At 40.2% G+C, this 41029-nt stretch carries 45 protein-coding genes, 1 rRNA gene and 1 pseudogene; 23 read left to right on the top strand and 24 right to left on the bottom strand.

Going from position 1 to position 41029, the window contains the following annotated elements; genetic code table 11:
* The coding region (locus LGZ98_RS16025) for a hypothetical protein (protein WP_262978281.1) at nt 1-259 on the top strand (259 nt) is incomplete at its 5' end.
* Nucleotides 260-362: 103 nt separating this feature from the next.
* On the top strand, nt 363-698 hold the full coding sequence (locus LGZ98_RS16020) for a hypothetical protein (RefSeq protein WP_113041856.1): 336 nt from the start codon (nt 363-365) through the stop codon (nt 696-698).
* Nucleotides 699-722: 24 nt separating this feature from the next.
* On the opposite strand, the pseudogene LGZ98_RS16015 reads toward LGZ98_RS16020, so the two are convergent.
* Nucleotides 723-812, bottom strand: a pseudogene (locus LGZ98_RS16015) (type VI secretion system tube protein Hcp); the annotation flags it as partial.
* On the opposite strand from LGZ98_RS16015, the gene LGZ98_RS16010 reads away from it, so the two are divergent.
* The 3 genes from LGZ98_RS16010 to LGZ98_RS16000 are packed head-to-tail and all read left to right on the top strand — an operon-like array spanning nt 787 to nt 2177.
* Nucleotides 787-1455 carry a pyocin knob domain-containing protein gene (locus LGZ98_RS16010; RefSeq protein WP_113041857.1) on the top strand — a complete coding sequence of 223 codons (669 nt, stop codon included), beginning with the start codon at nt 787-789 and terminating at the stop codon, nt 1453-1455. The pseudogene LGZ98_RS16015 and the gene LGZ98_RS16010 sit on opposite strands and share 26 nt — an antisense overlap.
* Nucleotides 1456-1496: 41 nt before the next feature.
* Nucleotides 1497-1826 carry a hypothetical protein gene (locus LGZ98_RS16005; RefSeq protein WP_113041858.1) on the top strand — a complete coding sequence of 110 codons (330 nt, stop codon included), beginning with the start codon at nt 1497-1499 and terminating at the stop codon, nt 1824-1826.
* 9 nt (nt 1827-1835) lie between these two features.
* Nucleotides 1836-2177: a tail fiber assembly protein gene (locus tag LGZ98_RS16000; protein ID WP_113041859.1), complete on the top strand. Its 342-nt coding sequence runs from the start codon at nt 1836-1838 to the stop codon at nt 2175-2177.
* 434 nt (nt 2178-2611) lie between these two features.
* Here the strand turns inward: LGZ98_RS16000 and LGZ98_RS15995 are convergent, their stop codons facing one another.
* Nucleotides 2612-3244, bottom strand: coding sequence for a tail fiber assembly protein (locus LGZ98_RS15995; protein WP_191214811.1), 633 nt, complete (start codon nt 3242-3244; stop codon nt 2612-2614).
* The gene (locus LGZ98_RS15990) at nt 3244-4281 is read right to left on the bottom strand and encodes a phage tail protein (protein ID WP_223121419.1); all 1038 of its coding nucleotides are present in this window, start codon (nt 4279-4281) and stop codon (nt 3244-3246) included. The genes LGZ98_RS15995 and LGZ98_RS15990 overlap by 1 nt, the downstream gene beginning before the upstream one ends.
* A 97-nt stretch (nt 4282-4378) precedes the next feature.
* Here LGZ98_RS15990 and LGZ98_RS15985 point away from each other — a divergent pair, with 97 nt between their 5' ends.
* Nucleotides 4379-4951, top strand: coding sequence for a recombinase family protein (locus LGZ98_RS15985; RefSeq protein WP_113041861.1), 573 nt, complete (start codon nt 4379-4381; stop codon nt 4949-4951).
* Between the two features lie 291 nt (nt 4952-5242).
* Here the strand turns inward: LGZ98_RS15985 and LGZ98_RS15980 are convergent, their stop codons facing one another.
* Nucleotides 5243-5857: a phage repressor protein CI gene (locus LGZ98_RS15980; RefSeq protein ID WP_113041862.1), complete on the bottom strand. Its 615-nt coding sequence runs from the start codon at nt 5855-5857 to the stop codon at nt 5243-5245.
* Between the two features lie 396 nt (nt 5858-6253).
* Here LGZ98_RS15980 and LGZ98_RS15975 point away from each other — a divergent pair, with 396 nt between their 5' ends.
* The 9 genes from LGZ98_RS15975 (at nt 6254) to LGZ98_RS15935 (ending at nt 12462) form a co-directional block, all read left to right on the top strand.
* Complete coding sequence (locus tag LGZ98_RS15975; protein WP_191214813.1) at nt 6254-6418, top strand: hypothetical protein; 165 nt, start codon at nt 6254-6256, stop codon at nt 6416-6418.
* A 430-nt stretch (nt 6419-6848) separates the two neighbouring features.
* The gene (locus LGZ98_RS15970; RefSeq protein ID WP_011144439.1) at nt 6849-7052 is read left to right on the top strand and encodes a tail protein X; all 204 of its coding nucleotides are present in this window, start codon (nt 6849-6851) and stop codon (nt 7050-7052) included.
* A 495-nt stretch (nt 7053-7547) separates the two neighbouring features.
* Nucleotides 7548-8291, top strand: a complete 744-nt coding sequence (locus LGZ98_RS15965) for a phage baseplate assembly protein V (RefSeq protein WP_113041886.1) — start codon at nt 7548-7550, stop codon at nt 8289-8291.
* Nucleotides 8291-8632: a GPW/gp25 family protein gene (locus LGZ98_RS15960; RefSeq protein WP_113041863.1), complete on the top strand. Its 342-nt coding sequence runs from the start codon at nt 8291-8293 to the stop codon at nt 8630-8632. Before LGZ98_RS15965 ends, LGZ98_RS15960 begins: the two co-directional genes overlap by 1 nt.
* 4 nt (nt 8633-8636) lie before the next feature.
* Nucleotides 8637-9635, top strand: a complete 999-nt coding sequence (locus LGZ98_RS15955; RefSeq protein WP_113041864.1) for a baseplate assembly protein — start codon at nt 8637-8639, stop codon at nt 9633-9635.
* Nucleotides 9628-10242 (top strand): phage tail protein I, encoded by a 615-nt coding sequence (locus tag LGZ98_RS15950; RefSeq protein ID WP_036783328.1) that lies wholly within the window; start codon nt 9628-9630, stop codon nt 10240-10242. The genes LGZ98_RS15955 and LGZ98_RS15950 overlap by 8 nt, the downstream gene beginning before the upstream one ends.
* Nucleotides 10239-11366: a phage tail protein gene (locus LGZ98_RS15945; RefSeq protein ID WP_262978280.1), complete on the top strand. Its 1128-nt coding sequence runs from the start codon at nt 10239-10241 to the stop codon at nt 11364-11366. The genes LGZ98_RS15950 and LGZ98_RS15945 overlap by 4 nt, the downstream gene beginning before the upstream one ends.
* The gene (locus tag LGZ98_RS15940) at nt 11366-11866 is read left to right on the top strand and encodes a phage tail protein (protein ID WP_112896321.1); all 501 of its coding nucleotides are present in this window, start codon (nt 11366-11368) and stop codon (nt 11864-11866) included. Before LGZ98_RS15945 ends, LGZ98_RS15940 begins: the two co-directional genes overlap by 1 nt.
* Nucleotides 11866-12462: a tail fiber assembly protein gene (locus LGZ98_RS15935; RefSeq protein WP_262978279.1), complete on the top strand. Its 597-nt coding sequence runs from the start codon at nt 11866-11868 to the stop codon at nt 12460-12462. Before LGZ98_RS15940 ends, LGZ98_RS15935 begins: the two co-directional genes overlap by 1 nt.
* A gap of 57 nt (nt 12463-12519) precedes the next feature.
* Here the strand turns inward: LGZ98_RS15935 and LGZ98_RS24310 are convergent, their stop codons facing one another.
* The 17 genes from LGZ98_RS24310 to asnC all read right to left on the bottom strand — a co-directional run bounded on the left by LGZ98_RS24310 (nt 12520) and on the right by asnC (nt 28568).
* On the bottom strand, nt 12520-12612 hold the full coding sequence (locus tag LGZ98_RS24310; RefSeq protein WP_113041867.1) for a tail fiber assembly protein: 93 nt from the start codon (nt 12610-12612) through the stop codon (nt 12520-12522).
* Nucleotides 12613-12691: 79 nt separating this feature from the next.
* Nucleotides 12692-13060 (bottom strand): tail fiber assembly protein, encoded by a 369-nt coding sequence (locus tag LGZ98_RS15930; RefSeq protein WP_262978278.1) that lies wholly within the window; start codon nt 13058-13060, stop codon nt 12692-12694.
* Between the two features lie 622 nt (nt 13061-13682).
* Nucleotides 13683-15512 carry a glutamine--fructose-6-phosphate transaminase (isomerizing) gene (gene glmS / locus LGZ98_RS15925; protein ID WP_262978277.1) on the bottom strand — a complete coding sequence of 610 codons (1830 nt, stop codon included), beginning with the start codon at nt 15510-15512 and terminating at the stop codon, nt 13683-13685.
* A gap of 107 nt (nt 15513-15619) precedes the next feature.
* Nucleotides 15620-16993: a bifunctional UDP-N-acetylglucosamine diphosphorylase/glucosamine-1-phosphate N-acetyltransferase GlmU gene (gene glmU, locus LGZ98_RS15920; protein ID WP_262978276.1), complete on the bottom strand. Its 1374-nt coding sequence runs from the start codon at nt 16991-16993 to the stop codon at nt 15620-15622.
* 128 nt (nt 16994-17121) lie between these two features.
* The gene (locus tag LGZ98_RS15915; RefSeq protein ID WP_011144452.1) at nt 17122-17544 is read right to left on the bottom strand and encodes a F0F1 ATP synthase subunit epsilon; all 423 of its coding nucleotides are present in this window, start codon (nt 17542-17544) and stop codon (nt 17122-17124) included.
* A 21-nt stretch (nt 17545-17565) separates the two neighbouring features.
* Nucleotides 17566-18948 carry a F0F1 ATP synthase subunit beta gene (gene atpD / locus LGZ98_RS15910; RefSeq protein WP_011144453.1) on the bottom strand — a complete coding sequence of 461 codons (1383 nt, stop codon included), beginning with the start codon at nt 18946-18948 and terminating at the stop codon, nt 17566-17568.
* A gap of 34 nt (nt 18949-18982) precedes the next feature.
* Entirely contained in the window at nt 18983-19846 is an 864-nt protein-coding gene (gene atpG, locus LGZ98_RS15905; protein ID WP_112878700.1) for a F0F1 ATP synthase subunit gamma, read from the bottom strand.
* Between the two features lie 58 nt (nt 19847-19904).
* A complete protein-coding gene (gene atpA / locus LGZ98_RS15900; protein WP_113041872.1) occupies nt 19905-21446 on the bottom strand; it encodes a F0F1 ATP synthase subunit alpha in 1542 nt (513 codons plus the stop codon).
* Nucleotides 21447-21460: 14 nt separating this feature from the next.
* A complete protein-coding gene (gene atpH, locus LGZ98_RS15895; RefSeq protein WP_113041873.1) occupies nt 21461-21994 on the bottom strand; it encodes a F0F1 ATP synthase subunit delta in 534 nt (177 codons plus the stop codon).
* Between the two features lie 12 nt (nt 21995-22006).
* On the bottom strand, nt 22007-22477 hold the full coding sequence (gene atpF / locus LGZ98_RS15890) for a F0F1 ATP synthase subunit B (protein ID WP_011144457.1): 471 nt from the start codon (nt 22475-22477) through the stop codon (nt 22007-22009).
* Nucleotides 22478-22535: 58 nt separating this feature from the next.
* Nucleotides 22536-22775, bottom strand: coding sequence for a F0F1 ATP synthase subunit C (gene atpE, locus LGZ98_RS15885; protein ID WP_000429386.1), 240 nt, complete (start codon nt 22773-22775; stop codon nt 22536-22538).
* 53 nt (nt 22776-22828) lie between these two features.
* Nucleotides 22829-23653: a F0F1 ATP synthase subunit A gene (atpB, locus tag LGZ98_RS15880; protein WP_105397418.1), complete on the bottom strand. Its 825-nt coding sequence runs from the start codon at nt 23651-23653 to the stop codon at nt 22829-22831.
* Nucleotides 23654-23683: 30 nt separating this feature from the next.
* A complete protein-coding gene (gene atpI, locus LGZ98_RS15875) occupies nt 23684-24061 on the bottom strand; it encodes a F0F1 ATP synthase subunit I (protein WP_262978275.1) in 378 nt (125 codons plus the stop codon).
* A 609-nt stretch (nt 24062-24670) separates the two neighbouring features.
* Complete coding sequence (gene rsmG, locus LGZ98_RS15870) at nt 24671-25291, bottom strand: 16S rRNA (guanine(527)-N(7))-methyltransferase RsmG (protein WP_262978274.1); 621 nt, start codon at nt 25289-25291, stop codon at nt 24671-24673.
* Between the two features lie 13 nt (nt 25292-25304).
* Complete coding sequence (gene mnmG, locus LGZ98_RS15865; protein ID WP_262978273.1) at nt 25305-27194, bottom strand: tRNA uridine-5-carboxymethylaminomethyl(34) synthesis enzyme MnmG; 1890 nt, start codon at nt 27192-27194, stop codon at nt 25305-25307.
* A 380-nt stretch (nt 27195-27574) separates the two neighbouring features.
* Nucleotides 27575-28015: an FMN-binding protein MioC gene (gene mioC / locus LGZ98_RS15860; RefSeq protein WP_112872185.1), complete on the bottom strand. Its 441-nt coding sequence runs from the start codon at nt 28013-28015 to the stop codon at nt 27575-27577.
* Between the two features lie 91 nt (nt 28016-28106).
* The gene (gene asnC / locus LGZ98_RS15855; RefSeq protein WP_112872186.1) at nt 28107-28568 is read right to left on the bottom strand and encodes a transcriptional regulator AsnC; all 462 of its coding nucleotides are present in this window, start codon (nt 28566-28568) and stop codon (nt 28107-28109) included.
* Nucleotides 28569-28733: 165 nt separating this feature from the next.
* On the opposite strand from asnC, the gene asnA reads away from it, so the two are divergent.
* Entirely contained in the window at nt 28734-29726 is a 993-nt protein-coding gene (gene asnA / locus LGZ98_RS15850) for an aspartate--ammonia ligase (protein WP_112872187.1), read from the top strand.
* Between the two features lie 6 nt (nt 29727-29732).
* On the opposite strand, the gene viaA is transcribed toward asnA, so the two are convergent.
* Together viaA and ravA are read right to left on the bottom strand one after the other, a co-directional pair.
* On the bottom strand, nt 29733-31190 hold the full coding sequence (gene viaA / locus LGZ98_RS15845; protein WP_113041875.1) for an ATPase RavA stimulator ViaA: 1458 nt from the start codon (nt 31188-31190) through the stop codon (nt 29733-29735).
* Between the two features lie 4 nt (nt 31191-31194).
* Complete coding sequence (ravA, locus tag LGZ98_RS15840) at nt 31195-32697, bottom strand: ATPase RavA (RefSeq protein ID WP_113041876.1); 1503 nt, start codon at nt 32695-32697, stop codon at nt 31195-31197.
* Between the two features lie 265 nt (nt 32698-32962).
* On the opposite strand from ravA, the gene rbsD reads away from it, so the two are divergent.
* The 6 genes from rbsD to rbsR all read left to right on the top strand — a co-directional run bounded on the left by rbsD (nt 32963) and on the right by rbsR (nt 38800).
* Nucleotides 32963-33382 carry a D-ribose pyranase gene (gene rbsD, locus LGZ98_RS15835; RefSeq protein WP_112872190.1) on the top strand — a complete coding sequence of 140 codons (420 nt, stop codon included), beginning with the start codon at nt 32963-32965 and terminating at the stop codon, nt 33380-33382.
* Nucleotides 33383-33389: 7 nt separating this feature from the next.
* On the top strand, nt 33390-34895 hold the full coding sequence (gene rbsA / locus LGZ98_RS15830; protein ID WP_113041877.1) for a ribose ABC transporter ATP-binding protein RbsA: 1506 nt from the start codon (nt 33390-33392) through the stop codon (nt 34893-34895).
* Between the two features lie 6 nt (nt 34896-34901).
* Entirely contained in the window at nt 34902-35873 is a 972-nt protein-coding gene (rbsC, locus tag LGZ98_RS15825; protein ID WP_228902376.1) for a ribose ABC transporter permease, read from the top strand.
* 24 nt (nt 35874-35897) lie between these two features.
* Complete coding sequence (gene rbsB / locus LGZ98_RS15820; RefSeq protein WP_112872194.1) at nt 35898-36788, top strand: ribose ABC transporter substrate-binding protein RbsB; 891 nt, start codon at nt 35898-35900, stop codon at nt 36786-36788.
* 63 nt (nt 36789-36851) lie between these two features.
* Complete coding sequence (gene rbsK / locus LGZ98_RS15815) at nt 36852-37781, top strand: ribokinase (protein ID WP_113041878.1); 930 nt, start codon at nt 36852-36854, stop codon at nt 37779-37781.
* A gap of 2 nt (nt 37782-37783) precedes the next feature.
* Nucleotides 37784-38800 carry a ribose operon transcriptional repressor RbsR gene (gene rbsR / locus LGZ98_RS15810; protein ID WP_113041879.1) on the top strand — a complete coding sequence of 339 codons (1017 nt, stop codon included), beginning with the start codon at nt 37784-37786 and terminating at the stop codon, nt 38798-38800.
* Here rbsR and mdtD read toward each other — a convergent pair.
* On the bottom strand, nt 38781-40172 hold the full coding sequence (gene mdtD, locus LGZ98_RS15805) for a multidrug transporter subunit MdtD (protein WP_113041880.1): 1392 nt from the start codon (nt 40170-40172) through the stop codon (nt 38781-38783). The genes rbsR and mdtD overlap by 20 nt on opposite strands.
* A gap of 774 nt (nt 40173-40946) precedes the next feature.
* On the opposite strand from mdtD, the gene LGZ98_RS15800 reads away from it, so the two are divergent.
* Nucleotides 40947-41029: ribosomal RNA gene (locus LGZ98_RS15800) — 16S ribosomal RNA — on the top strand; the annotation flags it as partial.

Here is a 41029-nt window from a genome sequence, read left to right as displayed (position 1 = left end):
ATACTATTATGTTTTATCTCTTGTTATATTGTTTTTTCTATTTATTCTTAAGATAATAATAGAAGAAAAAAATAACAATCTTATGGTTATTTTTGGTGTTATCTTGGTTCTTATATTATCTAGTGCTCAATTAATTTTAACAGGATATGAGTACAATATACCCAATTTTATTAATTTTAAAAGCGAAAGTATAAAGATTGGTGGTTTTATATTTTCCTTATTGTATATTATTTTAATGCCAAGAAGATATTCTAGATGATTTTTTCAAAGATATAATAAAATGTCAGAATTGATTTAGTTACTGAACTAATTGTTGATAACGCTACAGCTCTGAGTATTTATCAGCTAGAAAAGGAAAAATAATGATGGACTATATAGATGTTACAATTTCCACTCAATCTACTTGGCAGGATATTTTACTGTACTATTTTTTATCTTTGGTAATATTATTTTTACTTCTTATTATTAAAGTTATTATAGAGAAAATAGGAAATTATATTCTTTCTGTTTTTTCATTCTTTATAATAATCATGTTTGGAACTGCTCAATTGTTTATTGTTAAATATGATGGTTATCATGAAATTACATCAATGTTTATTAATTTAAATAGTGAGGTAATTAGCGTAGGTAGTGTGATATTTTCTATTTTATATGCTTTGGCTCTACCAAGAAAATTCGTTAATGAAACAAGGCGTTAAATTAAAACGCCTTGTTTTAATTATTTAATAAATTCTGTCATCCCAAATACTATAACCGCCAGTACCTGCGATAAGGTGATTCCAGGTAATGTTTGTATATTTTAACGAAATACTTGGTTTGGTGGAAACCGTGAATTTGGCTCAAGGAGCAGTACCAAATAGCCGGAAAGTGAATAGCAAAGTTCTGACTGAGGATATCAACATTACGTCTCAGGATATTTTTAATGAGCAGGCGATTTATTTGGGTGATAAGGCAAATTTGGATAACTACAAAATACCAGGGATTTATTACCAAGATTACAATATTTATGCCCAAAATGGTGCTAACTACCCTGAATCGCTTGCTGGTTCACTTGTCGTTCTGAAAAATAATGCTGTGACTCAACGTTATTTTGTTTATAACAGCAGCCGGATATATACACGCAGCCAATATCACAATTTACCATGGACACCTTGGGCCCAAGAATATAACACGCTTAATAAACCCACCGCGTCGGATATTCAGAGTGAACCGCGCGATACCACCACGATTGATCTTACTGGCCTAAATACTGAACGTTATTATCCGGTTTGGTGGAGCCTCCCACCTAATGTCGGAGCGAATTCTTGGTTAACACTTCATAGACCCTATCCATATGATGCAGAAAAAAAACCATTCGGTGAAGGTGTGACACATGTTGCCGGATTACTTGCACAAATAGAAGGGGGGATGTTCCGTGGGGAGGTGATGCCCGCTATCTTAATATTAAACGCATAAATCAAACCTATCGTAAAACGGTAAAAGCAATCCGTCACGCCATGATAAGCATCGCCAGACCCGTTGACGGCAAATATCCCCTTTATGGCGATGTAAAATCCGGTGATATTGTAGATTGTTACGTTTATAGTGGTTGTTATTTACGTGGTGGTTTAACCTATTTTACGACCAGCAATTTTCAGTCAATCCGTTATTCACGTGAAGAAGGAGAGACAGAAATACATAGATGGTCAAGTGAAGATCTTAAGCGGGAAATGAAGTGGATGGTGAAATCATTAGCCATCAATGATCCATTATTAGGTGAAGAATATACTGATAATACAATACCTTATTCTCTGGATTATGACACACGTTATCAAAAGAAACCATAATGAGGATATATGATAATATTAAATAAACTAATAGACAAAAATGGCTATGAATATGTTAATGTGCCAGCTGAACCCCATCAATTAATCTCAATGGGTTTCAGTGTTCAAGAAGCTAAAGCATTATATCAGAAGGCCATTATCGAACAGAAAAATAAAGCCTATCACCGCCAAAAATATTATTTATTAGAACAAGCAACAATTAAAATGGCACCATTGCAAGATGCCATTGATTTAGGCATTGCTACTGATAACGAAATAACAATGTTGATGGAGTGGAAGAAATATCGCGTTGCATTAAATCGAATGGATACCACGGCACAAGATATTGAATGGCCAGAACAACCAGAATAAAATGAATCATTTTTATGGTGGTAATTTTTAATTAAATTTAATATTACCATCTATAAATAGCCAGCCATATTAAGTTGGCTATTTATATAATTTAAATTTTTTCATTATATATTCCAAATAATACCGCTGATTTTATAGTCATCAATTCTTATTGCAGAGAAATTATTATTTATAATTTTCTTCTTATTATTAGTGATTTTTATGGATTACCAGGAGACATTGAGTGTTACTGGTTTAATTACAATAATATTTAATTAAATATAGATACATAAAGTTCTGAAATTAATTATGAGTTTTTAACTTCAAGAATTAAAAACGTTTTCTGAAAAAGATGTTAATGAATTTAATATAAAAATAGTTTCAGAAACGATAAATAATTAAAATTTAGTTTATAAGTTTTAAATCTACGGCCTGAAAAACAGGCCGTTATTATTTTATTCTGGCTTTTCAGGCCAGTTAATATCTGGCGCTGATGAAATATCAATTCGGCTCAGTAATACTAAATACTTTTTCCAATCTAACAACAATAGCTTTTCTTTTTCTGAGGAGAATTCAATATCTACAGCATGTTGTAACAATGTAACTGTTTCATTCGCTTGTCGTAATAGTGCTGCCCTCTGCTGCTCTGCCTGTTTAATCTGGCTATCCTTTATAGCATATTTATCAGTTACCCACTGTTTACCATCCCATTTATCAAAATCAGTGACAGGTTGTTTGAATGTCAGATATTCTGGTAGTTCACCTATAGCAGTAATTTCATATTGTGCTAGGGTTTGCATGTTATAAGCTATTTTTCCTCGGTAATCAGGTACAATTTGCCAATAACTTTTATCTTCGTTGCGGCAAACAGCCATGTCATCAGAATCTGGAAGTTTTGGTGCATCTGGATAAGAATTAGCTGGAAGTCCTACTCCTTCCATTAGATATTCTGGTCTGGCACCAATAAATTCTCTGGAATAAGGCTCTGCATTGTAGATTGTCAACCACCCAGACTTGGTTGCTAATCCGTTATTTCCCAATATTGCGGTTTCTGGTTCTAAGGAATATTTTTGTTTCTGTGTTGTCATTACGCTGCTCTCACTATGTAGTTAAATGCGATATTACGGGGACGTACTCTAAATGTAGATAATGAAACTGCACCAGTAGGATTTAATGGGGTCGAAAAATATTGGCCGCTCCCGAATTCTGCTTCCTCAAAATCACTAGCCATAATTTCTGATGGATAATTACTTGAAAAACGATTAATAGGAGGAGATACCAATAATCCTATATTTGCAGAGGCTGCATGGGTGTAAAGATTAGGTAACTTTGTTGAATTCTGGTGGGATAATATCTCCCTTCCTGAATCAATACTTCTCCCATTATCCCAACCTCGAATAAATTCACCACGTAGATCAGGGAGTGTGCCAGAGGGATACGCTTCCCCTAATTTAGGGTACATAGATTTGTCAAACTGCTGGCCACTACAAATAAGATAACCTGCTGGTGCAGTTGGCTTAGACCACGGTAATGGAATACCAACAAGAATATCATCCTCTGTTAATATTTTACGTTTCCCCCTGAAGTTACCATTTTTATCAAAAGCATAAGTGGAAATGCTGAATGCTTCTGAATAACCCCCATACCCGAAAGAAAGCCCGCGAGCATGCTGAGGGCTATCAACGTTAGGGTGAGCTATATGAATTGCTAAATCACCCAAATTACCAATTCCATTAGGTCTTAAAAAACCTGAACGTCCCAAATGACGTGAATTAGGATCATCATAATAGTTTGCAGTTTTAGCTAATATATAACCTGATGTTTTTGTATCCGTATTCAATTGAATAAATCGACTGTCAGACTCTGATTTAGAATAATGCTCATTAGCTATTGCAACATAGCCGTTCTTTCGAGGGAGTTGAACAACATTTATATTTGAGGAGTCAGACTCACGATATCCTATTGCACAAAAAGAATCTGCTTCATGAGAAGTGGCTTCTATGAAGACATATCGACCATCGCTTTTTGTTAGTGACAAACTGGAATAATTTCCACCTGTTTTAATATTGTGATTGCCTGACGTGAATGATTCAGTTGAGTCCTTAGGAAGAGCATTTTTCGCCAAATTCACGGTTTCCACCAAACCAAGGTTTTTAAAAACTCGCCAATTCGTGATAATTTCAATAATAATAGTCTCATATTGGTATTAGGCAGGGTTACATATGGCAAAGATTGGCTATGTTCGGGTGTCAACAAATGACCAAAACAGTGATTTACAGCGAAACGCATTGATAAGTATAAATTGTGAGCAAATTTTTGAGGATAAAATTAGCGGAAAAACATCCAACAGACCAGGTTTAAAACGAGCTTTAAAACAACTTAAAAAAGGTGACACTCTGGTTGTTTGGAAACTGGATCGATTGGGGCGTAGCGTAAAAAATATGGTAACTTTAATTTCTGATTTAAGTGAACGCGGTATTCATTTTCAAAGCTTGACTGATAGCATTGATACCAGCACTTCTATGGGGCGATTTTTCTTTCACGTTATGAGTGCGCTGGCTGAAATGGAACGGGAATTAATCGTTGAAAGAACGAATGCAGGATTAATAGCGGCTCGTGCCCAAGGGAGAATTGGTGGTAGACCAGTGTCACTTTCATTCATTGAACAACAACAAGCAGCAAGATTGCTGGCAAAAGGCCACACACGGAAACAGTTATCATTAATTTACAACATATCGTTATCTACAATATATAAATATTTTCCAGTAAATAAAGTAAATTGTCGATCAAATTAATGTTTGCAGTGCGGCTAGTTAAACGTTTAATTTTGTATTAGTAATATCCAAGGCTAATTGGTTCTTAATTTATGCAAAATATATCAAGTTTCTTTATCTATGCAAAAAACTTCCGCCGCACTATACATACAATAAAGAAACAACGGAATAAGTTGACAATCAGCTATTGCTAGCAAAAGAGTCTATTGTGTATGAAATCCACTGCATCTGGACGTTTTTGGGTAAAGAATTGCCATCAGCATAGGATTTACACATCTAAGTAAATTAATTTATTTACAATTGAAAAGTGTGTCAGTACCTGGAAATCACCAGGTAAACGCGACCAATAAAGTTGATTTCATTAATTGCACAGTCAAAAGTTACGTCGTTATCACAAACTCGGATCTTACTGACTGGGATTTTTGTAATTTTTTTAATGCTGTGCATGCCCTCAATATCAATTAACCATAAACCATCTTGAACATCAGGTTCTTTTGTATCTAGCAAATACCAGGTTTTATTGTTATCGACAATAAGAGGTTTTTTTATTTCTCTGGCAATCAGTTGATTATCTAAAATCACTGGATCGTCATCGCTCAGCTTTCCACCAACCAATTTAACGCGTTGTATTTTCGGGGTAATAATGTTTTTTAAAGATTCCTTTTTCTCTTCTCCATCAGGGAACATTTCTCCTTGTCCTGTGCTTAGCCATAACAATGAAGCATTGGTTTCAAGGTTGCATTGAATAACCCAATCGGCTGGAAAGCTGTCCCTTAAATAACGGTTTGCCATTGTGCTTTTAGACACACCTAAATGGTCGCTCAATGCTTGACGTGATTTAAACCCATATGCACTAACAAGGCGTTCGATAGCTTGCTTTCCTCCACTATCTGCACCCATTTTTATCTCAGTTATGTTTTTTTTCATTGAAAGTACAGTTTGGTGAGTTTGCCGTCTCCACAAAGCCCTCTGATTAAGGGCTATAGTGATCCCAAATAAATTTATTAGATTCGATAGGGGATATTGCATCATGGGCATATAAATTTCAATCTATATACTTTGTGAAACTATGTCATCTAAATAAAGAGAAAAAATCTTCCAATCGATAAAATAAGAAAAACTTATTAATTACAATGGATTGTGATCGGAAAGAAACCTTTTTAACCATTAATTATTTCAATAAAAACAATAATTAATATATTAACACTATCAAATATAGTTCTCAAAAAAGATGAAAAATCACTTTAAATTTTTCTAATCAACGTGTACTGTTCTTATATACAGTTATGTTATACGGAGGTAAGTTTGTCAGTGGACTTTCTTATGGAATCAGTAATAGCGCAACGTATTAATTTTATAGCTAGAATGGCAACGAGCAGTGAATGTAATCATGCTGAAGATAAAGAACTTGCTTTAGTTTGGATTGCTGAGTTGTCGACACCACTTGCAAAACAACTTATTAACCACCACGAAACGCTTGAAGAATAAATGCGGCAGATAAATGTGGGAATTCTGTATGATAAATAATCTAAAGTTTCTAAGTTGATAATGATTGTATTGGAAAATGAGCTGAGAAATAGACTTTACCTATGAATTCTGCAAATTTTGGAAGATATGATTAATTATTAAATTAGCCACTGAAAAGTGGCTTCTTGCTTCTCATTTGTACTGTTTCCTTAACAATATTGTTTCATTGGTTCTCTCCCACTATTCAGCGCACCATAACACTTTAACTTACTGCCTATCTCAATAGGGCTATTTTATTTGCCATTTTGAACCTGGACAGTGCTCAAAATCCTCACGTACTACGTGTACGCTCCGGTTTTTCCGCGCTGTCCGTGTTCAAACTGCCTGCAACAATTACGCCTATTGAGATAGGCTCTTAACAATATTGACTAAATTAGAGGGGGTATACCTAATGAAAATAATTGCACAGCAGAATGATACTGTTGATGCTTTATGCTGGCGTCATTATGGTCGGACTCAAGGCATGACAGAACAGGTACTATTAGTTAACCCAGGCTTGGCCGAATATGGTGTAATTCTGCCACATGGCACAGAAGTTGAGATGCCGGAAATTATGACAGCTACAACGAAACCTATTTTGCAACTATGGGATTAAATATACCCATACTAATTTGATGGTTTTAAACAGAGTTATCACTCTATACCCAATGGATTTCAAGATGCATCGCGACGGCAAGGGAGCTAATCCCCGGGAGCATAATAACTATGTGACCGGGGTGAGTGAGTGCAGCCAACAAAGAAGCAACTTGAAAGATGACAGGTATATATCAGGAAATTAAACTTATCTATTTTGGCTAGATAAATAAACAGTTGAACTGGAACGTTATACTTAATATATAATCAAGCAGCGAAAATTTGAATTTTTTGAACTATTAGAGTCAAACTTTAACAAAAGAATTACCTAGTAACATAGATTACATAAAGGCCTTTCTCAATTACGGGAAGGGCTTTTTAATTTATGTTGTTATATTTTCCCTTTTCAAGAAACTTGTTTTGTCTTTCTTACAATTCCTCTTTGATGTTGGCAGCTGTCTTTGCTGGCATTCTTTCATACATAAATCCACAACCACCAAATGGCATTTTTCCAAACATGGATACACAACTAACAGAACTTTTGCGCTTATTGCGTAACCTGATCAGAACTGGTGTTGTTACCGAGGTAGATCATGCCCGAGGTATGTGCCGAGTCGCGACAGGTAATCTTGAAACCGATTGGCGACCTTGGTTGACAATGCGAGCAGGTCATTCCCGTACTTGGTGGTCTCCTAGTGTTAGTGAACAGGTTTTATTACTATCCGTTGGTGGAGAATTGACCACCTCCTTTGTATTACCGGCTGTATATTCTGATCAATTTCCAGCGCCATCAGCTTCTTCCGAAGCTGTCCATATAGCTTTTCCTGATGGAGCAGTAATGGAGTATGAACCGTTATCTGGTGCATTAAAGGTAACTGGTATAAAGACTGCTAAGGTACAGGCTTTATATTCCATAGATCTTGAAGCGACAAATATAAAACTAAAGGCATACAACGAAATAAAACTGGAGTCATATAACGAGATTAAACTGGATGCAAAAAACAAAATTGAATTGAAAGCACTCAACGAAATTGGGCTAGATGCAACAAAAGAACTCAAAATGAAATCACATGAAGTCAAGTGTGAAGCAGAAGAAAAAATCGAATTGAAGGCATCAGAACTGACGTTGAAAGGAAACACGAAACTGGAAGGTAATGTTGAAAATACAGGCGGAAAACTCAGTTCTAATGGTGTGACCTTACATTCTCACCAACATACCGGCGTTATGGCAGGCGGTGCGACAACAGGAGGCCCAGTATAATGATGTACCTTGGAATGAATCGACAAACCGGTCGTAGCCTGACGGATCTGGATCATGTACGCCAGTCTGTCAGCGACATCTTACTAACCCCCATTGGTAGTCGTTTAGCTCGTCGTACTTATGGTTCTCTGCTACCTGAATTAATTGACTGGCCACAGAACGCGGCTCTACGCCTGCAAATTATGGCAGCCACCTATACAGCTATTAGCCGCTGGGAACCGCGAATTAATCTGACAGCTATCACCATAAATACCCAACAAGACGGCAAAATGACAGTAGATATCTCTGGTCATTATCAGCTGTCCCCTGGGGGGGTTTCTCTATCTATCCCTGTGAGGTAAAACAATGCCGACCATTGATCTAAGCCAGTTGCCGCCACCTGATGTAGTCGAGCCACTGGATTATGAAAGCCTGTTGGCTGAACGTAAAGCCAAATTAATATCTCTTTATCCTGAAGAGCAACGGGATGCTATTACACGAACATTGGAATTGGAATCCGAACCTCTGGTTAAGTTACTTGAGGAAAATGCTTACCGGGAATTGATATTGCGCCAGCGGGTTAATGAAGCTGCTCGTGCAGTAATGTTGGCCTATGCAACCAATAGCGATTTAGACCAGTTAGGAGCGAACTATAACGTTACCCGAGCAGTTATGGAGCCTGATAGCACCTTCCGTGATCGCATCCAAAGAGCCTTCGAAGGGCTAAGTGTTGCAGGGCCAATAGGTGCGTATGAATATCATGCTCTTAAGGTTAATGAAAGTATTCATGCAAATAAAAGTGAATATAAAGGTGAATATCAAACTGTCGCAGATGTTTCCGTCATCAGCCCATCACCAGCCAATGTGACGGTGACTGTTTTGTCGCGGAAATGGAAATGGGAAAAAGATAAAGAAGACGAAGAAGATAAAGAGCATAGCGGTGTAGCTTCACAAGAGTTACTGGACAAAGTGATTGCGGCACTTAATGACGAAAACGTCAGACCAGTTGCTGATCGGGTAAAAGTGCAGTCAGCCAACATAGTGGAATATCAAATTGATGCTGTGCTTTATCTTTATCCGACACCTGAATCTGAACCTATCCGTAAATTGGCTCAACAAAATATGGATAAGTACGTGCTAGATCAACATAAATTGGGGAGAGATATTCGGTTATCTGCCATTTATGCTGCCCTGCATGTCTCAGGAGTACAACAGGTAGAACTGAGAGCCCCGACGAAGGACATAATTCTGTGTAAAGATCAAGCTCCTTATTGTACTGGTGCAAAACTGGAAATAGGTAAAACACAAACTGCTGATTGTTCCAAACCAAATCCAGGTTTGATAGTGGGAGGTTCTGATGAATGACCGCCTGTTACCAACAGGTTCTACGGTTTTGGAGTTGGCTGCTGCTAAGGCATGTTCACAATTGCAAAATATTCCAGTACCGCTTCGCCAACTCTGGAATCCTGATACTTGCCCTGAAGAGTTATTACCCTATCTGGCGTGGGCGTGGTCGGTTGATCGCTGGGACGAAAAGTGGTCGGTAAGCACTAAGCGAGACGTGATAAAAAACTCGCTGTTTCTACACAAACATAAGGGAACCATTGGTGCCGTCCGTCGCGTGGTAGAACCGCTTGGTTATCTCATTCAAATAAAGGAATGGTGGCTGAACAACGAAACACCGGGCACATTCCGGTTGGCGATAGGAGTACAGGAAAACGGGATCACCGAAGAAACTTTTTTAGAGCTGGAACGGCTAATTTCTGATGCCAAGCCTGTAAGTCGTCATTTGATAGGTTTGTCAATCAACCTGGATGTTAAGGGCGAATTTTATTGTGCTGCAACGAGTTATAGTGGAGATGACCTCACTGTTTACCAATATCTCCCTGATGTCATAACAACTAGCGACAATGCTCCTTTAGGGGCAGCAATTCATTTGATCGAGACAGATACATTGAGGGTTTCACCATGAAATACTTTGCAATTTTAACCAACCTGGGAGCGGCGAAACTGGCGAACGCTGCTGCTTTGGGGACAAAAGTCGATATTACTCACATGGCTGTTGGTGACGGTGGCGGTAAATTACCAGATCCTGATGTCAATCAGACAAAATTAGTTAATGAAAAGCGTCGTGCTGCAATTAATACATTAGGCGTCGACCCGGTAAACACCAACCAAATTATTGCCGAACAAATTATCCCTGAAAGTGAGGGTGGTTGGTGGATGCGTGAAATTGGTCTGTTTGACAGTGAAGGTAACTTGATTGCAGTAGCAAACTGTCCGGAAACCTATAAACCACAATTACAGGAAGGTTCGGGTAGAACACAAACTATCAGAATGATCTTGATTGTCAGCAATACGGATTCGGTAACGCTGAAAATCGATCCCTCTGTAGTTTTAGCAACTCGTGATTATGTAGATAGCTCTATTCAGAAACATGAAAAAAGCCGTAATCACCCAGATGCCACGTTGACAGAGAAAGGTTTTACAAAACTTAATAGTGCCATTAACAGTAATGATGAAACTACAGCAGCAACACCCAAAGCGGTAAAAGTAGCTTATGATAATGCTAATAGTAAATTGGCAAAAAACCAAAATGGCGCGGATATCCCAGATAAAAATGCTTTTGTAAAAAACCTTGGTTTATTGGAAAAGCTGATCCCGATAGGTGTACCACTTCCTTGGCCGACGGCTACACCGCCGGATGGGTGGTTACAATGCAATGGTGCGGCCTTTGATAAGTCGAAATTTCCGGAATTAGCCAAGGCTTACCCTGGTGGTAATTTGCCCGATTTGCGCGGTGAATTTATTCGCGGTTGGGATGACAAACGTGGCGTTGATCCGGATCGTACATTATTGGTATGGCAAGAAGGGTCTTATTTAGTACAGCAAGTTGATCAAGCTATTGATAATGTTGTTAACTTCTCAATTAATGAGCGTACAAAATTACAATGGGATACTCCCCAAAGTAAAGATATTCAATTAAGAGCTAGAGCTTCTGAAGATTTAATAACGACTTGGACTCCCAAGGCAGCTCATATAGGGGTATCAAGGCCACGTAACGTAGCGTTTAACTATATTATAAGGGCAGCATAATGAGCACGCCTGTACTCGAAGTGATTCCTGTGGGAATACCTCTTCCCTGGCCGATTGACATACCACCAAATGGGTGGGTGAAATGTAATGGGGCAATCTTTGATAAGTCTTTATATCCAAAATTAGCGGAAGCTTATCCCAGTGGTAGATTACCTGATTTACGTGGTGAATTTATCCGGGGCTGGGATGATGGACGTGGGGTGGATATCGGTCGATATCTCCTATCCTTTCAATTGGCAGATATTGCTCCACATAGTCACAGGATTGGACGGATGTGGTCCAACTCAAATGGTGGAACCGAGAAGGTGGGTACACCAAGCTATATTCTCAATAGTGTCTACCAAAACGTTAACTACGGCATTGATCCTCGCGGACTAGGCATCGCTATAGGAATGGGAGCGGGTGGTTTCGGTTATATGGATAATGCGATTGCTGCTTCAACAGGAATAGAAACACGTCCACGAAATGTGGCATTTAATTACATTGTGAGGATTGCCTGATGAATAAGGCTGTACTGGATAAAAATAATATTGCTATCAGTACCGGAAGTATCGTTGTGTTTAATTACGATGCGATTACGCTGGAATATTTAAACAGTTCTGATGAGTATCTTCCCGTTGGTGTCGGTCTTCCTGCTAATTCCTGCACAGACGCGCCACCTGAAAACCAAGGGGGATATGCCGCCTGCCGTTCATCTGATTTAACTAGTTGGCAAATTGTACCAGATTATCGAGGAAAAATAGCCTACGACACACAAACTGGGGAACAGAAGGAAATCATTAAACCTGGTGAGTTATCAGAAACGCTGACGTTCAAACAGCCAAGCACTGATTTTGATAAGTGGGACGGTGAAAGATGGGTAACGGACATTGAAGCTCAAAAAGCCAATCAGATTAAACAAGCAGAACAACAACGTTATCACCTTCGCCAACAGGCTGATGAAGCCATGACTTTATTACAATATGCTATTGAGACTGAGATGGCCTCAGACACAGAAAAAGCATTATTGCTTGCCTGGAAGAAATATGTGGTATTACTGAGCCGTGTTGATACTTCAATGGTTTCAGATATTGAGTGGCCACAAATACCAGAATAATACAATTATCAAGACCGAGCATTATTCTGTCCCCGGTCTTTTTTCAGTGATGACAGGCTATGTTAGCCTGTCGATTTTCGATGCTTTTGAAGTATCAACCTGGTTAAGTATGGCTAGGTATTTTTTCCATTCCAATAAGACCTGGCGCATTAGGTAAACACTTATTGATTAACCTAAAGAGTCAGAGTAGAAAAAGACCTGCGGTTTGTGAACGACAGGCCTATATTATTTATACCGGTTGTGTGGGCCACTCAATATCTGGTGCTATGGTGGGATTAATGCGGTTTGCTTGTATTCGGTATTTTTTCCAGGCTTTGAGCCGCTCTATCTCTTCCAGAGTTGCTTCATCTAGATCAACAGCATCCTGTAAGGGAGAAATAGTATTGCTGGCAAGGGCTAGCAATTCTTCTTTATGTCTCTCTGCTTGAGCAACTAACTCGCCCTTTGTGTACTTACGCGGAATAATAGCGCTATTTATATATTGCCATTTGCCAGAAATATCACAAGAATCAGGCAGATTACTTACCTCAGCTACACTCATTCCATCTGGGTTAAAAGCTGATACATCTCCTGATATAGAAGATTTTTCAAAACTCACTAATCCGTGAAATTTCCAACAGAATAGTCTCGTATTGGTACTAAGCGGGGGGTATATATGGCAAAGATTGGCTATATTCAGGTGCCAATAAATGACCAGAACGGTGGTTTATGAAAAAATGCGTTGATAAGAGTAAATTATGAACTATTTTCGAGGATAAATTTGTAGTAAAAACAACCAATTGAAGATTTAATTTTATACTATACAACAAGCATTTATGAGATTTCATTTTGCATAAAATATAAATTTTATTTATATTAAATTCAACTATGCTAACTCCATTGCCAAACAAAGTTTAGGTCAGTTATTTTCAAGATAATCAGAAGTAAAATTAAATATGGACAGTAAACCCGAAGTTATAAGCTGTGAGTTCTATCAATAAAACGCCCGAATTTTTTCTGGAATCGCTCAGCCAATTGCAAAGTAGGTATTAAAATACAACTACCCAGTAGTTTGGATGGATATCTGGCTTCATAATTTCGCCAAATTATAATAATATAACATTACAATGGCGTGATTTATTTTTATCAGCAACAAAATAATGATAAATTTTCTCAGCTCAAAAAAAGCCTCTGTACATTGAAAATACAGAGGCTTTTTTCAACTTCTTATTATAAAACGATTATTCTACGGTCACTGATTTAGCCAAATTACGAGGCTGATCAACATCAGTTCCTTTGATCAGAGCAACATGATAGGAAAGCAATTGCAGTGGTACTGTATAAAATATTGGTGCGATCAGCTCTTCAACATGCGGCAACGGAATAATCTTCATTCCTTCACTATCAGTAAAACCCGCGTCCTGATCAGCAAAAACATATAGCAATCCACCACGAGCACGTACTTCTTCGATATTAGATTTCAGTTTTTCTAACAGTTCATTATTCGGAGCTACAATGATAACCGGCATATCTGCATCAATCAGTGCCAGTGGGCCATGTTTTAATTCACCAGCAGCATAAGCTTCAGCATGGATATAAGAAATCTCTTTTAATTTCAGAGCGCCTTCAACCGCAATCGGATATTGATCACCACGACCAAGGAATAAAGCATGGTGTTTGTCAGAAAAATCTTCCGCCAGCGCTTCAATAATTTTATCTTTCGATAACATGCTTTCGATACGGCTTGGCAGTGCATGTAATGCATGAACAATTTCTTGCTCCTGCTCTGCATCAACACCTTTCAAGCGTCCAAGGTAAGCCACCAGCATCAATAATACTGTTAGCTGAGTTGTAAACGCCTTAGTTGAAGCAACGCCAATTTCTGCACCGGCTTTGGTCATCAGAGCAAAATCAGATTCACGTACTAAAGAAGAACCCGCTACGTTACAAACAGTCAATGATGTGAGATAGCCAAGTTCTTTAGATAAACGCAGTGCTGCTAATGTATCCGCAGTTTCACCCGATTGAGACAATGTGATCAGTAAGCTTCCTGAACGGCGTGCTGATTTGCGGTAACGAAATTCAGAAGCAATTTCCACATCACAAGGAATACCAGCCAATGCTTCAAACCAATAACGGGAAACCATACCTGCGTTATAGGATGTACCACAGGCAACAATCTGAATATGCTCTACTTTAGCTAATAATTTAGCTGCATTAGGGCCAAGTTCAGACAGATCTACTTGTCCATGACTCAAGCGCCTTTCCAAAGTGCTTTTAATTGCCATTGGCTGTTCATAGATCTCTTTTTGCATGTAATGACGGTAGATACCTTTGTCACCAGCATCGTACTGAATATTGGATTCAATCTGTTCCCGTTCAACCGGTTTGCCCTGAGTATTAAAAATACGCACAGTACGACGAGTGACTTCAGCGATATCCCCCTCCTCAAGAAAGATAAAACGACGAGTAACAGGCAATAGCGCCAACTGATCAGACGCCAGAAAGTTTTCTCCAACGCCCAAGCCTATAACCAAAGGACTACCCGATCTTGCAGCAATTATTGTTCCAGGATCACGGCTATCCATGATGACTGTACCATAAGCACCACGCAACCGAGGAATAACTCGTTGAATAGCTTCCAACAAAGTACCACCTTGTTTTTGTTCCCAATGAACAAGGTGGGCAATAACTTCTGTATCAGTATCCGAGATAAACTGATAACCGAGTGCAATTAATTGAACGCGTAATTCTTCATAGTTTTCAATAATACCGTTGTGAACAACAGCAATATAATCAGATACATGCGGGTGAGCATTTTTCTCGTTTGGTTCGCCGTGTGTAGCCCAACGGGTATGAGCAATACCTGTCCCACCAAGGACTGGCTGCTTACCAACCTCATCAGCAAGTACTTGTACCTTACCGACTTCACGCAGGCGAAACATATTTTTTTCGTTATCAACAACCGCCAAGCCAGCGGAGTCGTAACCTCGGTATTCCAAACGACGAAGTCCTTCAATCAGGATTTCTGCAATATCTCGTTGTGCTACTGCACCAACAATTCCACACATCAGTTTTATTCCTAAAAATAGGGCTGATGAAAGCCCTTTATATGTCAAGAGCCTGATTGTTTTCCGGTTTTTCCGGTCCCCGAGCCTGTAGAGTGGGGATTATTATTTTATTTTTTTTCTTTCACCGGGCGTTTCCACCCTTGAATATGTGTTTGTTTAGTTCTGCTTACAACCAGTTCATTTTCAGCGATGTTTTTTGTCACTGTTGTCCCCGCTCCGATTGTAGCGCCTTTAGCAACAGTCACCGGAGCAACAAGCTGAGTATCAGAACCAACAAAAACATTGTCACCAATAATAGTCTTAAATTTATTAGCGCCGTCGTAGTTACAAGTAATAGTACCTGCACCAATATTTACATCACGGCCAATGTCTGCGTCGCCAAGATAAGTCAAATGTCCAGCTTTAGAACCTTTACCCAGATAAGATTTCTTCATCTCAACGAAATTCCCTACATGGGCTTTTTCAGCAAGTTTAGAACCGGGACGCAAACGTGCAAAAGGCCCAACAGTACAACCAGTTTCCATTTCAGAATCTTCAACTATTGTATAGGGGCTAATAATAGAATCATCACCAATGATGCAATTCTTCAACACACAACCGGTACCAATCTGTACGTTATTACCAAGGGTTACATTACCCTCAATAATGACATTAGTGTCAATAACCACATCACGGCCATGAATTAATGTACCACGTAAATCAAAACGGGCAGGATCCAACAACATAACACCCGCTAGTAATAATTGTTCCGCTTGCTCAGATTGATAAATCCGTTCAAGAGCGGAAAGTTGAAGACGGTTATTTACACCTTCCATTTCACTCAAGCGAGTTGGATGCACCGCTTCAATTTTTCTACCTTCTTTATAAGCCAACGCAATCACATCAGTAAGGTAATATTCACCCTGAACATTGTTGTTATCCAATTGGGACAACCAACGTTTTAAATCACTACCATTAGCAACCAAAATACCTGTGTTTATTTCATTGATTTTACGTTGTTCTTCAGTCGCGTCTTTTTGCTCAATGATGCCCGTTACTTCTCCGTTTTCACGAACAATACGACCATAACCTGTTGGATTGTCCAAAATTGCTGTCAATAAACCGATACCACCCTCAGGTTTAACAGCGAGTAGGCGTTCAAGGGTATCTGCACCAATAAGCGGTACGTCGCCATACAATATTAAAATATCTTCATCACCAGCGAAATGTGGTGCTGCCTGCTGCATCGCATGACCAGTCCCTAACTGCTCTGCTTGTAATACCCAGTTCAGTGTTTGATCAGAAAGGGTTTGCTCTATCAGGTCACCACCATGTCCATAAACTAGATGAACATTTTTAGCCCCTAATGCCATTGCAGTATCAATCACATGCTGAACCATAGGTTTACCGGCCAGCAAGTGCAGCACTTTAGGGAGATCAGAGTACATGCGGGTTCCTTTACCCGCGGCAAGGATCACAACACTTTTTGCACTGTTAGACATAAGAAACCCGATAACTCTAATTTAAGAGAGAAAAGTAAACCTGTTTATAAGATAAATTACTACATATTTCGCAATACAAAAAAGCCAGTTAGCTCACACCAACTGGCTTTTTTATTTAACTGCCTGTATTACATCGCTTTTTTTGTTAACTCGATTACACGAAGTTTCGCAATCGCTTTAGACAATTCAGCTGATGCCTGAGCATAGTCAACATCACCGTGAGAATTACGGATGTGTTCTTCAGCTTTACGTTTAGATTCCAACGCCTTAGCTTCATCCAAATCTTTACCACGGATCGCAGTGTCAGCCAGTACGATAACGCCGCTCGGTTGTACCTCAAGGATACCCCCAGAAAGGTAAATGACCTCTTCTTCACCGAACTGCTTAACAATACGTACCATGCCAGGTTTTATGGCAGTCAGTAGCGGAGCATGTCCTGGGTAAATGCCCAGTTCACCTTCACTACCTGTCACCTGAATTTTCTGTACCAAACCTTCAAACATCCGGCTTTCAGCACTGACAACATTCAGATGGTAAGTCATTGCAGCCATGTCAACCTCCGGTCAGCCGTATTAAAGTTTCTTCGCTTTTTCCACAGCTTCTTCGATGGTGCCAACCATGTAGAACGCCTGTTCTGGTAAGTGGTCATAGTCGCCGTCTAAGATACCTTTAAAGCCACGGATAGTGTCTTTCAGGGAAACGAACTTACCTGGTGAACCAGTAAAGACTTCTGCAACGAAGAATGGCTGAGACAGGAAGCGCTGGATCTTACGAGCACGCGCAACTACCAGCTTATCGTCTTCTGACAGTTCATCCATACCCAAGATGGCGATAATATCTTTCAGCTCCTGATAACGTTGCAGGATAGACTGAACGCCACGAGCAACATTATAGTGCTCTTGACCAACAACCAATGGATCGAGCTGACGACTGGTAGAATCTAACGGATCAACCGCAGGGTAAATACCCAAAGAAGCGATCTGACGACTCAAAACTACGGTTGCGTCTAAGTGCGCAAAAGTCGTTGCCGGAGATGGGTCAGTTAAGTCATCCGCCGGTACATAAACAGCCTGTACGGAGGTAATAGAACCGGTTTTGGTAGAAGTAATACGTTCTTGCAGAACACCCATTTCTTCCGCCAGAGTTGGCTGATAACCTACCGCAGATGGCATACGACCAAGCAGCGCAGATACTTCAGTACCCGCCAAAGTATAACGATAGATGTTATCAACAAATAACAGAACATCGCGGCCTTCATCACGGAACTTTTCAGCCATTGTCAGACCAGTCAGCGCAACACGTAGGCGGTTTCCTGGTGGCTCGTTCATCTGACCATATACCAGAGATACTTTATCCAGTACGTTAGAGTCTGTCATTTCGTGGTAGAAGTCGTTACCTTCACGAGTACGTTCACCTACACCGGCAAATACAGAGTAACCCGAATGCTCAATCGCAATGTTACGGATCAACTCCATCATGTTTACGGTTTTACCTACACCCGCACCACCAAACAGACCAACTTTACCACCCTTAGCGAATGGGCAAATTAGGTCCATTACCTTAATACCGGTTTCCAGTAGTTCTTGAGAGTTAGATAACTCTTCATAGCTTGGAGCCGGGCGATGAATAGCCCAACGCTCTTCTTCACCGATATCGCCTTTCATGTCGATTGGTTCACCCAATACGTTCATGATACGGCCCAATGTCGCTTTACCAACCGGAACTTCAATTGGATGGCCTAAATCAGTGACACTTAAACCACGGCTTAAGCCATCAGAAGTACCCATTGCAATACAACGAACAACGCCGCCGCCCAACTGCTGCTGAACTTCCAGCACCAACTTAGCTTCGCCGTTTTGAACCTCAAGAGCATCGTATACTTTTGGTACGGTATCTTGAGGGAATTCGACGTCCACCACGGCGCCGATTACCTGGATAATCTTTCCAGTAGCCATCTTGAATCCTCTACGTAATTCATAAACCTAGCTGTTAAACCGCGGAAGCGCCCGAGACAATCTCGGTCAGCTCCTGAGTTATGCTGGCCTGACGAGCTTTGTTATAAACCAACTGCAACTCTTTGATCAGGCTACCACCATTATCAGTTGCGGCTTTCATCGCCACCATTCGTGCGGCCTGTTCACTAGCCAGGTTTTCAACGACGCCCTGATAAACCTGCGATTCTACATAACGACGCAGCAGTATATCTAGCAACGCCTTAGGATCAGGTTCGTATAAATAATCCCAGGATTTCTTCTTCAGTGTTTCATCATCTCCGGCAGGCAGAGGTAATAACTGAGTAATAGTCGGTTCCTGGGACATTGTATTGATGAACTTGTTTGTCACCACATACAGTTTATCCAGACGTCCCTCATCGTATGCCCGCAGCATGATATTCACTGGCCCGATCAATTCAGACAGTGAAGGGTTATCTCCCATGCCTGTTACCTGAGCAACAACGTTGCCCCCAACAGAAGCAAAGAAAGAGGTAGCTTTAGAGCCGATAAGCGCCAGATCACACTGGACACCTTTATCAGACCAGTCTTTCATTTCTGAAAGCAGTTTTTTGAACAGATTAGTATTCAAACCACCGCACAAGCCACGATCGGTAGAAACAACCAGATACCCGACACGTTTGGTTTCACGCTCTTCAAGGTATGGATGTTTATATTCCAGATTACCTAACGCAAGGTGACCAATCACGCTGCGTATGGTTTCTGCATAAGGACGACTGGCCGCCATGCGATCCTGCGTTTTACGCATTTTGGACGCAGCAACCATCTCCATCGCTTTAGTGATTTTTTGCGTGTTTTGCACGCTGGCGATCTTGGTACGTATCTCTTTTGCGCCGGCCATTCCTGATTCTCCTCATTAACCAGACGGCCCATGTTTAATTAAACCGGGCCGAATAGTGTTACCAGGATTGAGTTGCCTTGAAGGAATCCAGCAGAGCTTTCAGCTTTGCTTCGATCTCTTCGTTGTAACCACCAGACTGGTCAATCTCTTTCAGAAGATCAGCATGTTCACGGTTGGCATATGCAAGCAACGCAGATTCGAAATCAATAACCTTAGCAATTTCGATATCTTCCAGATAACCACGTTCCGCAGAAAACAGAGACAACGACTGTTGTGCAACAGACATTGGCGCATACTGTTTCTGTTTCAGCAATTCAGTTACTTTTTGACCATGATCCAACTGCTTACGGGTTGCATCATCAAGGTCAGAAGCAAACTGAGAAAACGCTGCCAGTTCGCGATATTGAGCCAGAGCAGTACGAATGCCCCCAGACAATTTCTTAACGATTTTAGTCTGAGCAGCGCCACCTACACGGGATACGGAAATCCCTGGGTTAACTGCTGGACGAATCCCCGCATTGAACAAACTAGATTCCAAGAAAATCTGACCATCAGTAATTGAAATAACGTTTGTTGGTACGAATGCTGATACGTCACCTGCCTGAGTTTCAATGATAGGCAGGGCCGTCAGAGAACCGGTTTTACCTTTCACTTCACTATTAGTGAATTTTTCCACATATTCAGCATTAACACGTGCCGCACGTTCCAGTAAACGAGAGTGCAGATAGAAAACGTCACCTGGGAATGCTTCACGTCCTGGCGGACGACGGAGCAACAGAGAAATTTGACGATAAGCTACAGCCTGCTTAGACAAATCATCGTAAACAATCAGCGCATCTTCACCGCGGTCACGGAAGTATTCGCCCATTGCACAACCCGAATATGGTGCCAGGTATTGTAATGCCGCAGATTCTGAAGCAGTTGCAACAACCACAATAGTATTGGCAAGAGCACCATGCTCCTCTAATTTACGAACAACGTTCGCAATAGTAGAAGCTTTCTGACCAACTGCGACATAGACACATTTTATGCCTGAGTCACGTTGGTTAATTATTGCGTCAATAGCCAGTGCTGTTTTACCCGTCTGACGGTCACCGATAATCAGTTCACGTTGACCACGACCGATAGGGATCATAGCGTCAACGGATTTATAACCAGTTTGTACCGGCTGATCAACAGATTGACGGTCGATAACACCTGGAGCGATCATTTCAACAGCAGAGAAACCATCATGCTCAACAGGGCCTTTCCCATCAATTGGCTCCCCCAGCGTGTTTACTACACGACCAAGCAGACCACGACCAACAGGTACTTCAAGAATACGGCCAGTACATTTGACCTTCATACCTTCTGCTAAGTCAGCATACGGACCCATTACAACCGCACCTACGGAGTCACGCTCCAAGTTCAAGGCGATTGCATAACGATTGCCAGGCAGTGCGATCATCTCACCCTGCATAACTTCGGCTAAACCGTGAATACGAATGATACCGTCGTTAACGGATACAATCGTACCTTCATTGTGAGCTTCACTCACTACATTGAACTGAGCAATGCGCTGCTTGATCAGTTCGCTGATTTCGGTGGAATTCAGTTGCATATGCTCCAGTCCCCTTAAGACTGCAAGACGTCTGTTAAGCGATCTAAACGGCCACGAATACTGCCATCGATCACCAAATCACCTGCGCGGACAACCACACCAGCAATAACAGACTTATCAATTTTGCAATTCAGCTTAACTTTGCGTAACAGACGTTTTTCCATCGCTACAGAAATTTTAGCCAGCTGTTGTTCTCTCAATTCGGTGGCAGAAATCACTTCAACATCAACGGTTGATTCAAGTGATGCACGCAATTGAATAAATTGCTGCAAAACTTCCGGCAATGCCAGTAAGCGACCGTTTTCTGCCATAACACGAATAAAGCTCTGAGCATGTTCATCGACCTGTTCACCGCAAATTGCGATAAAGGTATTAGCTAATGTTTCCGATGCCAATGAACCGGAAAGCAGCTCACCAACTTGCTCATTACGAGTCACCTCAGCTGTGAACGCCAGCATATTCTGCCATTGTTCAAGCGATTGTTTTTCCACAGCAAAGTCAAAAGCTGCTTTGGCGTAGGGGCGAGCTACAGTAGCGAATTCAGACATGCCCCTCCCTCCTTACAGTTCAGCGACCAGTTTATCAACGATGTCGCTATTAGCAGCTTCATCCACGGAACGTTCGATGATTTTCTCGGCACCTGCGATAGCCAACATAGCGACCTGCTTACGCAACTCTTCCCGAGCACGCTTACGTTCGGCATCAATTTCTGCCTGAGCTTGCGTTACGATTCTGTTACGTTCCTGCTCAGCTTCCGCTTTTGCATCATCAAGGATCTGGGCTTTTTGTTTATTAGCCTGTTCAATGATGACCTGAGCTTCCACTTTCGCTTTCTTCATTTGGTCGGTCGCATTGGCTTGCGCTAAGTCCAGGTCCTTTTTGGCACGTTCCGCAGAAGATAAACCGTCAGCAATTTCTTTTTGACGTTTTTCTATGGCCGCCATGATCGGTGGCCATACGAACTTCATACAGAACATAACAAACAAGACAAACGCAATGGCCTGGCCGAGGATTGTTGCATTAATATTCACAGCACAATACCTCTTTTCAAATTAATGAGTTGACGTAGTTTCAGATTATTTCTACAAACTACGCGACAGCAAACATTACGTACAAGCCAAGGCCCACAGCAATCATTGGGATGGCGTCAACCAGACCCATAACGATAAAGAACTGTGTACGCAGAAGAGGGATTAAATCTGGCTGACGAGCAGCGCCTTCCAAAAATTTACCTCCGAGGATGCCGATACCGATCGCAGCACCGATTGCCGCTAGGCCCATCATTACAGCGGCAGCCATGTACAGCAGATCCATATTCAGGTTTTCCATGACAGTCTCCAGTTTGTTTCAGTTAAAACACAGTTAGTTATTGTGGTAAAAAATTAATGTTCTTCAGATGCCATCGACAGATAAACAATCGTCAGAACCATGAAAATAAAGGCTTGTAACGTAATAATCAGTATGTGGAAAATAGCCCAAGGCAGGCTCAGTAACCACTGCGACCACCACGGTAACAGACCAGCTATAAGAATAAAGATCAATTCACCCGCATACATGTTACCAAACAGTCGCAGACCGAGTGATACCGGTTTTGAAAGCAGGCTAACGCCTTCCAGAATTAAGTTAATTGGAATAAATAGTGGATGATTAAAAGGCTGTAAAGTCAGCTCTTTTGTAAAACCACCAATCCCTTTCATCTTAATGCTGTAGTAGAGGATGAGGACAAAGACACCAATAGCCATCGACAAGGTAATACTGACATCTGCTGTTGGCACGACACGCAGAGCAGGTAAACCAAAGAAATGTTCACCGATATAAGGGAGAAAATCGATTGGCAATAAGTCCATCACGTTCATTAATAACACCCAAACGAACACTGTCAGTGCCAAGGGGGCAATAACCTTGCTCTTGCCGTGATACATATCACGAACGCTGTTATCAACAAAACCCATGATCAATTCTATAGCAGTCTGAAGTTTGCCAGGTACGCCACTGGTGGCATTAACCGCAACCTTTCTGAATACATACAGAAATAAAATCCCTAATACGACTGAGAAAAAAAGCGAGTCAATGTTCAACGTCCAAAACGTTGCAGAACCACCAGAGTTGGGATCGACCAACTCAAAGGTACGTAGGTCCAACTGAAGGTTATTCAGGTGGTGGCCTATGTAGTCCCTTGCAGTTGAAACTTCTCCTGATGCAGACATGATGCCTCTTACCCTTTTATTGTTGAAAACCTAACCGTTTATCACAGCAGGTGCGGTGATTTGCACAATCAGCACCGCTAAATAAGTTAAACCTAGTGGTGCAAACGCCGCTTTAAACACGCCTAAAGCAACAACCAGCACAGCTATTGTAATAATAACTTTCAACCCTTCGCCAACAGCGAAAGACCATGCAATACGTACAGAAACCTCTTCTTCTTTTGCTTTTTGAAAACTGGCAAACAGCATGAATATGGCATTAGGTAACCAACATGCTAACCCACCAGCAAAAGCAGAAGCGCCCCATTCTATACTTTTGGTACAAAAAGCCACACTGAGAACAACAAAAGTCATTAACTGCAAAAAAAGCAGCTTCAGTGCAATCTTACCGCTGTAAAGGGATACAGACATGACTTTTGTTTTCTCCCCTTGTACGCCTTGCATATCAGGTTTTGCTAAAGGTTGTATAAAACTGCCTTTGCTTAAGAGTGTCAAGTGACAAAAACGTGCAAATTATACGGGCCACCAAAATGAATTCAATCCATAAGTAGCGAAAAGGTGAACAATTATTTAAATTTTTTATTTTAGTGCCAGATTGCAAGCTAATGACTGTCCTGATTCCTTGTTTTTAATAATTTCATACATTTCAGACTTAAATGTGATTTAAATCACATAAATTTTTCATTTGTTAATTATCTTTAACATTCACAGTAAATAAAAATAAAATACATTAATAATAAAATCAATTGGTTAATTTAATTCTATACAAAAGAGTGATTATATTATGACTTAAATCACCAAGCTAATTTTTAGCTAGTTTAAAAAAGTGAATCTGATGAAAAAACGCTTTATCTGATTTTTAAAGGTTCAACTATCTTAATATCAAGATAACGTTATTTTCATGTAATAACTCGGTAAATTAAAGCTGAAACGAGGCAAACCATAATTAACGATGCTGACTACAGTATAATTGTGCTCAACATCACTAATTATTTATAACTTTATTGACAAATAACAAAATCAGTTTGATTTAAGGATAACCAAATGACGTTGCCCTTCCAGTTCAGGAACATCTAATTTAATAACCGAATCGATAGAAATTCCAAAAGGCAACATAGTCAGCTCCTCTTCTGGAAGCACACCTTTAAGTGCATAGAAACGCCCATGAATAGGCTCAGGCAAATGACTGCACCAAGAGACCATATCTTGTAACGAAGCAAAAGCACGGCTTATTACGCCATCAAAAGGTGGTTCAGAAGAATACGCTTCAACCCTGCTTTGTACTGGTTCAATATTTACCAAATCAAGTTCATGCTGAACCTGACGCAAAAATCTCGCCCTTTTACCTAAACTATCCAGCAATGTGAAATGAGAATCTGGACGAACAATAGCTAACGGAATACCTGGCAACCCTGGACCTGTACCCACATCGATAAAACGATGACCTTGCAAATAAGGGCTGACAACAATACTGTCCATGATATGACGCACCAGCATTTGCTCTGGCTCACGTACCGACGTGAGATTGTAAGCTTTATTCCACTTATTGAGCATATCAACATAGGCTACAAGCTGCTGTTTTTGCTGTAGCGACAATTCTATTCCTGCTTTGGTCAGCAACAATTCTAGTTTGTTAAGCATAATCAAGATCCTCTCAAGCACTGCGGCGCAATAATCCTTGTTTTTTCAACCACACAAGTAAAATTGAAATTGCCGCAGGTGTTACTCCTGAAATACGTGAAGCCTGACCAATTGAACTCGGTTTATGATCATTGAGTTTAGCGACAACTTCATTGGAAAGACCACTAATTTGGCGGTAATCGAGATCAACCGGTAATGATGTGTTTTCATTACGTAGCTGTTTTTCGATTTCTTCCTGCTGGCGGGCAATATATCCCTCATATTTGACCTGAATTTCAACTTGATCAGCGGCTTGTGGTTCTTCAAGACCTGGAGAAAACAGGGGCAATGAGGTCAAAAGTTCATAGTTCATTTCAGGACGACGCAGTAGATCTTCACCATTAGCCTCTTTCGACAATGGCATTTTCAATATATTGTTTATGTCATCAAGATTATTTGAATTAGGGTGAATCCAAATATTACGTAAACGCTGGCGTTCTTGTTCAACCATTTCCACTTTACGACAATAATGTTCCCAACGTGAATCATCTACCAACCCTAACTCACGGCCTTTTTCTGTTAAACGCAGGTCTGCATTATCTTCACGTAGCATCAAGCGATACTCGGCACGAGAAGTAAACATACGGTATGGTTCTTTAGTCCCTAAAGTACATAAATCGTCAACTAAAACACCAATATAAGCTTGATCACGGCGAGGGAACCAACTTTCTTCTTCTGAAGCGTAACGAGCTGCATTAAGGCCAGCCAAGAGTCCTTGAGCAGCAGCTTCTTCATAACCCGTCGTGCCGTTGATTTGTCCAGCAAAAAATAGACCGTGGATAAATTTACTTTCTAATGTTTGTTTCAGATCTCTTGGATCGAAGAAATCGTATTCTATTGCATAACCAGGACGAATAATGCGAGCATTTTCCATTCCTTTCATGGAGTGAACAATTTGCATCTGTACGTCAAATGGTAAGCTAGTAGAAATACCATTTGGATAGATTTCATTGCTAGTCAATCCTTCAGGTTCAAGGAAAATCTGGTGAGCATCACGATCTGCAAAACGCATGACTTTATCTTCGATTGAAGGACAATAGCGAGGACCGATCCCTTCAATGATCCCCGTATACATTGGGCTACGATCCAGATTATTGCGGATCACATCGTGGGTTTTTTCATTCGTATGGGTGATGTAACACGGTATTTGTTGTGGATGTTGTTTCACATTTCCAAGGAAAGAGAATACTGGAGTTGGATAATCACCTAGTTGTTGTGTTAACTGACTAAAATCAATAGTTCTGGCATCAATACGTGGTGGTGTTCCTGTTTTCAATCTGTTTACACGTAAAGGCAACTCACGTAAGCGCTGTGCCAACGAAATGGCTGGGGGATCACCGGCCCTTCCACCACTATAGTTTTCCAAACCAATGTGGATTTTACCGTCAAGAAATGTTCCTACAGTCAAAACAACAGCTTTAGCTCTGAACTTAAGGCCCATGCGTGTCACTGCGCCAGTAACTGTGTCATTTTCAACAATGAGATCTTCTACAGGTTGTTGAAAGATCATTAGATTAGGTTGGTTTTCCAATGCCATGCGTACAGCTTGACGATAGAGAACCCTATCCGCTTGAGCACGTGTTGCATGAACTGCGGGCCCTTTACTGGCATTTAAAGTTCTGAATTGGATACCAGCTTGGTCAGTTGCTTTAGCCATTAAGCCACCAAGCGCATCAATTTCTTTAACCAGATGCCCTTTACCGATCCCACCAATGGCTGGGTTACATGACATTTGGCCCAAAGTGTCAATATTGTGGGTCAGCAATAAGGTTTGACGGCCCATACGAGCGGCTGCCATAGCCGCTTCAGTACCGGCATGACCACCACCGATAATAATGACGTCAAATTGTTCTGGATAAAACATGGTGATGAACCTTTAGTTATAAAAATGCTCAGTGTTGCATTAAGGGAGGAGAATTCTACTCAAGTTTCAGTGATAGACCAAGTGGGTGAGATCACCGGTAATTAAAAGAAGATCTTTTTTATTTAAAGATCTATTTATTAGATCTTTTATTAGGATCATGATCTTTTGTGGATAAGTTATTTTTCCTTAGAAAGATCATAAAGCTGTAAAGGATCATTTGTTGTGAATGATCCGTGATCCTACAAGGTATAAACTGGGATCTAAATCGGTAGTTATTCACAGGGTGATCATTGTCATATAGTTATACTATGGATAACTACGGGTTAACCCCGGCTTTTTAGATAAGTTATCCACAATCGTTTGCTGTTTTTTTGTTCTTATTAGAGTGCGTTTGCCCAATCTTTAACCCATTCTTCTGCTGGATCTTCGGGGATCTCATGTTGTTGAATATCAATTTCCAGACGATCACCGAGACGTTTAGCACCATTTTCTATCAATAGTTGGTCAAATGATCTTATTGCACCGCAAAAAGTATCGTATTCGGAACTACCAAGGCCAACAGCGCCAAACGTTACCTTGCTGAGATCAGGTTTTTGGTCAGAAATTTCCGCAGCCAATGGTTGTATATTTTCTGGCAATTCTCCTGCTCCATGTGTAGATGTGACGACTAGCCAGATTCCTTCTTGAGGAAGTTCATCTAAAGAGGGGCCATGTAGCATTTTAGTGGAGAAACCAGCATCTTCCAGAATTTCAGCCATATGTTCAGCTACGTATTCAGCACTGCCCATCGTGCTGCCGCTGATTAAGGTAATAGTGGCCATAGTGATCCCAACAGATTTCAAGAGCCGCTATTGTACGCTGTGAATCTATTGGGATCTACCTGTGGATAATGTGGTTATAACAAATTTTATTTTATGGCTTGATTGTTCGCATGATCGGGTTTTGTAAGGAGATCAGGGTTTCTGTTGATTGAATTTCATCGATAGTCTGTATTTTGTTGATAAGTACATCTTGAAGGGATTCAATTGAGCGGCACATAACTTTAATAAAGATGCTGTAGTGGCCTGTTGTGTAGTAAACCTCAACTACTTCACCCAGGTTGTCTAGTTTTTTCAGAGCTGATGGGTAATCTTTAGCACTCTTAAGAATAATGCCAATAAAGCAACACACATCATAACCAAGTTGTTTTGTGCTGATATCGACTCTGGTACCGGTAATGATTCCTGCTTGCTTCATTTTTTCCACGCGAACGTGAATTGTTCCCGGACTGACAGCAAATTTCTTTGCTAGTTCGGCATAAGGTGTACGTGCGTTGTCCATTAAAGCGTGAAGTATGTCACGGTCTAGATTATCGATCTGATAAATTTCTGCCATTTTCAGCCCCTTTTTTTAAGGAATTTTCATTTTTTAATCTTAAAAATGAATTTTATGAATCATAAAGTCTATTTTTATTAAAGTATATTGAATTTATCCCTCATTTTATTGCTTAATGTTTCCAACAGGACATCAGGGCCACCTAAAAAATTAGAGAATAACATTATGAAAAAGTCGTTTATTGAAAAGCAGCAACAAATCAGTTTTGTGAAATCTTTCTTTTCCCGTCTGCTGGAAAGCAAACTGGGTCTGATTGAAGTACAGGGGCCAATCCTAAGTTGTTTGGGAGATGGTATTCAGGACAACTTGTCCGGCCATGAAAAAGCTGTTCAGGTAAAAGTAAAAACTTTACCGGATTCAACTTTCGAAGTAGTACATTCGTTGGCTAAATGGAAACGTAAGACACTGGGTCGTTTTGGCTTTCAGCCTGAACAAGGGCTTTACACTCACATGAAAGCATTGCGTCCAGATGAGGATCGCTTAACACCAATTCACTCTGTTTATGTTGATCAATGGGATTGGGAAAAAGTGATGGGAGATGGGCAACGCTCACTTGCTTATCTTAAACAGACAGTAGGTAAAATTTACGAAGCAATAAAAGAAACAGAAAAAGCTGTCAGCAAAGAGTTTGGTCTGGCACCGTTCCTGCCAGATCAAATTCACTTTGTTCATAGTGAAACGCTTCTGAGCCGTTATCCGGATCTGGATGCAAAAGGCCGTGAACGTGCTATTGCTAAAGAATTAGGTGCTGTTTTCCTCATTGGTATTGGTGCGAAATTATCTGATGGTCAATCTCATGATGTGCGTGCGCCTGATTATGATGACTGGACGACACCAAACAGCGATGGTTTTGTTGGCCTAAACGGCGACATCATTGTCTGGAACCCTGTTTTGGAGGATGCGTTTGAGATCTCTTCTATGGGTATCCGTGTTGATGCAGAAGCATTGGAGCGTCAGCTAGCACTGACTAGTGATGAAGAGCGTTTACAATATGATTGGCACCAGGCGTTACTCAAAGGCGACATGCCGCAGTCTATTGGTGGCGGTATTGGTCAATCCCGTTTAGTGATGTTACTGCTGCAAATGAAACACATTGGTCAAGTTCAGTGCAGTATCTGGTCACCTGAAGTACGCGAAACTGTAGAAGATATGCTTTGATTCAAGTTAGTGACGCCATTTTCTCAGTAAACGGCTTTTAAGTCCGGTATCAAAGTGCCAGATATGATCGAATATCCGCATAATATCTGGCTTACCATATTGGGACATGGAGACCGCATGGAAGCGGTGTTGCTGATGCAGTTGCAGATTTTTTATCTGATGGATTAGTGAGTTTGGCAGACGCTGAGCAATGAAATCTGAGATAACAACAGCATCAGCATTTTTCCAACATTTTTCTTTCATTTTTTCTATTGTGCTTGTCAGACAAAAAGCGAGATCTGTCCCTCCTTTGAAAGTTTGGCTGAGAAAACGAATAGCTTGCTCCAGACCATCTGGTGAAGATAGTTCATAGTGCACAATTCCTGTCGTAAATAGCATGATATGACAGTTGCGATTATCAGCTAGAGCAATGCGTAACAGTGCTAAACAAAAGGCTTTGGCGCATTTTTCATTGAATTTCCCCATAGAACCGGAAGTATCTACACAAATAATAAATGGTCCTCGTGGTCTTTCTTCCTGGCTATAATAAGTGACTGGCCGTAATGTTGTTTTTTCTCGCCAGTTATCACCTTGTAAGCGATAGGTCAGGAGTTTTTTTTCCACTAATTTGCGATAAAACTCATATTCCAGATCTTCAATTCCTAATATCGCTAATTCTATTGGCAACAGGCGCAGAATATCATCACTTTGTCCGATACCATTTACCTGTTCAGGAACGGTATCGGGTGTTCGTTCGATTGTAGTAACTGGTTCGAAAGAATGGTTTTCTTGTGGTTTTGATTTTGCAGATTGGCTACGTCCAAGTAATTGAGCTAATTTTTTCAGTTCCGGCTGTTGGTGAAGAAATTCACTATAGCGGATCAATAACTGCTTATCATTTTGGGAATGATTTAACTGACTTTTGCTCATATCCCATAATCGTCCTGTTGCCCTATCATTTTCACTAAAAACAGGATCAAGATTACCGCTTAGTGTCAGCCTTTGTTGCAGTTCTGCCAGTAATTGCTCTTTTTCTTGCTCCAACAATTGCTTCTGGAAGGTTGTAGTTTGCAGGATCAAACTGATCCTCCATCGTTGAATAAATAGGGTTTGTAGTGTATTTGAATCAGCAATGGTGTTGGTTGCGAGTTTCTGTGCTTCTTCACTAAAAGGGGATTCAATTCGGTTCAGAGTTTCTAAAATATCGGGAAGTTTAAGGTAAAAATGATTTGTATTGGCAGACAGTACTTGTTGATATAACTGAAATTCTTCTGCTAGAGTTGCAGGAATGAGCGCTTCTTTAATCCTTTGCTGTAAATCGTGTTTCCAGCCAGGGATATCTTTTAGTAGTGCACGTTTCAAGCGAGGATGTTTTTCAAAAAAGATAGCTAACTGAGGTGAAGCTAAAAGCGTTAATATGATCTCTTCTATCATCTCTCCTTCGTTTATTGACAGTAAAAGATCAAGGGTTGTCAGACTAATCATTTAATTAGCTGCCTATTTTTATTTTCAACTGCTTAATTTTATCTGATAACTGGATAAAGCTTTGCTCTATCGTAGCAAGCCAATGACTTTCAATAAATAGACATGGCTGATGCTGATTAAACAGTTGGTGTTGGTGATGAATTTCTTGATTAACTTTTTCCAATCTTTCCAGCCACTCGTTGTTTTCTTCATTTTTCTGATGCTGATGATCTGGTAAATATAGCGTGGATGAACGGCGGCTAATATCAAAAATCTCTGGCTGATGTGCTGAATTAACTTCGGCTGCTATGTTTTGTGGAAAACCAATACCGTTCAGACGGGCTGATAATTCTCTGCCTTTGTTTATCCAGATAATCAACGCTTTTTTTTCCAATTCAATGAAATTGACTTTAATATCATGGAGATGAAGAGGTGTATGTAAGAATAGAATCAATTTTTCTTCATTGATATGATCGGGTAGCGAATATTGTATTTTACGTCCAAACAGACTGGTTTGTTTTTCCAGCTTTAACGCCTGTTGATCATTTTTATCCTGACGGGCTTGAGTCCATTGGTGATAAAGCGAATCAATTTTTTGAGATAATATTCTTTGCCGATATGCCTGTTCGGTCATGAGAGTATTCAAGTATTGGGGTAATAATTTAAAAGAGTGAAGATCATGCCACAGGCAATCTTTCAGTAATATTAAATCAAGAGATGATATCTCTTTTCTGCCATTGAAGAAAGCACTGGCTTGTAATAAATGAATGGCTTTCTTCCAGCGCCTGTCTGAAACGTAAGGTGAATGTTCTGTTGTATCAAGTTGCTGACGTAGATGATAAATAATATCAAAACAACTATCTGGTAGAACTATTTTATCAACCTCTTTTTGCCATTGATGGAATTCTTCGCTTGTTATTTGAATGTCTGCCGGAACAGGGTTATCATTTTCATTTTTGTGGCTAGTGAGTAACGCTCGGAAATTCTTCTTTTCTTGAATTTTATCCAGCCAGATACGAATTAGCATTCTGTCATAAAGTGCTTCCAGACTGTTATCTGCTTCAGGCAGCTCATTGGATGCTGTTATAAGTAATCGCATTGGAATTTTCTCTTCTGTATCCCCATTTCTGAATTTTCTTTCATTAATTGCAGTCAGTAGGGTATTAAGAATTGCCGGACCGGCTTTCCATATTTCGTCAAGGAAGACAATTTCAGTTTCAGGTAAATATCCGTTAGTTAGACGTTGATAACGTCCTTCTTCTTTCAGTGCCTGAATAGAAAGAGGGCCGAAAATTTCTTCAGGGGTTGAAAAGCGAGTCATCAGATATTCAAATGCTCTGGCATCACGAAACGCAAATTTCAATCGTCGGGCTATCAAACTTTTTGCGATGCCTGGAGGACCGAGTAGAAAAACACTTTCTCCACACAATGCAGCTAGCAAACATAAACGAATAGCCTGCTGTCTTTCATACAGACCACTTTCCAAATAATGACTTAAGCAAACTATTTTTTCTGTTAATAATATCATAATTCATACCAATATTATCTGTTGGATTAGATAAAACCTAATTAGCCTTCTCCATAGATTTTAATCATTATTTGTTGATGTAGACAATATTTACCTTAAAAATCGATTCAGCGTCAAATATTCAATAAGTTAACGTTTTTTTTTCGTTTCTTTTATTATCGAAACGTTTCGATAGTGATCACATTTTTGTATCACTAATGTTGCATTTTAAATATTACTTTCTATATTACTAAATAGCGAAACGTTTCGCTAATGGAATAAAAAAATGAAAAAAGGTGTATTACTTAATTCTGAAATTTCAGCCGTAATTTCTCAGCTAGGGCATACTGACCAGATTACAATTGGTGATGCTGGATTACCAATTCCTTCTTTAGCCCAGCGGATTGATTTAGCGCTAACCCAGGGAATTCCCAGTTTTATATCCGTTCTTAATGTCGTTACACAAGAAATGCAGATTGAAGCTGCATTCTTAGCTGAGGAGATCATTGACCATAATCCTTTGATACATCAATTAATATTAACTCAAATTAAAGAGCTTGAGAAACAGCAAGGGAATTCAATTACTGTAGATTATATTAGTCATAATATGTTGAAAGAAAAAACAAAACATAGCCGAGCGGTGATTCGCACAGGAGAGCATTCTCCTTATGCTAATATTATCTTTTGTGCCGGTGTGACTTTCTGAGGTGATTATGCTGCCTGTACTGGAACTAAAAGGAATTAGTAAATCTTTTCCCGGTGTCAAAGCATTATCTGGCGCGGCACTACGTGTTTACCCGGGTAAAGTGATGGCTCTGGTAGGGGAAAATGGTGCAGGTAAATCCACGATGATGAAAGTGTTGACTGGAATATATACCAGAGATACAGGCACGGTTCATTACCTAGGAAAAGAAGTGATTTTTTCTGGCCCTAGCTCCTCTCAGAAAGCGGGGATCGGGATTATCCATCAGGAATTAAATCTTATTCCCCAACTGACCATTGCTGAAAATATTTTCCTGGGACGCGAATTTGTTAATAAATTCGGTGCGATTGACTGGGGAAAAATGTATCAGGAAGCCGATCGTCTTTTAAAAAAATTGAATCTGAGTTACAGCAGTCACCGTTTAGTCGCTGAACTTTCTATCGGTAATCAGCAACTGGTTGAAATTGCTAAGGTACTGAGTTTTAAATCCAAAGTTATCATTATGGATGAGCCAACTGATGCGCTGACCGATACAGAAACTGAATCATTATTTCTCGTAATACATGAACTAAGATCTCAGGGATGCGGTATTGTTTATATTTCCCATCGTTTGAGAGAAATTTTTGAAATTTGCGATGATGTGACGGTATTCCGTGATGGACAATTTATTGGTGAAAAGTCGGTAAAAGAGCTAAAAGAAGAGACTCTGATTGAAATGATGGTTGGGCGAAAACTGGAAGATCAGTATCCTCGCCTGAATTTACCTCGGGGCAAAAAACGACTTGAGGTTAAGCAGATTTCTGGTTCCGGTGTGACAAATGCCAGTTTTTCTCTTTATAGAGGGGAAATTTTGGGTATATCAGGGCTAATGGGGGCTGGCCGCACTGAATTGATGAAAATTATTTATGGTGCGTTGCCAAAAACTCAGGGGCGAATCACACTGGATGAAACCCCCATTGTAATTCGTAACCCTCAGGATGGGTTAGCTTGTGGGATTGTTTATATTTCAGAAGATCGTAAACGTGATGGCTTAGTTTTGGGAATGTCAATCAAAGATAATATGTCTCTTACTGCCTTACGTTATTTCAGTAACTGGTTAGGTAGTCTTAATCATAAAGAAGAACAGAATGCAGTTAGTGACTTTATTAAATTGTTTAGTATCAAGACACCTTCAATGGGACAAGCTATAGGTTTACTTTCTGGTGGTAATCAGCAAAAAGTAGCTATTGCCCGTGGATTAATGACTAGACCAAAAGTTCTTATTCTGGATGAACCTACGCGTGGTGTAGATGTTGGCGCAAAAAAAGAAATTTATCAATTAATTAATCAATTCAAGAAAGAGGGGCTAAGTATTATTCTCGTTTCTTCTGAAATGCCAGAAGTGATAGGAATGAGTGATCGTATTTTGGTTATGTGTGAAGGCCGGATCAGTGGCGAATTTTTTGCTGAACAGGCAACTCAAGAAGTTTTGATGGCAGCGGCTGTAGGCAAACAATATGGAGCGATTCAGGAGTAATTCAGTATGAATTCTAATATACCACCGACATTTAAACGTTGGTTTACTAAAGAGTGGTTACTGAAACAAAAGTCACTGATTGCGTTACTAGTGCTGATAGCCGTAGTTTCTTCTCTTAGCCAAAATTTTTTCACTTTAAATAACTTGTTTAATATTCTGCAACAAACATCAGTCAATGCCATTATAGCCGTTGGGATGACATTGGTTATCCTGACATCGGGTATTGACCTGTCTGTTGGTTCATTGCTTGCGTTAACAGGTGCAGTAGCAGCTTCATTGGTTAGTACGGAAGTTAATGCTCTGGTGGCTATCGTGAGTGCTTTGGCTTTAGGTGCTGCAATTGGTGCTTGTACAGGAATAATAATTGCTAAAGGTAAAGTACAGGCATTTATTGCCACTCTAGTCATGATGTTGTTACTTCGTGGAATAACCCGTGTCTATACTGATGGTAGCCCAATAAATACAGGATTCAGTGATAATGCGGATCTGTTTGGCTGGTTTGGTATTGGCCGTCTACTGGGAATTCCTACTCCAGTATGGCTGATGTTGATAGTTTTTGTTATCGCCTGGTATATCCTGCATCACACCCGTTTAGGTCGTTATATTTATGCCTTGGGGGGGAATGAATCGGCTACCCGTTTATCTGGTATCAATATCGATAAAATTAAAATTATCGTTTACTCCTTATGCGGTTTACTGACGGCATTGGCAAGTATTATTGAAGTCGCTCGTCTTTCTTCTGCTCAACCTATGGCGGGGGGAGGTTATGAATTAGATGCTATTGCTGCCGTAGTACTGGGAGGAACTCGACTGGCTGGTGGTAAGGGATTAATTATTGGTACTCTGATTGGTGCACTAATCCTCGGTTTTTTAAACAATGGCTTAAACTTATTAGGTATTTCTTCTAACTATCAGATGATTGTTAAAGCAATTGTAATATTGTTGGCAGTTCTGGTTGATAACAAAAATGGTAAATAACCTCACCCTACAGGAAATAACATGATGAAAGTGAAGAAATTAGTAACAATTTTATCTGCTGTTGCGCTAAGTATGACTGTAAGTATAAATGCATTGGCGAAAGACACTATCGCGTTAGTCATTTCTACACTGAATAATCCATTCTTTGTCACAATGAAAGATAGCGCTCAAAAAGAGGCGGATAAGTTGGGCTATAACCTAATTGTGTTGGATTCTCAGGATAATCCAGCGAAAGAATTAGCTAATGTTCAGGATTTGACGGTACGTGGTACTAAACTCATGCTAATTAACCCGACTGACTCCGATGCTGTTGGTAATGCCATTATTATGGCTAACAATGCCAAAATTCCGGTCATTACTCTAGATCGGATAGCGAATAAAGGTACTGTTGTCAGTCATATTGCTTCTGATAATCGCTTGGGGGGTAAAATAGCGGGTGATTTTATCGCCGAGAAATTAGGGAGTGAAGCCAAAATTATTCAGCTAGAAGGTATTGCCGGTACTTCTGCTGCCCGTGAACGTGGTGAAGGATTTAATAAGGTAGCACAGGAACATAAATTCAATATGTTAGCTAGTCAGCCTGCTGATTTCGATCGTACTAAGGGACTGAACGTTATGCAGAACTTACTGACGGCTCATTCGGCTGTACAAGCTGTATTTGCTCAGAATGATGAGATGGCGTTAGGTGCTTTGCGCGCTTTACAAACAGCAGGTAAAAGCGATGTATTAGTTGTTGGTTTTGATGGTACTGGAGATGGTATCAAAGCTGTCCAACGTGGAAAACTAGGAGCGACAATCGCTCAGCGTCCTGATCAAATTGGTATCGTTGGTGTTCAGACTGCAAATAAAGTGCTGAGAGGCGAAAAAGTTGAAGCCGTCATCCCTGTGGAATTGGAGTTAGTTATTAAAAAATAAATCGGTATTTGTGCCGTTACTCATTGATGGTGGTGACGGCATAATTAAAAAGGAATAAATGTAATGAGTACAGCAAAACTTGCGGTGCTTGGCAGCATTAATGCTGACCATATTTTGAATCTTAAGTCATTCCCTCGTTCGGGGGAAACGGTGATCGGGGAACAATATCAAGTTGCTTTTGGTGGTAAAGGTGCTAATCAGGCGGTAGCAGCAGGCCGCAGCGGTGCTGACATTACATTTATTGCTTGTGTTGGTGAGGACGATATTGGTTTTCGTATCTATCAGCAGTTAGCAAAGGATAATATTAAAACTTCTGGCATTGAAGTGATTAAAGGAGAAACAACGGGTGTAGCGTTGATTTTCGTTAATCAGCAAGGTGAAAACGTTATTGGTATCAATGCAGGCGCTAATGCGGCGTTGACACCGGAATATTTCTATCGCTACCAAAATATTATTGAGGAAGCAGATGCATTATTGATGCAACTTGAGTCTCCATTGGAAACAGTGCAACTTGCTGCAACAATAGCTAAGCAAAATAATACAAAAGTGATACTCAATCCGGCGCCTGCCAGAAAATTATCTGATCAATTGCTCTCGCTGGTGGATATCATTACACCGAATGAAACAGAAGCTGAATATCTCACTGGAATTAAAGTAGAAAATGATTCAGATGCGGAAAAAGCGTCTCAAGTGTTGCATGATAAAGGTATTGATACGGTAATTATCACATTGGGTAGCCGTGGGGTATGGTTGAGTGAAAGCGGTCAGAAAGGAAAGATTGTTCCGGGATTTAAAGTTAACGTTGTAGATACTGTTGCGGCAGGAGATACTTTCAACGGTGCGTTGGTGACAGCATTATTGGAAAGAAAATCCATGTCATCTGCCATACGATTTGCTCACTCTGCTGCTGCGATAGCGGTAACCCGTCAGGGAGCTCAGCCTTCCGTCCCGTGGCGAAATGAAATTGAGGCATTTTTAACTGAACAGGATTAACAGTGGCTACAATGAAAGATGTTGCTCGTTTTGCAGGCGTTTCTACATCAACTGTATCTCATGTTATTAATAATAATCGTTATGTCAGTGATGGTGTGAAAAAGAAAGTTAACGATGCGATTGAGCAATTGAATTATGCGCCATCAGCGCTTGCAAGAAGTCTTAAAATCAAGCAAACCAAAACCATTGGTATGCTGGTCACAACCAGTAATAATCCTTTTTACGCTGAAATTGTAAGAGGGGTTGAACGAAGCTGTTATGAGCGTGGTTACAGCCTTATCTTGTGTAATACAGAGGGTGATGCCAAGCGGATGGATTACAGCATGGAAACTTTGCTGCAAAAGCGAGTAGATGGAGTGTTGATTATGTGTACTGAAAATCAACACCGCTCCTGTGATGTTTTGCGTCGTTATCCTCCTTTACCTATGGTTATGATGGATTGGTCTCCATTTGATATTGTCAGCGATGTTATTCAGGACAACTCTTTATTGGGGGGGGAGATAGCCACTAATTACCTTATTAGCTGTGGTTTTAAAAAAATAGCCTGTATTGCAGGTCCACAAGATAAAACACCCGCTAATCATAGATTGCAAGGATATAGAAAGGCAATGGCAAATGCTGGTCTTGTTATTCCTGAAGGCTATGAAATTTACAGTGATTTTGAATTTGCTGGTGGTTTTGAATCAATGCAAAAATTGCTGCAACATCCTGAATCGCCGGAAGCTGTTTTTGCCAGCAATGATGCAATGGCTGTTGGCGCTTATCAGGCTCTGTACCAAGTAGGGCTTTCTGTGCCGGATGATATTTCCATCATTGGTTATGATGATATCGACTTTGCTCCTTATATGATCCCACCGTTGACAACCATTCATCAGCCAAAAGATGAGCTAGGAAAGCTTGCTGTTGATACTTTGCTTTATCGGATGAATAATCCAGAAAGTGATCCTAAATTGCTAGTATTAACTCCAACACTGATTGAGCGCAGCTCAGTTTCTGTTCTTAAGTGTTCTTTTTCTTAATCATGTTATCTCCATCTTCCTTATGTAATAACAGGAAGGTAGAAGAAGCGAGTAAAGTTATTATTCCTACGGTAATAAAAGTACTGTGAAAATGATCAACAGTCGTTCCATAATGCATGGATTCATAGAAACGGAGAATAGCGGCACTTACTGCAACACCGAAGCTAATAGATAACTGCTGAGTTACAGCTAATAAACTATTTCCCGAGCTGGCATTATTATCGGTCAGATCAGCGAGAGTAATGGTATTCATCGAAGTAAATTGAATGGATACAGCCATACCCAGTAAAAATAGTGGAATAGCCAAAAGGACAGCGGACATTTCTGGTGATTGCAGTGAAAATTGAGAAATCATTAATCCAATAATGATTGTTATGCTAACCAGCGTCTTACGATATCCAAAGCGAGTTAATACATTAGTAACGAAAGATTTGGCTATAACAGAACCAATAGCTGTTGGGGCCATCACCATGCCGGCAATGACTGCTGAATAACCAAATCCAACTTGTAGCATCAAAGGAATTAGAAAAGGAATACAACCAGTTCCCAAACGTGTAACAATATTACCTATAATACCTATAGAGAATGTGCGAATGCGGAACAATTTCAGGCTGATAAGCGGTTGGGTTTGTTTTCTAGCATGCATCAGATAACCAAATAATATCATAAAACCACCGACCATAATTGTCAGAGGTATATAACTTGGTAACGTACTTTCCCCTAGTAAATCTAAACTGACAGAAACCATGATTAAACTCAGTCCAAAAAGTATAAAACCGAGAAAGTCAAATGAGCGTTTTGGCATTGTAAAATTAGGCATATGCTTTTTAGCATAAATAATCCCCAATAAACCGATTGGAATATTGATAATAAATATCCAATGCCAGGTAGCATAAGTGACTAATAATCCACCGAGCATAGGACCAAGAATTGGCCCTACTAACCCAGGCATGGTAACAAAATTCATAACGGGTAGAAGTTCGCTGCGTGGATACGCACGTAATAACGCAAGGCGGGCAACGGGCATCATCATTGCGCCACCAATTCCCTGAATTACACGGGAAATAACCAGAAAAGTTAAATTACCTGATAAGGCACAGGCAAGGGAGCCTAAAGAAAACAAGGATACAGCAAAAATAAATATTCGGCGGGTGCCAAAACGATCTGCTAACCAGCCGCTGACTGGAATTAGCAAAGCAACAGTCAGAATATAGCTGACAACAGCAGATTGCATCGCTAAAGGTGAATGTTCGAGGCTTTCAGCAATAGCGGGCAATGCTGTGTTGAGAATTGTTGCATCTAAGGCTTGCATAAAGAAAGCTATTGCAGCAATCCAGGGTAGCCCCGCCATATTACGAGCGGTTTTTACCATTAATAATCCTGCTTACTTTTATCCAGCCAATGTTTGGTTGGATATTAATCTAATTCACTACTATATAAGATCATTAGCGCTCTGTTAATAACTTTTGGTAAGCGAGAAGTGCGCTATGATTGTCACCTTTAACAATTCTTTCATGAGCTTCCAGTTGTACAATTTTATCGGAAATAATAGCTTCAAAGTGATTCTGGTAAAACAGATGAAATAGTTTGTCTACTTATATTACTTTAGTTTTGGAGTAATTATTGTCGATGTCATCAGTTTTTGTATGAAAAAAATACATAAATACAAGTTTTGTTGAAAAAAACCGCTAACGGCAGTTTTTTTTAAATAAATGCTTGCCAGCGTCAAAGAACGCCCTATAATGCGCCACCACTGACCGACACAACGCTGATAAACATTGTGAGGTCGGGCAGAGAAAAAGCTAATAAGCTCTTGACTCTGCGGGCGAAAGGCGTAGTATACGCAGCCCGGCTGAACGAGAATATCACGTTTTATTTCAGCCTGCTCTTTAACAATTAATCAGACAATCTGTGTGGGCACTCACAAGACCGTATCACAAAAAATACGTTTTAAAGTCTTGAAGAGTGAACAACAGTTAATTCATTACGAATTAATTTAGTAACGTTATTTTGGCAGGATAACGCGAAGGCAAGCGAGCAGCACCGAGACAGTACCTCAGTACGGCGAGGTGTAGCGCAGTGAAGCCGACAAAGTTAGCCAAACAAAAGAGCGTTAATCAGTGAGATTCTTTGAGCATCAAGCTTTGAATTGAAGAGTTTGATCATGGCTCAGATTGAACGCTGGCGGCAGGCCTAACACATGCAAGTCGAGCGGTAACAGGAAAGTGC

The sequence above is a fragment of the Photorhabdus kayaii genome (genome assembly GCF_025384895.1).
GTDB lineage: Bacteria > Pseudomonadota > Gammaproteobacteria > Enterobacterales > Enterobacteriaceae > Photorhabdus > Photorhabdus kayaii.
Note: the sequence above shows the minus strand (reverse complement) of the source record. Positions and strands in the feature narration are given on the sequence as shown.

Excerpts from the sequence above, each read along its gene's own strand:
- atpD (WP_011144453.1), bottom strand. The coding sequence starts at position 18,948 with ATGGCTACTGGAAAGATTATCCAGGTAATCGGCGCCGTGGTGGACGTC.
- LGZ98_RS15980 (WP_113041862.1), bottom strand. The coding sequence starts at position 5,857 with ATGAAAAAAAACATAACTGAGATAAAAATGGGTGCAGATAGTGGAGGA.
- LGZ98_RS15935 (WP_262978279.1), top strand. The coding sequence starts at position 11,866 with ATGAATAAGGCTGTACTGGATAAAAATAATATTGCTATCAGTACCGGA.
- atpE (WP_000429386.1), bottom strand. The coding sequence starts at position 22,775 with ATGGAAAACCTGAATATGGATCTGCTGTACATGGCTGCCGCTGTAATG.
- asnC (WP_112872186.1), bottom strand. The coding sequence starts at position 28,568 with ATGGCAGAAATTTATCAGATCGATAATCTAGACCGTGACATACTTCAC.
- mdtD (WP_113041880.1), bottom strand. The coding sequence starts at position 40,172 with ATGGTAAAAACCGCTCGTAATATGGCGGGGCTACCCTGGATTGCTGCA.
- LGZ98_RS15985 (WP_113041861.1), top strand. The coding sequence starts at position 4,379 with ATGGCAAAGATTGGCTATGTTCGGGTGTCAACAAATGACCAAAACAGT.
- LGZ98_RS15965 (WP_113041886.1), top strand. The coding sequence starts at position 7,548 with ATGGATACACAACTAACAGAACTTTTGCGCTTATTGCGTAACCTGATC.
- glmU (WP_262978276.1), bottom strand. The coding sequence starts at position 16,993 with ATGTCTAACAGTGCAAAAAGTGTTGTGATCCTTGCCGCGGGTAAAGGA.
- LGZ98_RS15970 (WP_011144439.1), top strand. The coding sequence starts at position 6,849 with ATGAAAATAATTGCACAGCAGAATGATACTGTTGATGCTTTATGCTGG.
- atpH (WP_113041873.1), bottom strand. The coding sequence starts at position 21,994 with ATGTCTGAATTCGCTACTGTAGCTCGCCCCTACGCCAAAGCAGCTTTT.
- rbsD (WP_112872190.1), top strand. The coding sequence starts at position 32,963 with ATGAAAAAAGGTGTATTACTTAATTCTGAAATTTCAGCCGTAATTTCT.
- LGZ98_RS15950 (WP_036783328.1), top strand. The coding sequence starts at position 9,628 with ATGAATGACCGCCTGTTACCAACAGGTTCTACGGTTTTGGAGTTGGCT.
- LGZ98_RS15955 (WP_113041864.1), top strand. The coding sequence starts at position 8,637 with ATGCCGACCATTGATCTAAGCCAGTTGCCGCCACCTGATGTAGTCGAG.
- viaA (WP_113041875.1), bottom strand. The coding sequence starts at position 31,190 with ATGATTAGTCTGACAACCCTTGATCTTTTACTGTCAATAAACGAAGGA.
- atpB (WP_105397418.1), bottom strand. The coding sequence starts at position 23,653 with ATGTCTGCATCAGGAGAAGTTTCAACTGCAAGGGACTACATAGGCCAC.
- LGZ98_RS16020 (WP_113041856.1), top strand. The coding sequence starts at position 363 with ATGATGGACTATATAGATGTTACAATTTCCACTCAATCTACTTGGCAG.
- mnmG (WP_262978273.1), bottom strand. The coding sequence starts at position 27,194 with ATGTTTTATCCAGAACAATTTGACGTCATTATTATCGGTGGTGGTCAT.
- rbsK (WP_113041878.1), top strand. The coding sequence starts at position 36,852 with ATGAGTACAGCAAAACTTGCGGTGCTTGGCAGCATTAATGCTGACCAT.
- rbsB (WP_112872194.1), top strand. The coding sequence starts at position 35,898 with ATGAAAGTGAAGAAATTAGTAACAATTTTATCTGCTGTTGCGCTAAGT.
- LGZ98_RS15915 (WP_011144452.1), bottom strand. The coding sequence starts at position 17,544 with ATGGCTGCAATGACTTACCATCTGAATGTTGTCAGTGCTGAAAGCCGG.
- rbsA (WP_113041877.1), top strand. The coding sequence starts at position 33,390 with ATGCTGCCTGTACTGGAACTAAAAGGAATTAGTAAATCTTTTCCCGGT.
- mioC (WP_112872185.1), bottom strand. The coding sequence starts at position 28,015 with ATGGCCACTATTACCTTAATCAGCGGCAGCACGATGGGCAGTGCTGAA.
- LGZ98_RS15940 (WP_112896321.1), top strand. The coding sequence starts at position 11,366 with ATGAGCACGCCTGTACTCGAAGTGATTCCTGTGGGAATACCTCTTCCC.
- atpA (WP_113041872.1), bottom strand. The coding sequence starts at position 21,446 with ATGCAACTGAATTCCACCGAAATCAGCGAACTGATCAAGCAGCGCATT.
- glmS (WP_262978277.1), bottom strand. The coding sequence starts at position 15,512 with ATGTGTGGAATTGTTGGTGCAGTAGCACAACGAGATATTGCAGAAATC.
- LGZ98_RS16005 (WP_113041858.1), top strand. The coding sequence starts at position 1,497 with ATGATAAGCATCGCCAGACCCGTTGACGGCAAATATCCCCTTTATGGC.
- rsmG (WP_262978274.1), bottom strand. The coding sequence starts at position 25,291 with ATGCTTAACAAACTAGAATTGTTGCTGACCAAAGCAGGAATAGAATTG.
- LGZ98_RS15975 (WP_191214813.1), top strand. The coding sequence starts at position 6,254 with ATGGAATCAGTAATAGCGCAACGTATTAATTTTATAGCTAGAATGGCA.
- LGZ98_RS16010 (WP_113041857.1), top strand. The coding sequence starts at position 787 with ATGTTTGTATATTTTAACGAAATACTTGGTTTGGTGGAAACCGTGAAT.
- LGZ98_RS15995 (WP_191214811.1), bottom strand. The coding sequence starts at position 3,244 with ATGACAACACAGAAACAAAAATATTCCTTAGAACCAGAAACCGCAATA.
- LGZ98_RS15945 (WP_262978280.1), top strand. The coding sequence starts at position 10,239 with ATGAAATACTTTGCAATTTTAACCAACCTGGGAGCGGCGAAACTGGCG.
- asnA (WP_112872187.1), top strand. The coding sequence starts at position 28,734 with ATGAAAAAGTCGTTTATTGAAAAGCAGCAACAAATCAGTTTTGTGAAA.
- atpG (WP_112878700.1), bottom strand. The coding sequence starts at position 19,846 with ATGGCCGGCGCAAAAGAGATACGTACCAAGATCGCCAGCGTGCAAAAC.
- LGZ98_RS24310 (WP_113041867.1), bottom strand. The coding sequence starts at position 12,612 with ATGCGCCAGGTCTTATTGGAATGGAAAAAATACCTAGCCATACTTAAC.
- LGZ98_RS15960 (WP_113041863.1), top strand. The coding sequence starts at position 8,291 with ATGATGTACCTTGGAATGAATCGACAAACCGGTCGTAGCCTGACGGAT.
- rbsC (WP_228902376.1), top strand. The coding sequence starts at position 34,902 with ATGAATTCTAATATACCACCGACATTTAAACGTTGGTTTACTAAAGAG.
- ravA (WP_113041876.1), bottom strand. The coding sequence starts at position 32,697 with ATGATATTATTAACAGAAAAAATAGTTTGCTTAAGTCATTATTTGGAA.
- LGZ98_RS16000 (WP_113041859.1), top strand. The coding sequence starts at position 1,836 with ATGATAATATTAAATAAACTAATAGACAAAAATGGCTATGAATATGTT.
- atpI (WP_262978275.1), bottom strand. The coding sequence starts at position 24,061 with ATGTCTGTATCCCTTTACAGCGGTAAGATTGCACTGAAGCTGCTTTTT.